The organism is Rhizobium sp. BK313 (genome assembly GCF_014193655.1).
In the GTDB taxonomy this organism is placed as follows: domain Bacteria; phylum Pseudomonadota; class Alphaproteobacteria; order Rhizobiales; family Rhizobiaceae; genus Rhizobium.
This window is the reverse complement of sequence record NZ_JACHZQ010000014.1, coordinates 1-56,927: the sequence shown is the minus strand read 5'-3', so window position 1 is coordinate 56,927 and position 56,927 is coordinate 1. Positions and strand designations below refer to the sequence as shown.

55 protein-coding genes and 1 pseudogene (1 of these 56 running past the window's edge) are annotated in these 56,927 nt (G+C 60.5%); 34 read left to right on the top strand and 22 right to left on the bottom strand.

All coding sequences use genetic code 11. The features are described from left to right. Both FHT86_RS36435 and FHT86_RS36430 read left to right on the top strand, forming a co-directional pair. Positions 1–930, top strand: partial view of an ABC transporter ATP-binding protein gene (locus FHT86_RS36435; protein ID WP_133704734.1) — the 3' portion only. It extends 57 nt beyond the left edge of the window; only the last 930 of its 987 coding nucleotides appear in the window; the start codon falls outside the window, past its left edge; the stop codon is at positions 928–930. An 11-nt stretch (positions 931–941) separates the two neighbouring features. After that, entirely contained in the window at positions 942–2,444 is a 1,503-nt protein-coding gene (locus FHT86_RS36430) for an ABC transporter substrate-binding protein (protein WP_246779831.1), read from the top strand. A gap of 125 nt (positions 2,445–2,569) precedes the next feature. Here the strand turns inward: FHT86_RS36430 and FHT86_RS36425 are convergent, their stop codons facing one another. From FHT86_RS36425 to FHT86_RS36415, 3 genes and pseudogenes are all read right to left on the bottom strand, one after another. Further along, entirely contained in the window at positions 2,570–3,295 is a 726-nt protein-coding gene (locus FHT86_RS36425) for a ribonuclease activity regulator RraA (protein WP_133704732.1), read from the bottom strand. Between the two features lie 18 nt (positions 3,296–3,313). Continuing rightward, on the bottom strand, positions 3,314–5,050 hold the full coding sequence (gene araD, locus FHT86_RS36420) for an L-arabinonate dehydratase (RefSeq protein WP_133704731.1): 1,737 nt from the start codon (positions 5,048–5,050) through the stop codon (positions 3,314–3,316). Positions 5,051–5,102: 52 nt separating this feature from the next. Beyond that, positions 5,103–5,234 (bottom strand): annotated as a pseudogene (locus FHT86_RS36415) (ABC transporter permease); the annotation flags it as partial. Between the two features lie 227 nt (positions 5,235–5,461). Here FHT86_RS36415 and FHT86_RS36410 point away from each other — a divergent pair. Then, positions 5,462–6,154, top strand: a complete 693-nt coding sequence (locus FHT86_RS36410) for a GntR family transcriptional regulator (RefSeq protein WP_133704730.1) — start codon at positions 5,462–5,464, stop codon at positions 6,152–6,154. Between the two features lie 18 nt (positions 6,155–6,172). Here the strand turns inward: FHT86_RS36410 and FHT86_RS36405 are convergent, their stop codons facing one another. Genes FHT86_RS36405 through FHT86_RS37700 form a run of 3 tightly spaced genes read right to left on the bottom strand, consistent with a single transcriptional unit; the run spans position 6,173 to position 8,379 of the window. After that, the gene (locus tag FHT86_RS36405; protein WP_133704729.1) at positions 6,173–7,006 is read right to left on the bottom strand and encodes an SMP-30/gluconolactonase/LRE family protein; all 834 of its coding nucleotides are present in this window, start codon (positions 7,004–7,006) and stop codon (positions 6,173–6,175) included. A 12-nt stretch (positions 7,007–7,018) separates the two neighbouring features. After that, entirely contained in the window at positions 7,019–8,170 is a 1,152-nt protein-coding gene (locus tag FHT86_RS36400) for an MFS transporter (RefSeq protein ID WP_208116624.1), read from the bottom strand. Next, positions 8,089–8,379: a hypothetical protein gene (locus tag FHT86_RS37700; RefSeq protein WP_208116623.1), complete on the bottom strand. Its 291-nt coding sequence runs from the start codon at positions 8,377–8,379 to the stop codon at positions 8,089–8,091. The genes FHT86_RS36400 and FHT86_RS37700 overlap by 82 nt, the downstream gene beginning before the upstream one ends. Before the next feature lie 234 nt (positions 8,380–8,613). Between FHT86_RS37700 and FHT86_RS36395 the strand changes: the two genes are divergently transcribed. The 4 genes from FHT86_RS36395 (at position 8,614) to nadC (ending at position 12,954) form a co-directional block, all read left to right on the top strand. Continuing rightward, positions 8,614–9,516: an NrtR DNA-binding winged helix domain-containing protein gene (locus tag FHT86_RS36395; RefSeq protein WP_133704728.1), complete on the top strand. Its 903-nt coding sequence runs from the start codon at positions 8,614–8,616 to the stop codon at positions 9,514–9,516. 69 nt (positions 9,517–9,585) lie between these two features. Continuing rightward, positions 9,586–10,557 (top strand): quinolinate synthase NadA, encoded by a 972-nt coding sequence (gene nadA, locus FHT86_RS36390; RefSeq protein ID WP_133704727.1) that lies wholly within the window; start codon positions 9,586–9,588, stop codon positions 10,555–10,557. After that, positions 10,554–12,095 carry an L-aspartate oxidase gene (locus FHT86_RS36385; protein WP_133704726.1) on the top strand — a complete coding sequence of 514 codons (1,542 nt, stop codon included), beginning with the start codon at positions 10,554–10,556 and terminating at the stop codon, positions 12,093–12,095. Before nadA ends, FHT86_RS36385 begins: the two co-directional genes overlap by 4 nt. A 1-nt stretch (position 12,096) precedes the next feature. Then, positions 12,097–12,954: a carboxylating nicotinate-nucleotide diphosphorylase gene (nadC, locus tag FHT86_RS36380; protein WP_183869055.1), complete on the top strand. Its 858-nt coding sequence runs from the start codon at positions 12,097–12,099 to the stop codon at positions 12,952–12,954. Between the two features lie 23 nt (positions 12,955–12,977). Here nadC and FHT86_RS36375 read toward each other — a convergent pair whose 3' ends face one another. Continuing rightward, positions 12,978–13,754 (bottom strand): SDR family oxidoreductase, encoded by a 777-nt coding sequence (locus tag FHT86_RS36375; RefSeq protein WP_133704725.1) that lies wholly within the window; start codon positions 13,752–13,754, stop codon positions 12,978–12,980. A gap of 200 nt (positions 13,755–13,954) precedes the next feature. Between FHT86_RS36375 and FHT86_RS36370 the strand changes: the two genes are divergently transcribed. Together FHT86_RS36370 and FHT86_RS36365 are read left to right on the top strand one after the other, a co-directional pair. Then, positions 13,955–14,551, top strand: coding sequence for a 2-hydroxychromene-2-carboxylate isomerase (locus FHT86_RS36370; protein ID WP_133704724.1), 597 nt, complete (start codon positions 13,955–13,957; stop codon positions 14,549–14,551). A 127-nt stretch (positions 14,552–14,678) separates the two neighbouring features. Continuing rightward, a complete protein-coding gene (locus FHT86_RS36365) occupies positions 14,679–15,293 on the top strand; it encodes an Rrf2 family transcriptional regulator (RefSeq protein ID WP_312862671.1) in 615 nt (204 codons plus the stop codon). A gap of 83 nt (positions 15,294–15,376) precedes the next feature. Here FHT86_RS36365 and FHT86_RS36360 read toward each other — a convergent pair whose 3' ends face one another. Both FHT86_RS36360 and FHT86_RS36355 read right to left on the bottom strand, forming a co-directional pair. Continuing rightward, complete coding sequence (locus tag FHT86_RS36360; protein ID WP_133704722.1) at positions 15,377–16,465, bottom strand: porin; 1,089 nt, start codon at positions 16,463–16,465, stop codon at positions 15,377–15,379. 301 nt (positions 16,466–16,766) lie between these two features. Then, positions 16,767–17,627, bottom strand: a complete 861-nt coding sequence (locus tag FHT86_RS36355; RefSeq protein ID WP_133704721.1) for a MurR/RpiR family transcriptional regulator — start codon at positions 17,625–17,627, stop codon at positions 16,767–16,769. Between the two features lie 239 nt (positions 17,628–17,866). Between FHT86_RS36355 and murA the strand changes: the two genes are divergently transcribed. The 9 genes from murA to FHT86_RS36310 all read left to right on the top strand — a co-directional run bounded on the left by murA (position 17,867) and on the right by FHT86_RS36310 (position 28,545). Continuing rightward, on the top strand, positions 17,867–19,123 hold the full coding sequence (gene murA, locus FHT86_RS36350; protein WP_133704720.1) for a UDP-N-acetylglucosamine 1-carboxyvinyltransferase: 1,257 nt from the start codon (positions 17,867–17,869) through the stop codon (positions 19,121–19,123). Further along, complete coding sequence (locus tag FHT86_RS36345; protein ID WP_133704719.1) at positions 19,120–20,010, top strand: N-acetylglucosamine kinase; 891 nt, start codon at positions 19,120–19,122, stop codon at positions 20,008–20,010. The genes murA and FHT86_RS36345 overlap by 4 nt, the downstream gene beginning before the upstream one ends. Positions 20,011–20,285: 275 nt before the next feature. Further along, on the top strand, positions 20,286–21,209 hold the full coding sequence (murQ, locus tag FHT86_RS36340; protein WP_133704718.1) for an N-acetylmuramic acid 6-phosphate etherase: 924 nt from the start codon (positions 20,286–20,288) through the stop codon (positions 21,207–21,209). An 81-nt stretch (positions 21,210–21,290) separates the two neighbouring features. Further along, positions 21,291–22,811, top strand: coding sequence for an ABC transporter substrate-binding protein (locus FHT86_RS36335; protein WP_133704717.1), 1,521 nt, complete (start codon positions 21,291–21,293; stop codon positions 22,809–22,811). A gap of 27 nt (positions 22,812–22,838) precedes the next feature. Then, positions 22,839–23,798: an ABC transporter permease gene (locus FHT86_RS36330; protein ID WP_133704716.1), complete on the top strand. Its 960-nt coding sequence runs from the start codon at positions 22,839–22,841 to the stop codon at positions 23,796–23,798. Further along, positions 23,798–24,637, top strand: coding sequence for an ABC transporter permease (locus FHT86_RS36325; protein WP_133704715.1), 840 nt, complete (start codon positions 23,798–23,800; stop codon positions 24,635–24,637). Before FHT86_RS36330 ends, FHT86_RS36325 begins: the two co-directional genes overlap by 1 nt. Continuing rightward, positions 24,634–26,376 (top strand): ABC transporter ATP-binding protein, encoded by a 1,743-nt coding sequence (locus FHT86_RS36320; protein ID WP_133704714.1) that lies wholly within the window; start codon positions 24,634–24,636, stop codon positions 26,374–26,376. The genes FHT86_RS36325 and FHT86_RS36320 overlap by 4 nt, the downstream gene beginning before the upstream one ends. A gap of 24 nt (positions 26,377–26,400) precedes the next feature. Then, a complete protein-coding gene (locus FHT86_RS36315) occupies positions 26,401–27,420 on the top strand; it encodes a serine hydrolase domain-containing protein (protein ID WP_133704713.1) in 1,020 nt (339 codons plus the stop codon). 9 nt (positions 27,421–27,429) lie between these two features. Next, positions 27,430–28,545 (top strand): anhydro-N-acetylmuramic acid kinase, encoded by a 1,116-nt coding sequence (locus FHT86_RS36310; protein WP_133704712.1) that lies wholly within the window; start codon positions 27,430–27,432, stop codon positions 28,543–28,545. 60 nt (positions 28,546–28,605) lie between these two features. On the opposite strand, the gene FHT86_RS36305 is transcribed toward FHT86_RS36310, so the two are convergent. Continuing rightward, positions 28,606–29,790, bottom strand: a complete 1,185-nt coding sequence (locus tag FHT86_RS36305) for an ABC transporter substrate-binding protein (RefSeq protein WP_133704711.1) — start codon at positions 29,788–29,790, stop codon at positions 28,606–28,608. A 345-nt stretch (positions 29,791–30,135) separates the two neighbouring features. On the opposite strand from FHT86_RS36305, the gene FHT86_RS36300 reads away from it, so the two are divergent. Continuing rightward, entirely contained in the window at positions 30,136–30,741 is a 606-nt protein-coding gene (locus FHT86_RS36300; protein WP_208116621.1) for a flavin reductase family protein, read from the top strand. A 122-nt stretch (positions 30,742–30,863) separates the two neighbouring features. On the opposite strand, the gene FHT86_RS36295 is transcribed toward FHT86_RS36300, so the two are convergent. After that, positions 30,864–31,013 carry a hypothetical protein gene (locus FHT86_RS36295; RefSeq protein WP_133704710.1) on the bottom strand — a complete coding sequence of 50 codons (150 nt, stop codon included), beginning with the start codon at positions 31,011–31,013 and terminating at the stop codon, positions 30,864–30,866. A gap of 60 nt (positions 31,014–31,073) precedes the next feature. Further along, positions 31,074–31,241, bottom strand: a complete 168-nt coding sequence (locus FHT86_RS36290) for a hypothetical protein (protein ID WP_166656691.1) — start codon at positions 31,239–31,241, stop codon at positions 31,074–31,076. A 77-nt stretch (positions 31,242–31,318) separates the two neighbouring features. On the opposite strand from FHT86_RS36290, the gene FHT86_RS36285 reads away from it, so the two are divergent. Then, the gene (locus FHT86_RS36285) at positions 31,319–32,272 is read left to right on the top strand and encodes a lytic transglycosylase domain-containing protein (RefSeq protein ID WP_133704709.1); all 954 of its coding nucleotides are present in this window, start codon (positions 31,319–31,321) and stop codon (positions 32,270–32,272) included. Between the two features lie 158 nt (positions 32,273–32,430). Beyond that, entirely contained in the window at positions 32,431–34,701 is a 2,271-nt protein-coding gene (locus FHT86_RS36280; protein ID WP_133704708.1) for an FdhF/YdeP family oxidoreductase, read from the top strand. An 8-nt stretch (positions 34,702–34,709) separates the two neighbouring features. On the opposite strand, the gene guaD is transcribed toward FHT86_RS36280, so the two are convergent. The 6 genes from guaD to FHT86_RS36250 all read right to left on the bottom strand — a co-directional run bounded on the left by guaD (position 34,710) and on the right by FHT86_RS36250 (position 41,743). Continuing rightward, positions 34,710–36,068, bottom strand: a complete 1,359-nt coding sequence (guaD, locus tag FHT86_RS36275) for a guanine deaminase (RefSeq protein ID WP_133704707.1) — start codon at positions 36,066–36,068, stop codon at positions 34,710–34,712. Positions 36,069–36,082: 14 nt separating this feature from the next. Further along, positions 36,083–36,940, bottom strand: a complete 858-nt coding sequence (locus FHT86_RS36270) for an aromatic ring-hydroxylating dioxygenase subunit alpha (protein ID WP_133704706.1) — start codon at positions 36,938–36,940, stop codon at positions 36,083–36,085. Between the two features lie 32 nt (positions 36,941–36,972). Beyond that, a complete protein-coding gene (locus FHT86_RS36265) occupies positions 36,973–37,908 on the bottom strand; it encodes an ABC transporter permease (protein WP_133704705.1) in 936 nt (311 codons plus the stop codon). A 15-nt stretch (positions 37,909–37,923) separates the two neighbouring features. Further along, positions 37,924–38,967, bottom strand: a complete 1,044-nt coding sequence (locus tag FHT86_RS36260) for an ABC transporter permease (RefSeq protein ID WP_133704704.1) — start codon at positions 38,965–38,967, stop codon at positions 37,924–37,926. A gap of 1 nt (position 38,968) precedes the next feature. Then, complete coding sequence (locus tag FHT86_RS36255) at positions 38,969–40,543, bottom strand: ABC transporter ATP-binding protein (protein ID WP_133704703.1); 1,575 nt, start codon at positions 40,541–40,543, stop codon at positions 38,969–38,971. Positions 40,544–40,621: 78 nt separating this feature from the next. Further along, on the bottom strand, positions 40,622–41,743 hold the full coding sequence (locus FHT86_RS36250; protein WP_133704702.1) for a BMP family ABC transporter substrate-binding protein: 1,122 nt from the start codon (positions 41,741–41,743) through the stop codon (positions 40,622–40,624). Between the two features lie 248 nt (positions 41,744–41,991). On the opposite strand from FHT86_RS36250, the gene FHT86_RS36245 reads away from it, so the two are divergent. The 13 genes from FHT86_RS36245 (at position 41,992) to FHT86_RS38370 (ending at position 53,785) form a co-directional block, all read left to right on the top strand. Next, on the top strand, positions 41,992–42,228 hold the full coding sequence (locus FHT86_RS36245; protein WP_246779830.1) for a hypothetical protein: 237 nt from the start codon (positions 41,992–41,994) through the stop codon (positions 42,226–42,228). Then, the gene (locus tag FHT86_RS36240; RefSeq protein ID WP_133704701.1) at positions 42,225–42,887 is read left to right on the top strand and encodes a Rieske (2Fe-2S) protein; all 663 of its coding nucleotides are present in this window, start codon (positions 42,225–42,227) and stop codon (positions 42,885–42,887) included. Before FHT86_RS36245 ends, FHT86_RS36240 begins: the two co-directional genes overlap by 4 nt. Further along, on the top strand, positions 42,887–43,525 hold the full coding sequence (locus FHT86_RS36235) for a glutathione S-transferase family protein (RefSeq protein WP_133704700.1): 639 nt from the start codon (positions 42,887–42,889) through the stop codon (positions 43,523–43,525). Before FHT86_RS36240 ends, FHT86_RS36235 begins: the two co-directional genes overlap by 1 nt. Positions 43,526–43,537: 12 nt before the next feature. Beyond that, positions 43,538–45,337, top strand: coding sequence for an adenine deaminase (locus FHT86_RS36230; protein ID WP_133704699.1), 1,800 nt, complete (start codon positions 43,538–43,540; stop codon positions 45,335–45,337). Between the two features lie 263 nt (positions 45,338–45,600). Then, entirely contained in the window at positions 45,601–46,635 is a 1,035-nt protein-coding gene (locus tag FHT86_RS36225) for an ABC transporter substrate-binding protein (RefSeq protein ID WP_133704698.1), read from the top strand. A gap of 6 nt (positions 46,636–46,641) precedes the next feature. Continuing rightward, positions 46,642–47,454: an ABC transporter ATP-binding protein gene (locus FHT86_RS36220; RefSeq protein ID WP_133704697.1), complete on the top strand. Its 813-nt coding sequence runs from the start codon at positions 46,642–46,644 to the stop codon at positions 47,452–47,454. Continuing rightward, complete coding sequence (locus FHT86_RS36215) at positions 47,451–48,287, top strand: ABC transporter permease (protein ID WP_133704696.1); 837 nt, start codon at positions 47,451–47,453, stop codon at positions 48,285–48,287. Before FHT86_RS36220 ends, FHT86_RS36215 begins: the two co-directional genes overlap by 4 nt. Before the next feature lie 25 nt (positions 48,288–48,312). Next, positions 48,313–49,671, top strand: a complete 1,359-nt coding sequence (locus FHT86_RS36210) for an FAD-dependent oxidoreductase (RefSeq protein ID WP_133704695.1) — start codon at positions 48,313–48,315, stop codon at positions 49,669–49,671. Next, positions 49,668–50,825 carry a CaiB/BaiF CoA transferase family protein gene (locus FHT86_RS36205; RefSeq protein WP_133704694.1) on the top strand — a complete coding sequence of 386 codons (1,158 nt, stop codon included), beginning with the start codon at positions 49,668–49,670 and terminating at the stop codon, positions 50,823–50,825. Before FHT86_RS36210 ends, FHT86_RS36205 begins: the two co-directional genes overlap by 4 nt. Beyond that, positions 50,822–51,598, top strand: a complete 777-nt coding sequence (locus FHT86_RS36200) for an enoyl-CoA hydratase-related protein (protein WP_133704693.1) — start codon at positions 50,822–50,824, stop codon at positions 51,596–51,598. The genes FHT86_RS36205 and FHT86_RS36200 overlap by 4 nt, the downstream gene beginning before the upstream one ends. A gap of 35 nt (positions 51,599–51,633) precedes the next feature. Further along, positions 51,634–52,557 carry a LysR family transcriptional regulator gene (locus tag FHT86_RS36195; protein ID WP_133704692.1) on the top strand — a complete coding sequence of 308 codons (924 nt, stop codon included), beginning with the start codon at positions 51,634–51,636 and terminating at the stop codon, positions 52,555–52,557. A 5-nt stretch (positions 52,558–52,562) separates the two neighbouring features. After that, the gene (locus FHT86_RS36190) at positions 52,563–53,480 is read left to right on the top strand and encodes an amidohydrolase family protein (protein WP_246779829.1); all 918 of its coding nucleotides are present in this window, start codon (positions 52,563–52,565) and stop codon (positions 53,478–53,480) included. Next, the gene (locus FHT86_RS38370) at positions 53,477–53,785 is read left to right on the top strand and encodes a hypothetical protein (RefSeq protein ID WP_246779828.1); all 309 of its coding nucleotides are present in this window, start codon (positions 53,477–53,479) and stop codon (positions 53,783–53,785) included. Before FHT86_RS36190 ends, FHT86_RS38370 begins: the two co-directional genes overlap by 4 nt. A 14-nt stretch (positions 53,786–53,799) precedes the next feature. Here the strand turns inward: FHT86_RS38370 and FHT86_RS36185 are convergent, their stop codons facing one another. The 4 genes from FHT86_RS36185 to FHT86_RS36170 all read right to left on the bottom strand — a co-directional run. Then, positions 53,800–54,690 (bottom strand): dihydrodipicolinate synthase family protein, encoded by an 891-nt coding sequence (locus tag FHT86_RS36185; RefSeq protein WP_133704690.1) that lies wholly within the window; start codon positions 54,688–54,690, stop codon positions 53,800–53,802. Positions 54,691–54,726: 36 nt separating this feature from the next. After that, positions 54,727–55,053 carry a ferredoxin gene (gene fdxA / locus FHT86_RS36180; protein ID WP_133704689.1) on the bottom strand — a complete coding sequence of 109 codons (327 nt, stop codon included), beginning with the start codon at positions 55,051–55,053 and terminating at the stop codon, positions 54,727–54,729. 111 nt (positions 55,054–55,164) lie between these two features. Beyond that, positions 55,165–56,781, bottom strand: a complete 1,617-nt coding sequence (locus FHT86_RS36175; RefSeq protein ID WP_133704688.1) for a GMC family oxidoreductase — start codon at positions 56,779–56,781, stop codon at positions 55,165–55,167. 32 nt (positions 56,782–56,813) lie between these two features. Then, positions 56,814–56,927, bottom strand: a 114-nt coding sequence (locus tag FHT86_RS36170; RefSeq protein WP_133704687.1) for an SDR family oxidoreductase, incomplete at its 5' end; no start/stop codon positions are given.

Genomic DNA, 56,927 nt, shown 5'->3' with positions numbered 1-56,927 from the left:
GGTTTTCTCGGCCGGCCGATCGGTTGGTTGAAGGCGGTCGATGGTGTCGATCTCGATATCGCACCGGGAGAAAGCCTGGCGCTGGTCGGTGAATCCGGTTGCGGCAAGTCGACGCTCGGCGCCACGATCCTCGGAATGCAGCGTGCGACGGCGGGCAGGATCATCTTCAACGGGGAAGATGTCACAAGCGACGCCTCCGTGCGCCGCGCCGATCTTTCCCGTGATATCCAGATCGTGTTCCAGGATCCGGTTTCGGCGCTCAATCCCAAGCTCACCATCGGCGAGAGCATTGCCGAACCTCTGATCGTTCACGGTACCGGCACGCGGGAAGAACGCCGGCGACGCGTTGCGGAATTGCTGGAGCTCGTCGGGCTCAATCCAGGTCACGCCGACCGCAAGCCCAACGCCTTTTCCGGCGGGCAGCGGCAACGTATCGTCATTGCCCGGGCAATCGCGCTGCAGCCCAAGCTGCTCATTCTCGACGAACCGGTTTCGGCGCTGGATGTATCGATCCGCTCACAAATCCTGAACCTGCTGCTGGAATTGCAGCAACGCCTCGGTCTTTCCTATCTGTTCATTTCGCACGACCTGTCGGTCGTACGCCACTTCGCCGACCGCGTTGCCGTGATGTATCTCGGCCGGATCGCTGAGACCGGATCGACGGCGGAGGTTTTTGCGAACCCGGTTCACCCCTATACGGAAGCGCTGCTCAGCGCGGTGCCGTTGCCCGATCCCAAAGCGCAACGCCACCGGCAGCGCATCATCCTGCAAGGCGATCTGCCGAGTCCTGCCAATCCGCCGGCAGGTTGCCGCTTTTCGACCCGATGCCCCATCGCCGTGCCCATCTGCCGAACGATTTCGCCCGAGCTTGAGGCGCTTCAGCAGGGCGGCCATTCCGCTGCATGCCACGTGAGAGCGCCACATTCCTAGAGGAGCAGATGATGATGCTACGTAAAGTTTTTGTTTTCGCGGCGGTTCTCGGGCTCGCCCTTTTTCCGTCCGCAATAATCACCCAGGCTGCCGAGAAGCAGCAGATCGTCGTGGATCTCGTCAATGAGCCGTCGACGCTCGATCCGCAGATTCAGTGGAACCCGGACAGCTATTTCGTCTATCGCAATATTTTCGACAATCTCGTAACCCGCGACAATAGCGGCAAGATCGTTCCGGAGATTGCCACCTCCTGGAAGAGCCTGTCGGACACTAAGATCGCCTTCAGCCTGCGCAGCGACGTGACCTTTCACGACGGCACGCCGCTGACTGCCGAAGACGTGGCTTTCAGCGTCAATCGCATCGTCGATCCAAAGCTGGCGAGCCCGCAGCTCAGCCAGTTCGCCAAGATCGCCAAGGCCGAGGTTTCCGGGGATCATGAGGTCACACTGACGCTCAAGACCCCCTATCCGGCGTTGCTGGCGCAGTTGACCAAACTCTCCATCGTTCCCGAGCATGTGGTCCAGAAAGTCGGTAACCAGGCGTTCAATCTGGCGCCGGTGGGTAGCGGCCCCTATAAATTTGTAAAATGGGATCGCGGTGTTTCCGTCACGCTTGTTCGTTACGACGGCTATTGGGGTAACAAAGGCCCGTTCGAACAGGCCGTGTTCCGCGCCGTGCCGGATGCTTCGACCCGGCTTGCGGACCTGCAGGCAGGCGTTGCCGATTTCGCTCGTGCCCTGACGTCCGATCAGGCGGCGCAGTTGGAAGGCTCGCAAACCGTCAAGGCGGTACCGGTGCTGACCGAAAGAATGGCCTTCATCCGCATCAATCCGAACAAGCCGCCCTTCGACAATCTGCAACTGCGCCAGGCGCTCGCCTATGCCATCGACAAGGAAGGCATCACGCAGGGCATTCTCGGTGGCTTCGACAAGCCGGTCGGCCAGATGATGACGCCGGCACATTTCGGCTGGAGCGACAAGATTGCCGGGCTGCCCTACGATCCGGACAAGGCAAAGGCTTTGATTGCCAGCGCCGGCAAGCCGGCCAAGTTTCAGCTAACCATCGGCGCCTTCTTCGATCAGCGCGTCGCCGAAGCTATTTTGCAGGAACTGCAGGAGGTCGGCTTCGACGTCGAAATCTCGCAGGTCGACACGCCGACGTTCCTGCAGCTCATCCAGAAGGGCCCGGCTGACGCTCCCGCCTTGGCAATCAGCACCAATTCCTGCGCCTGCCAGGATGCCGATGGCGTTCTGAATTATCTGTTCCACTCGGGCAGCACCTGGACGATCGTCGCGAAACCGGAAATCGACGCCTTGCTAGACGAGGCCGGCTCGTCGTCGGAAGAACAGAAGCGACTGGCAGATTATGAAAAGATCGGCCAGTTCATCGTCGACCAAGTGCCCACCGTGCCGCTTTATCAGATGGATGCGATCTACGGTGCGGCCAAGGCGCTGAATTTTCAGCCGACTCCCAATGAAAGCTTCTTCCTGAACCGGATGAGCTGGGCCGGATAAGCTCCGCTTATTTCGCCTTTGGAGACATGCGAAATCCCGTCACGATCAATGACGGGACTTCGATTTGCGGGCCCGCGAGGCCGAATTGTCCGTCGCGGATTTGCGTTTTGCCTTGATCGCGGTGATCAACGTCCGTTCTTCTTCCTCCACTCCGCAAACTTGACTTTCGGTGCGTCGCTGGTTGCCGGATAGAGCCCGATGATGGTCGCGCCGTTCAAGACTTCCTCGGTGACGAAATCCTCGTAGGCCGTCATTTCGACTGTCTCGTCGGCGATTTCGTCAGCGAGGTGGGCCGGGATGACAATGACGCCCTCATTGTCGCCGACGAGAACGTCGCCGGGGAAAACCGCGACGTCGCCGCAGCCGATCGGCACGTTCATTTCGATCGCCTGGTGCAGCGTCAGGTTTGTCGGCGCAGACGGGCGGTGATGGTAGGCGGGGATATCGAGGTTGGCGATTTCCGGGCTGTCGCGGAAGCCGCCATCGGTTACAACGCCGGCGACGCCCCGCACCTGCAGCCGCGATATCAGGATCGAGCCGGCCGAGGCCGCTCGTGCATCCTTGCGACTGTCCATGACAAGAACCGCGCCGGGCGGGCACTTTTCGACGGCAGCGCGCTGCGGATGTTCAGGGTTGCGGAAGACATCGAGCGTATTCAGGTCTTCGCGCGCGGGGATGTAGCGCAGTGTGAAGGCCTGGCCGACCATGTTCGCCTTCTTCGGCGATAGCGGGCGGACATCCTGGATGAATTGATTGCGAAAGCCGCGCTTGAAGAGTGCCGTGGCGATCGTCGGCGTGGCCACGCCCATCAGTTTGCTGCGCGTCTCGCTGCTCAGCACGTAATTGCTCATGACATATGTCCTTTGCGGTCAATAAATGTCGGGTTCGCCCGGCGTCGGGCCGAAACCGGTTTCCAGGAAATCGAAGTCGCAGCCGGTGTCGGCCTGCGCCACATGGCGAGCGAACATCCAGCCATAGCCGCGGCCGAACTTTTCCGCCGGCTTGACCCAGGCTTCACGCCGCCGCTGCAATTCATCTTCGTCCACCAGCATGTCGATCCGTCGCGCCTCGAGATCGAGGCGAACGATGTCGCCATTCTTCAACAGCGCCAGCGGGCCGCCGACGTGTGATTCCGGCGAGACATGCAGGATGCAGGCGCCGTAGCTCGTCCCGCTCATGCGGGCGTCGGAGAGGCGCAGCATGTCGCGATGGCCCGCCTTCAGCAACGCCTTCGGCATCGGCAGCATGCCCCATTCCGGCATGCCGGGGCCGCCTTGCGGACCGGCGCCGCGCAGCACCATGACGTGGTCGGGGGTGATGTCGAGATTTTCATCGTCGACCGCCGCCTTCATCTCCGGATAGCTGTCGAATACCAGCGCCGGTCCCTGATGCTTGTGGAAGCGCGGATCGCAGGCGGCCGGCTTGATGACGGCGCCGGTCGGCGCAAGATTACCCTTCAGGACCGCAAGCGACCCTTCATGATAGACGGGATTGTCGAGCGAGCGGATGACGTCGTCGTTGTAGCACTTGGCGCCCTCCAGCGTTTCGCCGAGGGTGACACCGGAAACGGTCAGCGCCGAAAGATCGAGCTTGGCAGACAGCTTCGCCATCAGCGCGCGCAGGCCGCCGGCATAGTAGAAATCCTCCATGAGATAAGCCTTGCCGGTCGGTCGGATATTGGCAAGCACCGGGGTCATACGGCCGGCCTTATCGAGATCGTCCAACGTAAGGTCGACGCCCGCGCGGCGCGCCATCGCGATCAGATGCACGACCGCATTGGTAGAACAGCCTGTTGCCATCGCCACGGCGACGGCATTGCTGACGGCGGCCGGAGTCACGATCTTCGAGGGAACAAGGTCTTCCCAGACCATCTCGACAATGCGGCGGCCGACGGCTGACGACATGCGGATGTGGTTGGAGTCGGCTGCCGGGATTGAACTCGCTCCGGGCAAGGTGAGGCCCAACGCCTCGGCAATCGCCGTCATGGTGCTCGCCGTGCCCATGGTCATGCAGTGGCCGTAGGACCGGGCAATGCCGGCTTCGACCTCGACCCATTCCTTCTCCGAAATCGTGCCGGCGCGACGTTCATCCCAGAATTTCCAGGCATCCGACCCGGACCCCAGATATTCGCCGCGATAATTGCCGCGCAGCATCGGGCCGGCGGGCAGGTAGATCATAGGCAAGCCCATGCTGAGCGCACCCATCACGAGGCCGGGCGTGGTCTTGTCGCAGCCGCCCATCAGGACGGCACCGTCGACCGGATGCGAGCGCAGAAGCTCTTCGGCTTCCATCGCCAGCATATTGCGGTAGAGCATGGTGGTCGGTTTGACATAGCTTTCGGACAGCGACAGCGCCGGCAGTTCAAGAGGGAAGCCGCCGGCCTGAAAGATGCCGCGCTTCACGTCTTCGACGCGATGCTTAAAGTGGGCGTGGCAGGGATTGGCGTCGGACCAGGTATTGAGGATGGCGATGACGGGCTTGCCCGCCCATTCTTCCGGTGCATAGCCCATCTGCATGGTGCGTGAACGGTGCCCCGAACTTCTGAGGTCGTCGGGCGCAAACCATTTGGCGCTGCGCAACTCTGCCGATTTCCTTTTGGCATTCATTATTTTAGGACCTTATATTCAACTATCATAAGAGATGAATCCGCGCGGGGCATCATTCCTTCATGCCCCATTTCTGCAGGGTTCGACGCTCGATCGTTTGGAAAACCAGGTTCTCGACAATAAGGCCGATAACGATGACCGTCAGCAGGCCTGCGAAGACCGACGGTATGTCGAAAAGGTTGCGGGTGATCGAAATGTCGGTTTTTTCGGCAGCGCCGGCCGAAAAAGTGCTGGCCAGCATCATGGCGACCGCGGTCATGCCGCGGAGAAATCCTCTCATTACATCCTCCCAAATTAGGCGCAAACTCATGAAATCGCGTTTACACAAATCGACTAAAGCACTAATGTATCAGTGCATCAAGCCCTAAATTGTGCTTTATGGGCTGACGCTCTCGATGAGGAAGGTAGCCAGTGAAAGTAAACCCGAAAGAATTTGCCTTGGACCGCTCCCGCCAGGTCGCGCCGCAGATCCTGGAAATCCTGCGATCGCGTATTCTTTCAATGAGTTTGCCGCCGACCACCGTCCTGTCGCGCATCTCGCTTCAGAGCGAATTCAACGTCAGCCAGACGCCGGTTCGCGACGCCTTGATCAGGCTGGAGGAGGAGGGGCTCGTCGAGGTCTACCCGCAATATGCGACCGTCGTCGCGAGAATCGACATCGGCAACGCCATCGAGGCGCATTTCCTGCGTTTATCGATCGAACTGGAGGCCATCCGGCGGCTGACGACCGAATTCCCCGAGGAAACGGCAGCGGCACTTCGGCATGTTCTGGTGCGGCAAGAGCATGTCATTTCGCCGGAGACCTACGATCTATTCGATGGCCTCGACAAGGATTTTCACCGTATTCTCTTCGAAAGGGTCGGCATCCTGGGACTCTGGGCGACCGTCCGGCGCCAGAGCGTCCATCTCGATCGGCTTCGCATGCTGAACCTGCCGATGCCGGGCAAACAGCAGCAGGTCATTACCGATCACCATGCCATCGTCGATGCTGTCCAGTCAGGGGACGTGGAACAGGCGGTGGCAGCGCTTCGAAAGCATCTTTCCGGCACGCTGTCGATCATCGATCTCATCTGCGAGAAATATCCGGATTACGTCAGCCGATAGGCAGCCTACCGATTGCGATCACGACAACGTCGCGCGCAGCACATGCCCCGAGGCGTGCGTTTCCTCTTCGGGGACGGTCCGTCTGGTCGTCACGAAAACGGAGCGCGGATTGGCTCTGTCCATGACGATCTTGGTTGGATGCGTCACCGGAAAAGGGATCGGTTCCAGCGCTTCGCCTGACGGCGCGAAGCGGAGAAGCTGTGATCCACCAACGCCGGCGATCCAGTAGATGCCATCCTCATCGATGAACGCGCCGTCCGGCCGGCCGGCGAAATCATGCGTCGTCGCAAAGACGCGGCGATTGCTTGGCATTCCTGTGACGACGTCATAGTCGCAAACCCAGATGGTTTGCACGGTGGGATGAGAATCCGAGAAATACATGCGGCTACGAACCGGATCGAAGGCGAGTCCGTTCGGCGTCCACAGGCCATCGAAAAGACGGCGGTGTGTAAGATCGGCTTCGATGCAGAAAACGGCTCCCGCGGGTTCGGTGAGCTCCAGGTGGATGGTGCTTGCCCAGAAGCGGCCCGCCGGATCGAGGGCGCTGTCGTTGAAGCGAACATCCCTGCGGCTTTCTGGCGAGCAGGCCGGATCGAAACGACCATTTGCCGGATCGAAGAGAAAAATGCCGCTGGCGAGGCCTGCCAGCAGCATCCCATCCGGTCGCTGAGCGATGCAGCCGACAGCCTCCGGTGCGTCCCAGACCTCGGTTCTGCCTGATGCCGCGTCCGTCCGCAGCAGCCGGCAGCCTTCGGTATCGACCCACCAGAGGCAACTGCCGTCCTCCGACCAGACCGGGCTTTCGCCGAGAAACCCCCAACGGTCGGAGAATACTTCGAATGCTGATATCATCTTGCCTCTTATTTATGCGCGCTGACCGCGAGCTTCTAAATGATCGCCCGGCGTCAAACCGTCGACCAAGTCCTTCCATCGTCCGAGGCGCGGTGCCGTTTCCGGCAACGCCGCCGTGCAGGCGATAGTAATAATACAGCCGAGAGCGATGAAGCCGGCGAGCGCCCAGGGGGCACCATTCAAAAGCGCCAGCAGCCAACCGGCGGCAAGCGTCCCGACGGACCCGATCAGCGCGCCGATCTGCTGGATGAAGGAGACGCCGCTTGCGCGGATGTGTGTCGGGAAGAACTCGGCAAAATAGGCTGCCTGTGGCCCGTACATTGCGCTATGACCGATCGCCAGCGCCGCCGTTAGGCCCACCCAGATGTAGCTGTCGACGCGATAGTAGACCAGGGCAAAGGTAGGAAAGCTTGCCAGAAGCACGGTTGCCGCGCCCAGCGTATAGACGGGCTTGCGGCCGATGCGATCGGAAAGGGCGCCCCAAAACGGCATGCTGATCAATTCCAGCACGATTGCCACGAGCGATGCCGTCGTCATCACCGGCCGCGACACGCCGCGACTCGTCGCATAGGCGGTAATCAGCACGGCAAAGCTGGTGAAGGCGACGCTTTCGGCAAATTTGGTGCCGCAGCCGAGGGCGAGATAACGCGGATATTTCCTGACGATCTCGACTAGCGGATGCGGGTCCTCCGCGCGGCGCTTGCGCATTTCCAGGAACAGCGGCGATTCCGTCAGTTGCAGACGGATATACATGCCGACGGCGACCAGTACGAGGCTGAGGAGGAAGGGAATACGCCAGCCCCAGCTCAGGAAGGCCTCGTCCGACAGGGTGGTCGTCAACACGGCGAAGATACCAAGCGGCAGGATGAAGCCGGCAGGCGCACCCGTCTGCACCCAAGAGCCGAAATAGCCACGCCGCCTGGCAGGCGCGTGCTCGCACATGATGAGAATCGCGTTGCCCTGTTCGCCGCCGATGCCAAAGCCATGAAGCATGCGGATGAACAGCAGGATCAATGGAGCGGCGATGCCGATGCTCTCGTAGGTCGGCATCAAACCGATGACGAATGTAGCGACGCCGACGATCAAAAGCGTGGTGACCAGCGCACTCTTGCGACCGTATCGATCGCCGAGATAACCGAACAACAGGCCACCGATCGGGCGCACGAAAAGCCCGCAGCATAGGTGCCGAGCGCGACAAGCGAGCCGACGAGCGGATCGAAGCTCGGAAAAAACAGCTTGTTGAAAACCAGTGCCGAGGCGGTGGCGTAGATGAAGAAATCGTACCACTCGACAGTGGTGCCGATGCAGGAGGCGATTGCCACCCTTCGCATCATGGCGGAGCTTGCCTGCTCCTGCAGTCCAGTATTGCTCATAATATCCTCCCAGATCCGGCACGGCCGGCATTCATTATTCGTGCACTAAAGCACTAATGCATCAATATATCAATAGCACGCTTACAATGTGTTTTGATGGACACGAGTTCGGGTATGAGCGGTGTTTTGAAGCGTTTGCGATGTCGTGAAATGTTGAGTGGCCGAACAGCTGCATTGGCTTCGGCGACGCTTCGTGCGAGAAAAGTTAAGCTCCAAATAAGATAGGGAATCTCCTTGACCATCGGACTTGCGCACGCCGAATTGATCGCGGTTCTGACGGCCGTTACCGGTAACGATCCCAGGGTGATGACGGTGCGGTCCGGCGATGCATTGCCATCGGGACCGTTCGAACTCGGGCACCGTACCTTGCAGAGCGGTCTTCGCGAATGGGTGCGGGAACAGACGGCGCATCCGGTCGGATATCTCGAGCAGCTTTATACATTTGCCGACCGCGACCGGAATAACGAGATTCTCGGCGGTCGAACGATCTCAATCAGCTATCTCGGGCTGGTGCGCGAGCAGGCAGCCCCCGGCGCTGGCCGACCGGGCTGGCATGGTTGGTACGAATATCTCCCCTGGGAGGACCATCGTCGCGGCCGGCCATCTGTCCTGGACGATATTATCGGGCGGTTGGATAGCTGGGTCGCCAACGATCCGGCCCGGCGCGATCAACGTCGGCGCCGCGCCGACTTTGCCTTTGGTTTGAACGATACCGCCTGGAACGAAGATCTCGTGCTGCAGCGCTATGAGCTTCTTTATGAGGCTGGGCTTGTCTTGGAGGCGGGTTGCTCGCAGCAGATCAATTCCGGCCGACCGATGTTTGCCGATCACCGCCGCATTCTTGCGACCGGCATGGCGCGGCTGCGTGCGAAGATCAAATATCGGCCTGTGGTTTTCGAACTGATGCCGGAAAGTTTTACGCTCCTTCAGTTGCAGCGCACCGTCGAGGCCCTGGCGGGCCTGACGCTGCACAAGCAGAACTTCCGCCGGCTGATCGAGCAGCAGGAGCTGGTGGAGGAAACCGGTGCGACTGAAAGCGAGACGGGGGGGCGCCCAGCCAAGCTCTTTCGTTTCCGTCGCGCCGTCCTCGAAGAACGTGAACTCGCCGGAACGAAATTACCGCTCTCCCGCAATTGACATATGCTCATAACGAGAATATCTATCTGCGCATAATATGCTCAAAGTGAGTATAATAAGGAGCCGGTCATGAACTACCCCGTATCCGCATCCTCCCTCTATGATCGAGTCAGCCGCGTTATCCCCAAAGCCGAATGGATGATGTTTGAGGATGATGTCGAGGCGATCCTCGAACTGAAACGCCGCCGCAACGCAGTCATCCTCGCGCATAACTATCAGACGCCGGAGATCTTCCACGGCGTCGCCGATATCGTCGGCGATAGCTTGGCGCTTGCCCGCAAGGCGATCGACGTGGACGCCGACATCATCGTGCTGGCCGGCGTGCATTTCATGGCCGAGACTGCCAAGCTGCTCAATCCGGCAAAGACCGTCCTGATCCCCGACATGGCTGCCGGTTGTTCGCTCGCGGAATCGATCACGCCGGAAGATATTGCATTGTTGCGCCAGGCCCATCCCGGTGTTCCCATTGTCACCTATGTCAACACTTCTGCTGCGGTGAAGGCGGCATCCGATATCTGCTGCACATCGGGCAATGCCAAGCAGGTGGTGGAATCGCTCGGCGTCCCCAAGGTGCTGATGATCCCCGACGAATATCTGGCGCAGAACGTGGCGCGCGAGACCAATGTCGAGATCATCGCCTGGCATGGGCATTGCGAGGTGCATGAGCTTTTCACCGCGGACGATGTACGCCAGCTTCGCGAAAATTATCCCGGCATAACGGTGCTTGCTCATCCGGAGTGCCCGCCTGACGTCGTCAGGCAAGCGGATTTCGCTGGCTCCACCGCCGTCATGTCGGACTATGTCGGCAAGAAGCGCCCGGCGCGGGTCGTACTTCTGACCGAATGTTCAATGAGCGACAACGTCGCCGTCCATCATCCTGATGTCGAGTTCGTCCGGCCCTGCAATCTCTGCCCGCACATGAAGCGGATCACGCTCGGCAATATCCGCAAGGCACTCGAGGAAAATAAGCACGAAGTGACCGTGGATCCGGCAATTGCCGTTGCGGCGCGTCGCGCCGTGGAAAGGATGCTGGCGATATGACCGAGGTTCTTAACGATCTTGCCGGCCGTGTCGTCATCGTCGGCAGCGGTCTCGCCGGGCTGATGGCGGCACTGACGCTCGCGCCGCAACCGGCCGTCATTCTCACTCGCGCGGCACTCGGCGCTGAGACATCGAGCGCCTGGGCTCAAGGCGGCATCGCCGCCAGCATCGGAGCGGACGATAGTGCCGAGCTGCATCTCGCCGACACGCTTGCCGCCGGCGATGGGCTCTGCGATCCGGTGGTGGCCGCCAGCATCATTGCCGATGCGCCTGCGGCAATTGCCGCTCTGGAGCAGGCCGGCGTGCGCTTCGACCGAAATGGCGCGGGTGCCTTGTCGCTCGGCCTCGAGGCCGCCCACTCACGCCGCCGCATCGTTCATGCCGAAGGCGACGGCTCCGGCGCGGCGATCGTCCGTGCGCTGGTGCAGGCAGTAGCAAACACGCCGTCCATTACAGTGCTTGAAGGACATGAGGCGCGGCGGTTGCTCCTGGATGGCGAGCGGATCAGCGGCCTCCTATGCGCGACACCGAAGGGAATGGCCGTTCTGCCCACCTCCCGCGTCCTGCTTGCGACCGGCGGCATTGGCGGTCTCTTCGATGCGACGACCAATCCCATCGGCAATTTCGGTCAGGGGATCGCGCTTGCCGCGAGGGCAGGAGCGCTTCTGGCTGATATGGAATTCGTGCAGTTTCATCCGACGGCTCTCGATTCCCGCCGCCGGCCGCTGGCGCTGGTCAGCGAAGCCGTGCGCGGCGAGGGCGCCTTACTCGTCAATGAGAAAGGCGAGCGTTTCATGACGCTGATTCCCGGCGCCGAACTGGCCCCGCGCGATGTCGTCGCACGGGCGATCAGCGCGGAAATCGCCCGCGGCGGTCGTGTCTTTCTCGATGCTCGCCAAGCACTCGACAGGCGCTTTTCCACCCGGTTCCCCGTGATCGATGCGCTCTGCCGGGAGGCCGGCATTGATCCGTCAAGCGAACTCATCCCAGTGCGTCCCGCCGTTCACTATCACATGGGCGGGGTGGCGACGGATGCGAACGGCCGCAGCTCCGTCTCCGGCCTCTGGGTTGCCGGGGAGGCGGCGTCCACCGCTCTGCATGGAGCCAATCGGCTGGCCAGCAACTCGTTGCTGGAGGCCGCGGTCATGGGGATGCGCGCAGCACGGGACATTGGCAGTGGTGCTGCGAGCCCTGCGAACGTGCCGTCCGAACATGCACGCTTGGCAGCCCCGGATGCTTCGTTTGTCCGGCCGATCGTCTCGCGTCATCTCGGCGTGCTTCGCAATGCCGGTGCCATTCATGGGGCGATCGCTGCGCTTCTGCCGCTGGCCGAAAGCGAAGGTCCGGCCGCCGATCCCGCTATCGTGGCGCTGCTCATCGCCGTCTTCGCCAACCTGCGGACGGAATCACGTGGTGCCCACGCCCGCACGGATTTCCCGCTGAAGCTGTCACAGGCCAAGCGCCGGACAATGCGTCTGTTCGATGCATTGGACATCGCCCGATCCACCATTCCCTATTCCTTCGCTAGGAGCGCCTGATATGACCGTTGTTCCCCTTCCGCGCCTCGTCATCGAGCCGCTGGTGCGCAATGCTCTGCTGGAAGATCTCGGCCTTGCCGGCGATGTCACGTCTGCCGCCGTCATCCCGGCGGATCATCGCTCCACCGTTGCCATGGTGGCCCGCCAGCCGGGCGTGATTGCCGGGCTCGATGCTTCGGAACTCGCTTTCCAGCTGGTCGATCCTCAGATTGTCATGACCCGTCATCGTCTCGACGGCGCGAAGGTAGCTGCTGGCGATGTGATCGCAATGATCGAAGGCCCGTCCCGCGGTCTGTTGACGGCCGAGCGGACTGCGTTGAATTTCCTCGGTCACCTCTCCGGTATCGCGACGGTGACGGCCGGTATCGTCGAGGCGATCAGCGACACGAAGGCGTCGATCGTCTGCACCCGCAAGACAACGCCGGGGCTACGAGCGCTGGAGAAATATGCCGTCCGGGCCGGTGGCGGCATGAACCATCGTTTTGCGCTCTACGATGCGGTGCTGATCAAGGACAATCATGTCGCGATCGCAGGCGGCGTCGTGGAGGCTATCCGGCGTGCCAAAGCCGGCGTCGGCCACATGGTCAAGATCGAGGTCGAAGTGGATACGCTTGATCAGCTTCGCGAAGCCATGGAAGAGAGCGTCGACGCTGTGTTGCTTGACAACATGACGTCTGATCAACTGCGTGAGGCAGTGAGCATCGTTGCCGGGCGGGCAATCACTGAGGCCTCGGGCCGCGTTACGCCTTCAACTGCTACGGCAATTGCTGCCTCCGGCGTCGATCTGATATCCGTTGGCTGGGTGACGCACAGTGCGCCGACGCTCGATATCGGGCTCGACTGGAAAGCGGCTGCGTAAAGCGGGGCTCGATATCGGCCGTCTCAAACCACAGTCGGGACCTGCGCTCCATCCATGCTGATCACGACGCCGGTAACATAGCTTGCCTTGGACGAACTGAGGAAGGCGACGACATTGGCGACGTCTTCCGGCGTTGCCATGCGGCCGATTGGGATACGGCGCAGGGCGGTGGCCAGGGCATCTTCCTCGGTTCCGCCGGCAAGTTTGGCTTCGGCCTTTATGCCCTCGGCAACGCGATCCGTCTCGGTGAGGCCGGGGTTGAGGCCGACAACACGGACGCCCTGGCCGGCATAGGCATTGGCAAGACCGACGCTCGCGAGCATCAATGCGGCATTGGCGGCACCGCCGGCAAGATGGGTCGGAGACGCGACCTTGCCGCCATTGCCGATGATGTTGACGATCGTGCCCGAACCGCGCGCGGCCATGCGCTTGATGACCGGATCAAGAACGTTGATATAGGAAAAATACTTCGCCTCCATCGCCGCCCGCCAGGCGGACGGGGTCAGGTCCTGCACCGGCGTACGCATGGCGGCACCCGCGCTGTTGACGAGAATATCGATCGGACCGACATCGTTCTCGACCTTGTCGACGACTTCCAAAGCCTGCCCGTCGGAGGTCAGGTCGGCGGCATAGCCGCTGGCTCCGGGAAGCCGGGAGAGCGCGGTGTCGATGTTGGCTTGCGCTCGCGAGCAGATGCCGACGCGCGCGCCCTCGGATAGGAACAGGCGGGCGCAGGCATAACCGATGCCCTTCGAGCCGCCGGTAATCAGAACGACCTTATTGCCGAGACCGAGGTCCATGGGAAATTCTCCAGACAGATTACAATCGGAGCCGGAAGCTACGTCCTGACGATCGCGGAGTATAGCCCGCGTCTTCCGGAGCCGGGTAACGATATCGTTATGGAAATTGCGCCACGGCATCCGGTTGGCGCTTGCGCACTCGCCACCTTGCTGATCAAAATCCGCGAGTTTTCATCATCATGCATGGGATGCGGCAGACAGTGACCAAGATCATAGATTACGTTTTTTCCATCGGCTCGCCCTGGTCGTATATCGGGCTGGAGCCATTTCTGGATCTCGTCGAAAAGACGGGCGCGGAAATCCGGCCCTATCTCACCACCGTCGTCGAAGAGAATGGTGGTATCTTCTCGCGCAACCGGCCTGAGGCCCGTCGCCAATATTGGCAGCGGGATCTCAAGCGCTGGGCCGGCTTTCGAGGCAAGAAGCTGCTTCTGGAAAACCGCCCGCCGCTCGCTGACCCGGCGCCTGCCGCCTTTATGGTCATTGCCGCCTATCTCGACGGCAAGCCGTGGCTCGACCTGACGAAGGTCCTGCAGGAAGCGTTCTGGGGCCGTGGCGAGGATATTGGCAATCCCGAGGTACGCAAGGCGATCGCTAGCGCCGCAGGTTTCGACGGCGATACTCTCTCGAAGCGCGAGAGCGATGCGGATGTGCAAGGCAAGTGGACGGCGGACCGTGAGTTTGCCATCAAGAACGGCGTCTTCGGCTTTCCGTCATTCCTTTATGACGGCGAGCTCTATTGGGGTCAGGACAATCTGCATTTCCTCGAAAGCCATCTCAACGGTATCAAACCATAAGTGTAAATCGTCTTCCGTATAACTCCGGAGATTGAAATCGATTTCCGGGCCCAGACGCCGATTGTAAGTATTGTTGTGTGCATTGCACCTATTTTTAGGTGCAATGCAGTAATCCTAACTGCCGACAATGTCCGTAATTTGTCGTTGTGCACGATCACCAGCTCCACTTTACAGAGGACTATTTTGCCATTTAACTGCGGGACTGGATTGTTGGGCGAGGCTAGGCTATAAAAATTTTATGATCGACACTCGGTTTCCGACGGCATTTCAGATGGTGTTGACTGTGGCCGTAAACAACCGGGACGGTTTGCGGTGCACGAGTTTTGAACTGGCCGCCGGTCTCGGCTCCAACCCCAGCTTCGTTCGGAAATTGCTCGTGCCGCTCAGCCAAAGCGGAATATTGATTTCGTCCGCCGGGAAGAATGGCGGTATCCGTCTCGGACGGTCGACGAGTGAAATTACCCTTCACGACATCTATAGCTCGGTCATTTTCGACAAAAGGCTTTGGGCTGCACGCGACGACGTGCCGTGCCGCTGTCCTGTGAGCACGCATATTGCCGCACTGTTCGAATGTGTGGCGCGCCGGGCCGAATTCGCCGTTATGGGAGCGCTCAGCGGATTGACGATCGCGGATGCGCTTCGTCAGTTGAGAGAGATCGAGCAGCAGGAATTACAGGCGGCCGACCTGACAGGCTGTCCTCAGGCTGCAGCTGCCAAAAGCCTTGAAACGCTGCAAAGCTGAAATTTCCCCAAATCTGCGGCAAGGAAAGGTCCGGCAGGGAAAAACCGGACCAATCCCCATTTACTGATCGGAGGTCAATCTGATCAGAAACTACGCTGGAAGCGCAGGATACCGGCCCACTGGTCCTGATTGATCGAATCCCAGTTGGTGTAGGACACTTCAGGCTCGATCAGCAGGTTCTTCACCGGATTGAACTTCAGGTTCGTAGTCGCGGCGAAGATCTTGGAGTCAGTGTAAGCGACTTGCAGGTTCCACTTCAGCTTGTCGTTGAAGGGAACTGCGACGCCGCCCCAGGCAGCCCAGTCACCCCAGCCGCAAAGATCGCCACGGCCCGGAGGGCAAGAATCTTCCGACAGGTTGGAGCCGGCATACTGGTTCAGCTTGTCGCCGTCCGTGTTCCAGCCGCCCATCAAGAAGACGGAGAAAGTACCGAAGTCGGCGTCGACGCGAGCCTTGATGGCACCTTCTTCGACGATGGAGTCATAACCACCGACGACCTTGACGCCCCAAATACCGGACTTGTAGCCAGCACCGGCAACGACATTCGGCGCATAATGGTCGGCCTTCGAGGTAACCCAGGCGCCGTCATAGGCATCGCTATCGTTGGCCGAGTTGGAATCTTCCAGCGAGATCACCGCCGTGAAGCCGTTGCCGGCGTCATAGTTGTAGGTCAGCTGGTTGAGTTCGTACGGACCGTCATAGATCACGTCGTCGTTGATGACGTCGCCGGCGTAGCCTGCATAGAGGTTGTACTGCGAATCGAGCTTGCCGACCGTGAAGCCACCGAGGCTGATATTGGCAAACAGCAGTTTCGTAGCGGTGGATCCGCCTTCCTGCCAGTCCCAACGCAGGACGACATTGGTCTTCAGTGCACCGTATTCGGTATCGGTAGCGGTATCGAGATTGAGTTCCGCGCGGGTATGCCACAGCGTGCCGACTTTGTTTGTCGGGCTATAAGCGTCATACCATTCACCTTCGGAGCGAACTTGGCCGCCGATCTTCAGGCAAGTTTCGGTACCCGGAATAAAGAAATATCCCGCGCCATAAGCGTCGCAAATGCGAACGTACTGAAGAGGCTCCGGTTCGGCAGCGACGATAGCATCAGCCGCATGCGCACCAGAGGCAGCGGCGAGTGCCGCCGCAGAGCTGAGAAGAAGCGTTCTTATGTTCATAGTGAGTCCAATCTATTCTCGATTGGGCACAGGCTATCGCGCCGAAAAATCGACGTCCCCACCCCGGTCCCGTTTCGTAAACCCTTTCGGGTAGCGGTCCCTAACCGCGTCCTGGAGTATACAGATTTTCGATTTTGCAACAATGATGGATACAGTAAAAAAACAATCATTGAGCGCAACAGTCAACAATGTTGCGGGAATGTCACGGGCGCCGAGTGTCTGGTTGTATTTTGAAAAAATTCAACTTAAGTATGAGTATATGGATACCGCCAATGGCGTGTGAGGCCGGATGAGGAGCTTTTTACGACAACTGCTTGGCCTTCAGCACCGAGACGGCCGCTTCGCTGTTATGGACGTAGTCGTTGGCGTCGGGCTGTCTCTGCACCAGCAGGATGAACAGCAGGTCGGTCAGCATCAGTTGTGCGTCGCGCGCCGTGATGGCCGAAGAGCGGACGCGGTCTTCGTCGCCGACGGTATAGAGGCGGATATCGGCGACATGGGCCAGGGGATTGTCCTGAAGGCCGGTCACGGCGATGACGGTGGCATTTCGCTGGCTGGCAAGTTCGGCGATCCGCAGGGTTTCGATGCTGGTGCCGGAATAGGAGAGGGCGAACAGGAGGTCGTCGGGGCCGAGTGTCGATGCATTGGCCATCTGCACATGGCTGTCGCTATCGTGCAGCACATTGCGCCCGAGCTTCATCAGCTTATAGGAAAAGTCGCGGGCGACTAGCGAAGAGGCGCCGACGCCGGCGAGATGAATGCGGCGGGCTTCGTAGAGCGCCTTCAGCGCCTTGCCGATATCCAGTTCGTTGTTAACGGCGATCGTCTGCTGCATCGCCTGCAGCTTGCTGCCGAGCAGTTTCTGCAGGATGGTCAAGTAGCCGTCGTCCACTTCGATGGTCCCGTGGATCATGCCTGCCGGGGCCTGCCATTCCTGCGCCTTGGCCTCGCTGACGGCTAGTTTCAGCTCCTGATAGCCGGCGTAGCCGAGTTTCTGGCTGAACTTGACGACGCTCGACTGGCTGCGGCCGGTCTCGGCGGCGAGGGCGGCGGATGAGAGCCTCAGCATCTGGTCGGGATTTTCGACGATGAATTGCCCGATCTGGCGATCAGCCGGCGCCATGCCTTCGAGCTTCGCGCTGATTTTCTTTAAGATAGACATCCGCCCCTTCAGGCCGTGGAGGCCGGTTCACGCGTCGACACAATCGAGCCACAAGATATCATCCGGCCGAGAGTGGGCAACCATGCTTTCGTTCCGTCAGCCCTCGACGTTATCACAAAGGACTTGGAATAAAAAATTCCAATCCACATTGACATGGCGGAATGAACGAATAGTCTTGAGCCGGAAGCAGAGGGGATGGCGTCTGCTCCTTCGCCCCTCTCGTTGACGGGTTTCATATCATGGACAGACTGCGGATATCAGGCGGAAACAGGTTACAGGGCGCTGTGACGATTTCCGGCGCCAAAAATGCCGCCTTGCCACAGATTGCGGCGGCGCTGCTCAGTCCCCATCCGCTGGAGCTGACGAACCTGCCGGCCGTGACCGATGTCGAGAACATGCTCGGCGTCGTCATGCTTCATGGAGCCGTTGTGAACCGGTCTGCGCATGGCACCACTATCGATCCCAGCGCCATCGTCTCGAAGGAAACCTCCTATGATACCGTGAGGCGAATGCGGGCGACGGTGCTGGTGCTTGCGCCCCTGCTGGCGCGCTTCGGGCATGCCCGCGTCTCTCTGCCCGGCGGCTGCGCCATCGGCGCTCGGCCGGTCGACATGCACATCAAGGCACTGGCGACGCTTGGAGCGGATATTGCGATCGAGAACGGCCTGATCGTTGCTTCGGCTCGAAACGGGCTGAAGGGGGCGCGGATTGTTCTCAGTTCCCCGTCCGTCGGCGCAACCGAGACGGCGATGATGGCGGCATGCGCCGCCAAAGGTGAGACGGAGATATTGAATGCGGCGCGTGAGCCGGAGGTGGCCGATCTCGCCGCTTGCCTCGGTGCCATGGGCGCCCGGATCGAGGGTGCCGGTACGCATCGTATCCTGATTGATGGCAGCACCAACTGGCAGCCTGCCAAGCATCATGGCATATCCGACCGGATCGAGGCCGGCACCTATGCGGTTGCAGCAGCCATCACCGGCGGGCAGCTTGAATTGATCCATGCCCGGCTGGAGAATCTCGCTTCCGTCGTGCAGGCGCTCGAGGCCATGGGCGTCAGCGTCTGGCCGAGCGACCGCGGCCTGGTCGTTTCGAGGGATGGTCCGCTCAAAGGCGCCGATATCACGACCGAACCCTATCCAGGCTTTCCGACTGACCTGCAGGCGCAGTTCATGGCGCTCGCCTGCTGCGCAGAAGGCGCCTCGCTGATCCGCGAGACGGTGTTCGAAAACCGCTTCATGCATGTGCCGGAATTGATGCGTCTCGGCGCCAACATCAAACTGCAGGGCACCACGGCGTTGGTGCGCGGCGGTGCGCCTCTTAGAGGCGCACAGGTCATGGCGACCGATCTGCGCGCTTCGGTCTCGCTTGTGCTGGCGGCGCTGGTGTCGCAAGGCGAAACCATCGTCAACCGCGTCTATCATCTCGACCGCGGTTACGAGCAACTGGATCGCAAGCTCCGCCTCTGCGGCGCAGATATCGAGCGACTGACATCATGAGAGCCGAGGCGGACAGCGAGCGCTACTTTCTCGGTATCGACGGCGGAGGTACCGGTTGCCGCGCAAGAATCGAGGATGCCAGTGGCACGGTGTTGGGCCAGGGACTGTCCGGCCCAGCAACGACGCGGCTCGGCATAGACGAGGCCTGGGCTTCCATTGCGAAAGCCTTCGGGGCCGCCATCGAAGAGGCGGGCCTCAGTCCATCCGAGATCGCGAGGATTCACGCGGGCGTCGGGCTTGCCGGGATCGGGCGGAAGGGCGCGCTCGAAGCATTGCGGGCGATAAAGTATCCTTTTGCCAGCATCGATTTCGTCAGCGACGGCGAGGGTGCCTGCCTCGGTGCCCATTCAGGCCGCGACGGCGCAATCGTCATCGCCGGAACGGGATCGATTGGTCTCGGTTTTGTCGAAGGACGCCATTTGCGGGTCGGCGGTTATGGCTTTCCGATCTCCGATGAGGGCAGCGGCGCAGACCTGGGGCTGAAGTCCGTGCAGCTTGCGCTGCGCGCGCATGACGGCCGCCACGAGAAGACGGCGTTGCTGGCAGAGATCATGCAGCGGTTTCAAAATGATCCCATGGAAGCGGTCGCCTGGATGGACCGCGCCTCCGCCACGGACTATGCCGCTCTGGCGCCGATGGTGATGCGCCATGCGGATCAGGGTGATGCTGCAGGCCGGCGTATCGTTCAAAGTGCCGCCGAGCATATTGACACGCTGATCCGAACCCTCTTCGATAAGGGTGCTCCGCGTGTCTCCTTACTCGGCGGCCTCTCCAGCCCGCTTGAGCCCTGGCTGGCGCCGGATGTCCGCCGCCGCCTCAAACCAATCGACGGTGATGCCGTCTCGGGCGCCATCATTCTTGCTAAAAAATCGATCTGCAGCCGCTGAAATGGCAGCCCTGAGCATGGCCGGTTTTTCACGGCAATTCTGGAATATTTTATTCCTATTGTGATTGACGAACGGAATAAATGGACATAATGTTAACGAAGGTAAACAGGGAAAACAGCAGCGAACGAAGCCGCAAAGGCTGGCTGCTTGGGTTGATGACCAGCTTTCTGTTGCGTTGAAAATTTTAAGGCTGCTGCGGCTGGCCCGATCGTTATCGATCGAGCTTGCCATCCCTGATCTATTGATATCGAAGCGTAATTTTCGAGAGCAGGTACATGACAGAACAAAGGTTGATATCCGAACTGGAGCAGTTGGTTTCCGAGGGTCGCAATCCGAACACGATGCATATCGATCTGCTGTCGACCTTCGATATCCTGCGTGAAATCAATTATGAGGATCAAACCGTCCCCATTGCGGTCGAGAAGGTTATTCCCGCGATCGCCGCCGCCGTGAACCAGATCGTTGCGGCTTTCCAGAAAGGTGGCAGGCTGATCTATATGGGCGCCGGCACCAGCGGCCGGCTTGGTGTTCTCGACGCATCCGAATGCCCCCCGACTTTCAGCGTACCACCGAGCATGGTGATCGGCCTGATCGCCGGCGGACCCGACGCGCTGCAGCGTTCGATCGAAGGCGCAGAGGACGATCCGGACCAGGGCCGGCAAGCCTTGCAGGACATCAATCTGACGGCCGCGGACGTCGTCGTCGGTATCGCCGTCAGCGGTCGCACGCCCTACGTCATCGGTGGACTGAACTATGCAAAGAGTGTCGGCGCCGTCACCGTCGCTCTATCCTGCAATCCCAATTCCGTTATCGCCGGCATTGCCGATCTTGCGATTTCTCCCGTCGTGGGTCCGGAAATCCTGACGGGATCGACCAGGCTGAAGTCGGGTACGGCCCAGAAACTCATACTCAACATGCTGACGACAGCGAGTATGATCCGGATCGGCAAGAGCTATCAGAACCTGATGGTCGACGTGAATGCGAGCAACAAGAAACTGGTCGCCCGCGCCTCCAGGATCGTCATGCAGGCGACCGGCTGCACGCCGGAGGAAGCACGCCGCGTGCTCGACCAGACAGGCAATGATGTGAAACTCGCCATTCTCATGGAAATTACCGGGATGGGCATTGAAGAAGCCCGCGTGGCATTGCAAAACGCTGGTGGATTTTTGCGTAAGGCGATCAGTGCGAAGACCGCATGAACTGACGTGGCGGCAGCGATAGCGTTAATGAAGTGGCCAAAATCGGCTGGGGAAGCTTAACAAGCTCAGAGGGTGAAGAGAATGAAAAGGCATTTTGCAAGGAAGCTGATTTCGTGCGTCGCAGTGGCGGCGAGTCTCGGCATGGCGGCCGTTTCGACGGAGGCATACGCGGCGACGCTGCGCATGGCATGGTCCCAGGATGCGACAGGGCTTGATCCGCACAAGCAGCCCGCCTTTTCCTCGATCCGCTTGCTCGAGCTGATCTATGAACCGCTTGTCCGGCTCGACAGCAATCTGCAGATCGTGCCCGCCATCGCAGAGAGCTGGCAGTTTTCGTCAGACGGCAAGGAGCTGACCTTCAAGCTCAATCCGAATGCGAAGTTCCAGAACGGCGCCGCTGTCACTTCCGCCGACGTGAAGGCATCGTTCCAGCGCATTCTCGATCAGGCAACGGGTGCCGTCGCCCGCGCCAATTTCCTGTCGATCGCCAGCATCGATACGCCCGATGCAACGACCGTCATCTTCCACCTGTCGCAGCCCGATGTTCCGATCCTGACGGCGATGACCAGCCTCAACGCCGCCATCGTTCCGGCGAGCGAAATCACTGCTGGCTCGATCGGCACGAAGGCGATCGGTTCCGGTCCCTTCAAGCTCGACAGCTGGGTTCCGAATTCGAAGGAAGTCCTGAGCGCCAACAAGGCTTGGGCCGGCGGCACGGTCGGCATCGATGGCATCGACATCAGCGTCCTTCCGGATGAAACCGCAATCCTGGCGTCGCTTCGCACGGGCCAGATCGATTTCGCGCTTCTGAACGATCCGCTGGTCGCGACGCTGGTTCCCAAGGAGCCGAAGCTGCAACTGTCCCGGACGCCGGTGCTCGCCTATAACGTCCTGCAGCTCAACCCCTCGCACAAGCCGATGGATCAGCTTGCCGTGCGCCAGGCGATCTCCTGCGCGATCGACCGGCAGGATGTGCTGGATACGGCAGCGCTCGGCGAAGGCAAGGTGACGGGCCCGTTGACCATGCCTCTCTATGCGACCGATCCGAGCCAGCTCTTCTGCTACAAGCGCGACGTCGAAAAGGCAAAGAAACTGATGGCTGACGCGGGCTTTGCAAACGGCTTCTCCGCAACGGTGATCGCCGCCACCGGTGAGCCGCCGACCGCCACCGCCGAAGCCCAGGTCATCCAGTCGCAACTCGCCGAAATCGGCATCAAGCTCGATATCAAGGTGATGGAACTCAACGTCTATGTCGATGCCTGGCTGAAGGGCAATTTCGACATGGCGGTCGCGCTCAATGGCGGCAGCGCCGATCCCTATTCCATGTATAACCGTTATTGGACGAAGACCGGCAACCTGCAGAAGGTCGCGAACTATATCGACGATACGTTGGACAGCCAGATGCAGAAGGGCCGCGTCGAAACCGATCCGGCGAAGCGCAAGGTTATCTTCGCCGACTTCGAAAAACATATTGCCGAAGTCTCGCCCTGGATCTGGCTTTATACTGCCTACGGCTACACGGCCGAGCAGAAGAACGTTCAGGGCTTTGTGCCGACACCGACGGGCTCCCTCTTCGGTCTCAGCAAGGTATCCATCCAGTGATGGATACCGGGTTCTAGAGGACGTTTCATGGGGTACCTGACGCGCCGGCTGATGACATTCCCGCTGATCATGTTGGGAGTGTCCATCCTCGTGTTCGTCGCCATCCGGCTGGTGCCGGGCGACGCGATCACGGCGATGCTGGGAACCAATGCCGGCCTGCTGACTCCTGAGCAGCGGCAGGCCCTGGCGGCCTATTTCGGCATCGACCAATCATGGTTCGTGCAGTACTGGCGCTGGCTGTTGGGCGTGCTGCAGGGCAATCTCGGCATTTCCGTCACCTACGGCAAACCGGTGCTCGACATTATCCTCGAGCGGTTTCCGCTAACGCTCGAGCTTGCGCTGCTCTCCATGGTCATCGCGCTGCTGATCGGGCTGCCGGCGGGCGTCTTCGCTGCGACACGAAATGAAAGACTGTCCGATCTGGCTGTGCGCATCGTCGCCATGGTTGGGCAGTCCACCCCTAATTTCGTGCTCGGGCTTCTCATTATCTATGCGCTTTCGGCAGGCTTCGGCGTCTTGCCGACCATGGGTGCATTCACGCCGCTCTGGCAGGACCCGATCGGCAATCTCGGCCAGATGATCTTGCCGGCGCTCACCCTCGGCTTTGCATTCGCGGCTTCGGTCACGCGAGTGGTGCGCTCCGCTATGCTCGACGTTCTCAGCGATGATTACGTCCGTACCGCCCGCAGCCGCGGCGTGCCGGCCCGTGGCGTCATCTGGCGTCATGCGCTACCCAACGCACTCATTCCGGTGGTGACGCTGAGCGGCGTGGAGTTCGGCTATCTCCTCGGCGGAGCCGTCCTGGTCGAGCAGATCTACGCGCTGCCGGGCCTCGGACGGTTGGTGCTCGACGCGATTCAGCAACGCGATTATGCGCTTGTCCAAGGCTGCGTGCTGTTCATTGCCTTTAATTTCATGATCGTCAATCTGCTTGTCGACCTCGCCTATGTCGCGCTCGATCCGCGCGTTCGTTTGGGAGAAGGCTGATGCGTATCGTCAAAGCCATTTTTGGGCACACGAGCGGCCGCATTGGCGGTGCCATCGTCTTTATTTATCTCATCCTTGCCATTTTCGGCACGTTGGGGCTCACTCCCTATGATCCGGTGATGCGGAGCCCGTTGAATCGGTTGCACGCCCCGAATGGCGCCTATTGGATGGGGACGGACCTGCTCGGCCGTGATGTGGCAAGCCGGCTGATGAACGGCATCGGCGAGTCCTTCACCGTCGCCTTCCTCTCGGTCGCGCTTGCAAGCCTGATCGGCACCGTGCTCGGCTTGACCGCGGCCTGGTTCGGCAAGCGGTGGGACGGGCTGATCATGCGCACAATGGACGTGCTGCTGGCATTCCCGGCCATCCTTCTCGCGCTGTTGATCATCGCCATCGTCGGCCCCGGCACCTGGACCAGCGTCGCCGCCATCGCCATCGTCTATACGCCGATCTTTACCCGCGTCGTGCGCGGACCGGCGCTATCGCTGAAATCGCGTGATTTCGTCGATGCCGCCCGCACCTTCGGCAGCAGCAAACCCTACATTCTGACACGGCACCTGCTCTTGAACCTCGTCGCACCGTTGACGGTCCAGATCACCCTGGCGCTGGCATGGTCACTCCTGACCGAAGCCGGTTTGAGTTTCCTCGGCCTCGGTACGCAGCCGCCGGCCTCCTCGCTCGGATTGATGCTCAGCGACAGCCGCAACCTGATGGAAACAGCACCCTGGCTGCTGATCTTCCCCGGCCTCACCATCATGATCAGCATCCTCGGTTTCAATCTGCTCGGCGATGCCTTGCGCGATATTCTTGATCCGAAAATGCGGAGGACAATCCCGTGAGCCCTCTGCTTTCCGTCTCCAATCTAGAAGTGGGCTTTGGGCGCAATCCGGAGGCTAACAAGATCGTTCGCGGCGTCAGCTTCGATCTTGCCGCCGGCGAAACGCTGGCGATCGTCGGCGAGAGCGGCTCAGGAAAGTCCGTGACCGCGCTCTCGATCAACCGTCTCGTCGATTTCGGGGGCGGTCGCATTGTCGGCGGTTCGATCAAGCTGAAGCGGACAAACAACAGCATTCTTGACCTGACGACGGCGACCGAAGCGGTACTGACGAAGATCCGTGGCGCCGAGATCGGCATGATCTTCCAGGAGCCGATGACGTCGCTCAATCCGGTGCTGACCATCGGAACGCAGATCGAAGAGTCTTTCCGCCTGCATCGCGGGCTGACCGGTCGTCAGGCGACGGCGGCGGCAAAGGATGCGCTGGATCGTGTCCGCATCCCGGATGCCGCGCGGCGATTGAAATATTGCCCGAACCAGCTCTCCGGCGGCATGCTGCAGCGCGTGATGATCGCGACCGCGCTTGCCTGCAACCCGCGCCTGCTGATTGCCGACGAGCCGACCACCGCGCTGGACGTGACGGTGCAGGCACAGATCATGGCGCTTCTCGCCGAACTGAAGCGCGAGACGGGCATGTCGATGATCTTCATTACCCACGACATCGGTCTCGTTGCCGGCATCGCCGACAAGGTCATGGTGATGCAGGCCGGCCAGGCAGTCGAACAGGGTGAGCTGAACCAGATTCTCGATAAACCCAGCCATCCTTACACCCAGCACCTTCTTCATTCCGTGCCACACTTTTCGGCCGGCCGAGCAGCGCGATCGGATTTTAGCCGTGACAACATCGCAAAAGCCGCACCGGCGTTAAAGGTCGATGGGCTGACGGTTCGCTTTCCGGTGTCGGGCAGTTTCTTTCACCGTCCGACCGGCGCCGTGCATGCGGTTGAAGGCGTCGGTTTTGATCTGTTGCCCGGCGAAACGCTGGCGATCGTCGGCGAAAGCGGCTCCGGCAAATCCACCACGGCGCGGGCAATCCTCGGATTGGTGAAGTCGACACGCGGCACCTTCACGGCGACCGCGGGAAAGACGGCGGATCGGACGAGCGCCGTGCAGATGGTGTTCCAAAACCCCTATGCCTCGCTCAACCCTCGACTTCGGGTCGATAGCATCCTGGCCGAACCCGTCATCGCCGCCGGTGGTCGTGCATCGGGGGAAACGCGCAACAGAATGGATATGCTGCTGAAGCGCGTCGGCCTGCCCGAAAACAGTCTTGAACGCTATCCGCACGAGTTTTCGGGCGGGCAGCGCCAAAGACTGTGTATCGCGAGGGCGCTGATGCTGAATCCTTCGGTCTTGGTGCTGGACGAGGCAGTTTCGGCGCTGGATGTCTCCGTCCAGGCGCAGGTCCTGGACTTGTTGATCGAATTGCAGCGCGAGTACCGCCTTGCCTACCTTTTCATCTCGCACGACATGGCCGTCGTCGAGCGGATCGCGCACCGGATCGCGGTGATCTACGCCGGTCAGATCGTCGAGATCGGCGATGCCGCGTCGGTGTTGTCGCAGCCGAAGCATTCCTATACCAAGCGGCTGATCTCGGCCGTTCCGACGGTCAACCGCCGGCGGGAGAATTTTGCGCTGGATACGCGCCAGGTACCCTCGCTGGTGCGCCCGCTCGGTTTCGAGCCGGCTGTTCCGGAATGGCGCCGGTTTGCTCCGGATCACATGGCCCAGGCGGAAGCTTGAGAGAGACGCGACGGGGAGGGGAGCATGACGGAAGTGGGGAATACGGAGTTCGCACAGCGTTTCGATCGGGCGTTCGCGCCTATTCACGCCGCTGTTGAGGCCGGGCGCATTCCCGGCGGCGTGCTCGGCATTATCGATCGCGACGGCAACCGGATGGCCCGTGCGGTCGGCTCGGCGCAGAAGATTCCGGTCATGCGGCCGATGTTTGCCGACACATGGTTTGATCTGGCCTCGCTGACCAAAGTCATTTTCACCACACCACGCATCCTCGCCTTGGCCGAAGCCGGCACGATCGATCTCGATGCGCCGCTGATTTCGCTGCTACCGGATCTGCGCCAATATGGTGCGACTGCCTGGGAGCGGAGGGTGACCTTTCGCCAGTGTCTCGGCCATCAGACGCCGTTCCCGGCCGTCGAGCCGATTTATACCTATGGCCGCGATCCCGACCTGCTGCGCGCCTTCATTCTGCAACGCGAGTGGCGGGCGGGTCCGCCCGTTTATTCCGACATCAACTTCATTTTGCTCGGCTTTGCGCTGGAGCGCCTGACGGGGCAAACGATCCGCGCCATGGACGCCGGTCCGGGCTTCGCCTTCTCCGCCGCACCTGATCAGGCGGCTGCGACGGAGGATTGCACCTGGCGTCACCGCGTTCTCTCGGGTGAAGTGCATGATGACAATTGCTCCGCCCTTGAGGGTGCCGGTCATGCCGGCTTGTTTGGGACGGCCGGCTCGATCCTCGATTTTGCCGAGGGGTTGCTCGCTGGGACCGGTGCGGCCGAACGCTCGATCACATTGATGCGCACGCCGCTCTCGGCGACGCGCACCCATGGATGGGAGCGGCCTTACGATGGCTGGTCCGGCGGTGAGTTATGTTCACCGGGCACGATCGGTCATACCGGCTTTACCGGCACCGGCCTCTGGATCGATTTCGAAAACGGCAGGGCCTGGACCTTGCTAACCAATCGTATTCACCCGACACGCCATTTCGACAGCGGCATCGCGGTGCTTCGCCAGACCGTCGGCGATCTCGTCAATAGAGCTTAGGAGTTGATCATGGAACCAATCTGGGCCGTCGGTCTGATGACCGGAACCGTTCTCGACGGCAATATCGATGTCGCCTTGATCAAAACGGATGGCGAGCGGATCGAAGAGTTTGGTCCCTATGTGCTGGCGCCCTATCCGGAGTGGATCAGGTCATTGCTGGAAGAAACGTTGGCTGAGGCCCGTGCCTGGAACTTCAACGGGCCGGAGCCGGAGATCTTCAGACAAGCCGAGGAGGCTTTGACGCGCGCCCAGTCGGCCGCGGTCAAGGAGCTTGTCGAAGGCTACGGCCTGACCATGGCCGATATCGGCGTGGTCGGCTTCCATGGCCAGACTGTGCTGCATCGAGCGCCGCAGAAGGATCGCATGGGCGACACACGCCAGCTCGGCGATGGCGAGTTGATGCGTTCCATCCTCGGCGCCAAGGTCGCCTATGACTTCCGTTCCGACGATGTGCGCGCAGGCGGTCAGGGCGCGCCCCTTGCGGCCGCCTATCATACCGCTCTGCTGCGCGGCGCCGGCCTTGGCGGCGACACAGCCATCCTCAATCTCGGCGGCGTCGCCAACATCACCTGGTCGGACGGGGAGGGTAATTTCGTCGCCTTCGACACAGGCCCCGCGAATGCCCCGCTCAACGATTTCGTCAAATCCCACGGCCTTGGCGAAATGGACAGGGACGGTGCGCTCGGTCAGGCGGGCACGGTGGATGAGGCCACGCTCTCGAAGCTGCTGCAACATCCCTATCTGAGTGCCCCCTATCCGAAATCTCTGGATCGTTTCGACTTCGGCGCCTCCATGGCCGACGGGCTCGGCCCCGAGGACGGCGCGGCAACGCTTTCCGCCTTTACCGCGTCCGCCGTTGGCAAGGCTTTGGACCTGTTGCCTCGTCGTCCGAAAAAGCTGGTGGTCAGCGGTGGCGGTCGCCGCAATCCGACGATCATGTCGATGCTCAAGACCCGCGCGGGAGTCGAGCCGATCTCAGCGGAAACGCTCGGCTGGCGCGGTGACGCCGTCGAAGCCGAATGCTTCGCATTTCTGGCCGTGCGTGTATTGCGGGGGCTGCCGATCAGCTTCCCCGGCACGACGGGCGTCCCAGCGCCGATGCGCGGCGGCCGGCTTGCCGAATAGGTCCGCTATCGCATCCCGCTTGCAGGTGGAATCACCTGCAAGCGGATAAGATGACTTCGGCTATTGCGGAATCGGGCACTGTCCGATGGTGGTCTCATTGAGAGCCATTGGGATATTGGTCGCACCATTGTCTTCCAGGCATTGGATCTGTGTGCCAACGATCCCATCCCATCCCTTGGTGATGATTTCCCTTGCCTTTTCCTGCTCCTCAATGGTCGGGAAAAACGGCTCGATATCGCGACCATAACCTCGGAACTGCGCAAGCGTTTCCCCCGGTTCGGCCGGAACCTTTCCAGTGCGTACCAAATCGGTTAGGCGGATGGGGTAGCAGTGGGCTTTGTGGAAGGCGAGTTGCGTCTCGTCCGAGTATAGGTGTTCCATCCACAAACGGGCTGCATTCGGATGCGGAGCGAAGGCGCTGATCGCCTGGACATAGATACCCCCGACGACGCCGGTCTTCGGCCTGATGATCTCAATATTGGTTTTGCCCCTCAATTGTTCGCGGTCGGCCTTCGCAAGGTAGTCCCAGCGAACGAGGATGGGCGTGCGCCCGTCCGTAAGCGTAGCCAGATTGCCGACAACGGGAACGAAATTGCCCTTGCGGTTGAGGTTAGCAAAGAACCGCAGACCCTGATCTGCGGCTTGGCCGACATTGCCGTTGGCGGCCGATAGGCCGGCGGCGAAGATGCCCAGAATGGCTTGATTTGATGCGAGATCGCCGGCGAGGCCGACCCTGTTTTTGTAGTCCGGGCCCACAAGGTCTGCCCAATCCGTCGGCATCTTCGCCACGACATCCGCGTTGACCTCGAAGGCGATCGTCCCGTAGTAGCCACCGTACCAATGTCCGTCCGCGTCCTTGGCGGCGTCCGGGATGGTGGCCCACTTGGCCACTTTATAGGGCTGCAACAGACCGTCCCTTTTTGCCGATGCAGCGAACGAAAGACCGACGTCAATCACATCCGGCGTTTGCGGGTCGGCTGTATCGCGCGCCTTTTTGATCGCGTCAATTTCCGTGGCAGATCCCGCATCGGGCAAAACTTCATTGATCATCAGGCCGAATTTCGCCTTGAAACCATCAATGATGCCGCCGTAGCCGCACCAGTCACGGGGAAGCGCGATAACGGTGAGCTCGCCTTCGGTCTTGGCGGCGGCCACGAGCTCGTCCATCGGACTGGCGGAGGCCAGTGCAGTAAATGCCAGCAGGGCCAGTCCTGCCGACGGTATCACCTTCCATCTAACTTCCATGGCCGTCCCCTCCACAACTGATGGCCAACGGTTGATCGAAGTATACCAGCCTGCGTGAATCTTGAAAATTACTATTGGGGCCTGGAGGTAAGAAGGGGCCACTATGGGCGAATGGACGTCGGATCGTGCCGAACTCGCTAAACCGAACCCGATACCGGCACCCAGGTCGGCATAGAGGCGAGGAGCTGCCACGAAGCAAGCTCACGCTTCGATCGAGCATCCGCGTTTTTCCCAGTGCCCGGGACAACCGCTCCCGGCGTAAACCACACTTCGATCGTAGTCGAAACATCCTGGTTGAAATTCGTTTTATTGGTGATGGGGACCTATGCTGTTCAGGAGGATGAAATGAGAACCGTTGAGCCAAAAATTCTGTATTTTGGGACTCCCGTCGCGCTGATCAGTAGCTTGAATGAGGATAATTCGACGAATTTGTCGCCGATTTCATCATTTTGGGCGCTTGGCTGGACGATGACGCTTGGCCTGTTGAATGATGCCAAGCTCGCGGAGAATCTCGCGCGGCACGGGGAATGCGTCGTAAACCTTCCTGCTCCCTCAATGTGGCAGATGGTCGAAAAGCTTGCGCCGCTAACTGGTAGAGACCCTGTACCCGAACTGAAGTCCAAACAATTCAAGACAGAGAAAGACAAATTTGCGGCAGCAGGATTTTCCAGGCTCGACAGTGAGTTGGTTCGCCCAATGCGGGCTGCAGAATGCCCAATTCAAATGGAAGCCCGCGTTTTATCACTCCATGAAATGGGCGGAACAAAACTGGCGGAACTCGGAGGCGGCCTCGTTGCCGTTGTCGAGATTTTACGCGTACATGCCTGCGAAGAGTTCTTAAAAGACGGTAGTGACCATATCAATCCGAATAAGTGGTCTCCGTTGGTTTATAATTTTCGTCACTATTACGACTTGTCTGACACTGAACTCGGGAAAACATTCCGCGCGTAAACAGCGGTGGTGACGGGGCGTGTGATTGTACTCCCGACTCAGTCGAGGCATTTGAATATTTGAATACGGTTGCCCGACCAATGTGGTGCCAGTGGCCGCATCGCCGGTTTCGCAAAACCCGGCTAGTGATGCTTGAAATATTGTACCTCACGCTCGTGCTTCTCGGCTGCCTCGCGGGTCTTGAAGGTGCCGAGATTCTTGCGCTTGTTCGTCTTCGGATCGACCTTGCGGGAGTAGAGACGGTATTCACCAGATTTCAATTTGCGGATCATGGCAACATCCTCCTGTGCAGGGATAAATCCCTGTCCGGCACTTCCGGTTCCCACTGCCGATCAGCCCGCGATGTGGCCGATGGTCTCGATCTCGATCAGGAATTCCGGGCGGAAGAGCGCAGAGATCTGCACGAGCGAGCTCGCCGGCACACGAGGCCGCAGGACCTGATTACGACGGGCGTCATGCGTGGCATCGCGGAAACAAGGGAAGCCTTCCTTAGCCTTCATGGTTTTCGTTATCGTGCATCGATGCTATCAAGAGGGGCAATCTAGCGATTTGACGGTTTCCAGCAGGTTTCGCAGGGATGGCAGGCAAACAGCATCGGCCCAGCTTTGTCGGCAAGACCATAGATTTCGTTATTGCGTCCGGCGTTGCGGTTTTCGCCGCCGTTTGCCCTGTGAAGGCCCAACCTGAATGGAGCGTTGCGCCGCCAGCCTGTATTTCCGGACCTTTGATAACGGATAACGGCGAAACACTTTGTATCCGCAAGGAAAGTTATAGTCGCGACCTCTGCAAGGCGATCGACTATTTCGCCCGGGCCAATCATCTGCCGCCGGATTATCTTGCCAGGCTCATCTGGCGCGAGAGCACGTTTCGCCCCGATGCGGTCAGCCCGAAGGGCGCGCAAGGCATTGCCCAATTCATGCCGGGAACCGCGAGGTTGCGCGGTGTTCAAGATAGCTACGATACGCTGGAGGCGCTGGGCAAGGCGGCAGCTTACCTGGACGAATTGCGCAACCGTTTCGGCAATCTGGGTCTGGCGACGGCGGCCTATAATGCCGGCGAAAACGGCCTCGCAAATTTTCTCAACTCCGGCAGTCTCCCCTATGAGACGCGCAGCTACGTGACTGCCATTACGGCCCATACGGTCGAGCAATGGAAGGATGACCCGCCTGATACGGTTGCGCCGGAACTCGACAAAGGCAAGCCTTTCACGCAGGCCTGCATGGCGCTTGCCGGCAGCCGTCGGCTGAAGCAGGTCGCTTTGGAGCAGGAGCGGCCCTGGGCGCCCTGGGGCGCTCAACTGGCGGAGCATTTCCAGCTCGATGCCGTCCGGCGGCTTTTCTCCGATGATGTCGGCAAGCTTCCGTCACCGCTGAATGAAGAAAAGCCGCTCATTGTGCGCCAGCGCAACGCCGACTTCGGCTTTCGCATCCGATACGCCGCGCGCATCGGCCGGGAGACGCGCGCAGAGGCGGATGCGGTTTGCGCTCAAGTCCGCCAAAAAGGTGGTGCTTGTTTCGTTTTCAAGAATTGAGGGGTTGGTCCCGCCAGGATGCAACGGCGTCAAGGACGCGGTCGCTTGATGCAGTGCACAACGAATCCATTGTCTGTTTCTCCTTAATATGTGGAAAATATTCGCCAATCGGCTAGTTTCATTGAGGGAGTCTTGGGAGGCAACCAAAGGAGCGTGTGATGGCGCAGAAGCGTGAAGTTCCGGGAATTCGTGCCTACAGCAATCCTGCCGGTGGCTGGGGCGCATTGAGAGCGACGGCCAAGGCCGTGCGTGAGCAGATGGATGTCACCGAGGCGCCTTTGCTTCTTCTGCGGACCAACAAGCCCGATGGTTTCGACTGCCCCGGCTGCGCCTGGCCCGACAAGGAACATACGTCCACCTTCCAGTTCTGCGAAAACGGCGCAAAGGCCGTCACCTGGGAAGCGACGAACAAGCGCGTGACGCCCGACTTCTTCGCCAAGCATACCGTAACCGAGCTGCTGCAATGGAGCGATTACGAACTGGAAAATGAGGGCAGGCTGACCCACCCGATGGTCTATGACCGCGCGACCGATACCTATCGGCCGATCGAATGGGATGCAGCCTTTGCCCGCATCGGCGATCTCATGCGCAGCCTGCCGGACCCCAACATGGCGGAATTCTACACGTCCGGCCGCGCCTCCAACGAGGCTGCCTTCCTTTTCCAGATTTTTGCGCGCGAATACGGCACCAATAATTTTCCCGATTGCTCCAACATGTGCCACGAGGCAACCAGCGTCGGGCTGCCGCATTCGATCGGCATCGGAAAGGGCACGGTCTCGCTGGAGGATTTCGACCGCTGCGAGCTGATCATTGCGATGGGCCACAATCCCGGCACCAACCATCCGCGCATGATGGGGACGCTGCATGAATCCTCCCGGCGTGGCGTGCCGATCATCGTCTTCAATCCACTGAAAGAGCGGGCACTCGAACGCTTCGCCGATCCGCAGAACCCGATCGAGATGGGCACTTTCGGCTCGACGCGGATTGCCTCCTCCTACTATCAGGTCAAGATCGGCGGCGATGCGGCAGCGCTCAAAGGCATCATGAAGGCGGTGTTGGAGTTGGCCGAAGCGTCTGATGACGCACTCGACCATGCCTTCATTGCCGAACACACCAACGGCTTCGACGCCTTCGTCGCCGATCTCAAGCAGACGGCATGGACCGATATCGAAAGGGCATCCGGCCTGGCGCAGGCAGACTTGGAACGGGTCGCGGCAGCCTATGTCAAATCGAACGCCACGATCGTCAGCTACGGCATGGGCATTACCCAGCACGCCAAGGGGACGGCCAATGTGCAGCAGATCGCCAACCTGTTGCTGCTGCGCGGCAATTTCGGCAAGCCCGGCGCCGGCATCTGCCCACTACGCGGCCATTCCAACGTGCAGGGCAATCGCACAGTCGGGATCAGCGAGAGGCCGAATCCCGCGATGTTTGCCGGCATCGAGCGCGCTTTCGGCTTCAAATCGCCTGAGCACCACGGCCACGATGCGGTCGCGGCAATGCAGGCTATGGCGGAAGGGCGGTCGAAGGTGCTGCTCTGCCTCGGGGGCAATTTTTCGATCGCGTTGCCGGATCCAGAACTCTGCGCCGAGGGCATGCGCAATCTCGACCTTGCCGTCCACATGAATACCAAGCTCAACCGCTCGCATCTGCTGATCGGCAAGGAATCGATCATCCTGCCGGTGCTTGGACGCACCGAGCAGGATATCCAGGCCTCCGGACCGCAATCGGTGACGATCGAGGATTCGATGTCCATGGTGCATGCCTCGCGCGGCAAGCTGAAGCCTGCCTCGGACCAACTGCGCTCTGAACCGGCGATCGTTGCCGGTATGGCGCAGGCCACCTTGCCCGACAGCAAGGTCGCCTGGATGGACCTGGTTGCCGACTATGACCGCATCCGCGACAAGATCGAAATCGTCTTCCCCGATTTCGCGCGCTACAATGAGCGCATCCGTGTACCGGGCGGTTTCCGCCTGCCTCTTGGGCCAACCGAGCGTGTTTGGAAGACTCCTTCCGCCAAGGCGGAATTCCTGCTGTTCCAAGGGCTTAATGAGGACATCGCTCTTGCCGATGCCGGCATTCTGAAGCTTGCAACGATCCGCAGTCACGATCAGTACAATACGACGATCTATGGTCTCGACGATCGCTATCGCGGCGTTTTCGGCCGGCGCGACGTGTTGTTCATGAATGACGGCGATCTGGCGGCGAACGGGCTCGAGCATGGTGATCTTGTCGAGATCGAGACGGCATTGCCTTCGGGCGGCAAGCGGCTGCTGAAGCTGACGGCCATTTCCTACGACATCGCGCCGGGTTCAGTCGCCGCCTATTATCCGGAGGCAAACTGCCTGATCCCGATCGACTATCAGGACAAGGAAAGCGGCACGCCGTCTTATAAATCGGTTCCGGTTCGCATCAGCAAAGCGGCGTAGCGCTGCTCTTAAACCTTGCGGCCGCCGACCCAGGTGGCCGCGATGTTTGGCCTTGACGCGGTATAGATGATTTTCTGCAGGATACGCTCGCCCTTGTCGCGGTCTTCGAACAGCTGCACGGTGCCCTTCTCGGCATCGGCATCGATGAGCACGGCGTCGAACTGATAGCCGGGCGTGAATTGCCCGACGGGGAGATCGAGCGCAATGCCGCCGCCGGTCGTTGCGATATAGAAGGCATCCCGAAAATCGATCTGAGCCGGGCCGAACGTCGAGCGGGCTGATGGCGGCAGGTTCGGGTCGACACCACTCTGCAGCATCCGCGACGCCAGGATTGCGCCACGGGCGTTCTCGATCATAGAAGCGCTCGGGCCACCGGAAATGTCCGTGCCGAGACCAACATGCAGCCCCTTGTCCAGTGCGGCACGCAATGGAAAGACGGCATTGGCGAAATAGGCGTTCGAAAGCGGGCAATGCGCGACAGCGGCTTGGCGCGCACGGACCGTTTCCATATCCTTCGCCGTCAGGAAATTCGCATGCGCCAGAACCGTCTTGCGGCTGAGCAGGCCGAAGCGATCGAAGCTGTCCGTATCCGTCATGCCATGCCGAGCGAGAACATAACCATGCGCCCAGTCGCTTTCCGAACAATGGGTCTGCACGTGGCAGCCGCATTCCCTGGCGATGGCACCGAGGCCCTCGAGCGTCGCGTCGGTACAGGAGGGGATGAAGCGCGGCGTGACGACGGGCAGAACGCGCCCTTCGTGATTGTCCGGATGGCCGCGCACGTAATCGATCAGCGCCCGCGTGCCGTCGAGCGCCTCTTCCGCCGATAGGTCGCGGTAGTAGTCCGGACATTCATCGGCATTATCCATAGCCACTTTGCCGATCAGGGCGCGCTGGCCTTTTTCCAGGCAAATATCGACAAGCGTCCGCGTCGCTTCCTGGTGGATGGTGGCAAAATAAAGCGCCGTCGTCGTGCCGTTGGCAAGCAGGTCCTCGACCAGCAGACCGTAGATATGGCGCGCAAAAGCGGCGTCCTGATAGCGCGCCTCCAATGGGAAAGTGTATTTCTGCAGCCAGACTTCCAAGGGCACGTCGAGCGCATCGCCGAGTTGCGGATATTGCGGCGCGTGCACATGCAGATCGACGAAGCCGGGCAGAATGTAGGAGCCGGCCGGCAGGGTCACGAGTTCGCCGGATGCGTCGCGCGCGTCAAGGATGATCCGGTAATTCGGATCACCGTGACGATGAACGGCGGTGATCACGCCGTCAGCATCGATCTCGATCAGTACATCGTTCAGAACGTCGATGGTGCCGCGTTCCGGCGAATGAAATCCCGATGCACTGAGTGTCTTGTTGCGCAGATCCATGAGTGCGCCTCTTTTCAGGCGGCCATGATGGTTGTGCCGTAGGTGATGCCCTTCTCCTTCAGCCAGCGGCGATAAGCGATTGAAGTGGCGTCGGCGCGGGTCGGGATCTCGGCGCGCGCTTCCATCGGCAGCAATACGGGGCGTTGGTTTTCCAGGATGATGCGGTCCTGCAGGAAGATCAACTGTTGGAAATGCACGAGCTCCGTCGTTGTCGAGGTGTCATCGATCAGGAACATCACCGGATGGGCGCGGCAGCGGTCGGGATCGAGCGGCTGCACGAACAGGCAGATCACGTCCCAGCGGTTCGCCGCATTCGGGCAGGTCTTGTAGAGCAGGGTCGTGAACGGAGTCATGACGCGATAGATATAGTCGGTCATGATGCCTTCGCTGGACGAAAGGGCCGCCTGTGGCTGGAAAAACTGGCAATTGGTCGCCCAGACCTCGTCGACATCGCGGCGGATCTCGACATTGTAGTGCGTCACCTCGGTATGCGGCTCGGCGCCGAGAATATCAGTGTGGACAAAGGGAAAATGTGCCAGATCGAGGAAGTTCTCGACAATCCTGAGCCCAGAGGCGCGCACTGCGACCGTGCCGCAATTGACGATACGTCGGTCCGGTTCGTCGGCCTCTGGAAGCTCGAAAAGACCGCCAGGCGGTGTGCCGAGCGTGGTCCAGACGAGGCCGAAACGCTTGATCAGCGGCAGCGGCTCTTCCCGATCGTCTGCCTTGACGACAAGCGTGCCATCCAGATCTCGCATGACGATGAGATCAGTGCCGAGCAGGCGGTTCGCGGAGGTCCCGAACGGAATCTCGTTTTCGGTTTCGAGCGCATACCATTGGTCGAGGGCTGCTTTGTCAGAACATTGGCTCATGAACGCTCCCTTTCCTTGTCTCTCGGTCCAGTCTAGCGGACATCGCGATAATAGGGCAGGCCGATTGCGGCGGGTGCGGCCATGATACGGCGCATGCGCTGCCAGGCAAGTACCGGCACGATGATGAAGGCCATGGTACCGAGATAGGGCAGCATGGAGAGGAAGGCCGGCGCGATCGGCCAGCCGCGCGCCTGGCCGACGAAACCGATCGCGGTGATGAGGCCGAAGAGCAAGCCGGAAAGAACGGCCGGGATCGGCCGGTAGCCGGCAAAGATTACGAGAGCCACCGCGATCCAGCCCCGCCCGGCAACGACTCCGTCGGACCAGGACGGCACGAAGGCGAGCGTCAGATAGGCACCGGCCCCAGCTGCAAGCGCCGAACCAGCCGTGACATAGGCGAAGCGGATGAGATTGACCGGAATGCCGGCGGCATCGGCCGCGGCGGGATTTTCGCCGACCGCGCGCAGGTTCAGCCCATGGCGGGTACGGAACATGATGTAACTCAATGTCACCGGCAGAATGACGTAGATGAGGTAGACGAGAATATTCTGCGAAAAGAAGGCTTTGCCGAGAATGGGAATATCGCTCAACAGCGGGATTGCGACGCCGGAAAAGGTGGCGCGCGCCGGCATGCCGGAATAGGCCCGGCCGATGCTGGTGGCGATGCCGTTGCCCATCAGCGTCAGCGCTAGGCCGCAGAGCACCTGGTTGGCACGCAGCAAAACGGTGGCGACGGCAAACAGCATGCCGAAGACCGCGCCAACCAGAAGCGCGGCGAGGAAGCCGAAAATCGGTGAGGGAAAGGAGGTCGTCGCCGCAATCGCCGTCAGCGCTCCCATCGCCATCAGGCCTTCGGCACCGAGATTGACGACACCGACGCGTTCGGCAAGCACTTCACCGAGGGCGGCGAGCGCCAGGACGCCACCGGCGAGAAAGGCTGTGGTGAGGAGGCCGGTCAGAAGCTCCATGGTCTCGTTCTCCCTTCAAGCCTTGTCGCGGGCGAGGCGGTAATGGGCGAGTTCGTCACCGATCGCGGTCAGGAACAGAATGAGGCCGGTGATCGCGAGCACGGCCGACGTGGTCAGCCCCTGGGTCTGCAGGATGATGCCGGAATTGAGGATGAAGGCCATCAAGGCGGCGGAGAAGATGACGCCGATCGCGGAATTGCGCGCCAGAACCGCGACCATGATGCCGAGATAGCCGTAGTTGTTGGAGATGCCGCCCTGCAGTCGATGCACCGTGCCGGCGATTTCCAGCATGCCGGCAAGCCCGGCAATTGCACCGGACAGCAGCATCACCGTGATCAGATGGCGACGGGCTGGCATGCCGGCATAATGCGCTGCGGACGGGTTGGAGCCCACCAGTCGGACCTCATAACCCCAGCGCGAAAAGGCAAGGACGCCGGCGATGACGAGGGCGGCGAGAATGGCGACCGGAAAGCCCCAATGCACTGAACCCCATAGTTCGGGGATTTCAGCCGACAATCTTGCCGTCGCCGAATTCGCCGTCCGGTCGCGCCAGGCGCTGGTCGAGACGTAATAGACCAGTAGGATGGCGACGAAGTTCAGTAGCAGTGTCGTGATCAGCTCGTTGACGTTGGCATAGGCGCGGGCAAGCGTCGGGATGAGGATCCAGACCGCACCGCCGATGAGGCCGGCAAAAAACATCAGCGGCAGGATCACGATCGGCGGTCCCGGCACGAAAAGACCGACCGCAGCCGCCGCAAAAGCGCCTGCATAGAATTGTCCCTCTGCGCCGATGTTCCAGACGCCGATCTGCTGACCGACAGCAACGGAGAGGCCGGTCAATATCAGTGGTATCAGCAAGACGCCGAGATCTTGAAGGCCGAAGCTCGAGCCAAAGCTCGAGTCGATGACCTCGGAGGCGAGTTCGAGCGGATTGGCGCCGGTGATGGCCAGCACGACGCCCGCAAAGACCAATGCCAGCAGAATGGCCGCGAGGCGCGCTCCAAAGGCAATGGCAGGCGAAGCGGAGGGCAGGCGCTGAAGACGCCAGGATGCGGCCATGTCAGGCAACCTCGCGCATATGGGCGCGGCCGCCCATCAGCAGGCCGATCTGGTCGATGTCGGCCTTGTCGTTGTCGACGATCCCCATGATCCTGCCTTCGTAGAGCACGGCGATACGGTCCGAGAGGTTCAGCAGCTCCTCCAGCTCCTCGGAAATCAGTACGATGCCGGCGCCGGCATTGCGCAACTCCACGATGTAGCGCAGCATGGTGTTGATGGCGCCGACGTCGAGGCCGCGGCTCGGATAGGCGGCTATCAGCACCTTGTTTGCGATACGCATCTCGCGTCGCGCGACGAGGCGTTGCTGGTTTCCGCCCGAGAGGTTGCGAATGGGCATGCCGAAATCCGGGATTACGACATCGGCCGCCGCGGCGATCTCCTTGGCAAGCGCCGTTGCCGCGCCCGGGCGGTAGGCACCGCCCGAAGAAACGGAGGGCTCCTTGTATTCGCGCATGACGGCGTTGATGGTGATGCTCAGCGCCGGTGCGAGGCCACTATGCAGCCGGTCTTCCGGAATATGGCCGATGCCGCGTTGGGCAAAATCTGCAGCGTTACTGCGCTCGATCGGCGTTCCCTCGATAAAGATGCGTCCGCTGCTGACCGGTCGCATGCCCGCCAGCACCTGGCTGAGTTCGCGCTGGCCGTTACCCGCAACGCCGGCGATGCCGAGAATTTCGCCGGCATGGACCTGCAGCGATACGCTATGCAATGCCTCGTCACCGGCATCGTTGAGTGCGGAGACTTCGTTGAGGCCCAGCACCGGTTCGCGCGAGACAGGCGCCGCGCCGGCTGCCCGCTGCCGCATGTCGGCGAGCACGATATCGCGGCCCACCATGAGTTTTGCGAGCATGCGCGGATTGCAGTCGGCGGTCTTTTCCGTGGCGATCTTGCGGCCGCCGCGCAGAATGCTGATGCGATCGGAAATCTCCAGGACTTCATCGAGCTTGTGGCTGATGAAGATGACGGCATTGCCTTCCGCCACGAAGTCGCGCAGCGCCTTGAACAGTTCACGGGCTTCGACCGGCGTCAGCACCGCCGTCGGCTCGTCCAGAATAAGGACACGCGCCTGCCTTGCGAGCACTCGCAGGATTTCGACGCGCTGCTGTTCGCCGGTGGAAAGATCGCTGATGCGGGCGCCGGGCCGTGTCTGCAGATTGAACTTGGTCGCCAACGCCGCCGTGCGCGCCTCCAGGACATGCGCCGAGGCGCGGCGCGGTGTTTCCGACCAGCCGAGATGAATGTTTTCGGCCACGGTGAAGGCCTGCACCAGTTTGAAATGCTGATGCACCATGCCGATGCCGGCGGCGATCGCCTGAAGAGGTGTTGCGAATTGCTGGGCGTAGCCGTCGATGATGATCTCGCCGGCATCGGGCTGATAGATGCCGGTGAGGATATTCATCAGCGTCGATTTGCCCGCGCCGTTCTCTCCGAGCAGTGCGTGGATTTCACCCGGCAGAACATCGAGTTCGACATCTTCGTTGGCGATGACGCCCGGGAAATATTTGGCGATGCCCTTTAGCTGCACCAGCGGCGGCGTGCCCGGTGGGGCGGAAAAGGAAGTCGCGGTTTCGGTCATCAAAAGGGCACCAGGATGTCATGAAGGGCGAACCCGGCCGGACGTGTCGGCCAGGTTCCTGTTTGGCGACGGTATCGCTCAGGCGCTCAGGCCGGTGACGCCCTCGACCGACCAATCCCAATTGTAGAGGTCGTTGTCCGTCATCGTCTGGCCGGCGGCGACACGAACCTTGCCCGTCGAATCCTTGATTTCGCCGGCAAACGGCGACCAGCCGCTAATGATCTTGTCGCGCACCGCATCGGCGGCGGCTGCGACGTCGGCCGGAACCTTCTCGCCCCATTTGTCACGGTCGACGCCGGAGCCCATGGCAAACAGAGTATCGCTCGGCGTCCAGGTGCCGGCGAGGCGCTTGCCGACTTGATCAACGTAGAATTTGTTGAAGTCGATGAGGACGGAGGAGACATAGGAATTCGGGCCGTAGCGACGGATATCTGTGTTCCACATGGCGGCCCAGACGCCGCGCTTTTCGGCGACCTGCAGGTAGCCGGCTTCGTCCATGATGCCGAATAGGAAGTCGCAGCCGTTGTCGATGAGCGCGGTGCCTGCCTGCGTCGCCGCCTGCGGATCGAACCAGGAATTGATTGCGATCGTCTGCAGCGTCGCATTGGGGTTGACGGAGCGGGCGCCCATCAGGAAGGCGTTGGTCGAGGCAAAGACCGATGCGACCGGGAAGGAGGCGACATAGCCGAGCTTGCCGGACTTCGACAGGTGGCCGGCCGCAACGCCGATGACATAGGTCGGATACCAATGCGCCAGGTAATACCAGCCGAGATTGTCCATGTTGACGCGGCCGTCGCATTCCAGGAAAGCGACGTCCGGCGCCTGCTTGACGACGGCATGCAGGAAATCGCCGTTCGAGGACGTGTCGAAGATGATATTGGCGCCTTCGCTGACGAACTGGCGATAGGTGCGCGTCGCGTCGGCCGAATAAGGGATGTTTTCAACTTCGAGGATCTTCTTCAGCTTCGGGTAAGCCGCCTTCACAGCAAGCAGGCCCTGATGATGCGCCCACGTCCAGCCCTCGTCCGAGATCGGGCCGACATGCCCGAAGCCAACAACTGCATCCTCTTCCTTGATCGTCGGAAAGGAGGCTGCGGCGTACGCCCGGCTGGCAAGACCTGCCGGCAGCATCAAAGACGCCGCCCCAGCAGCGCTCATATTTAGAAATCCGCGACGGGAAAGCGAACGCAAGTCGATCATGGAACCCCTCTTTTGATTAGGTGCGCCAACAGCGCCCGAATGCAATCGACGCAACAATTATGCCAGTTGCCATGCGTGATCTGTCCGATGCCTGTCGGTCGATATCGATCCGCGCTGCAAAGCCTCTTGAATTTCAAAAGGCAGCGCGGCTAGAATGCCTAAAAGTGAAGCATGTTTATTTTTTATGCAAAGTGGACATTTTTGATGCGCAGGCTGGGCAGGGATAGAACGAGCGGAATGTCTGCGGCATGATCGAGGCGGCGCGTTTTGTCTTTCGGGGGCGGATGGTGTGCGACAGTTTCATCGAGTTTGCCCAGCACCGTGCACGCTGGCTGGATCTGGACATCGAGGTCGGGGCCTGTGATGCGCGATCCGCGACGCTTGCCGTAAGGGGTCAGAACGATCTTGTCGATGCCTTCGAAATGGCCTGCAGCCTCGGACCTTATGACTGCGTTATCCTCGATATCGAGCGGAGTGACATATGAAATTGCAAGCGGGATGGGTTCCTGTCGCCCTGTCGGCGTCGATCGAGCCGGCGACATCGGCGGGCGCAGTGGTCGAAGGCAGCGAGATCGTCGTCTGGCGTGACAATAGCGGCAACGCGCATGTCTGGGAGGATCGTTGTCCGCATCGCGGCATGCGCATGAGCTTCGGCTTTGTTCGCGGCGACCATATCGCCTGCCTCTATCACGGTTGGCAGTACGATACCGCGGGGCAATGCCGCTACATTCCGGCGCATCCGACGCTGGAGGTGCCGCAGACGATCAAGGTGCCGACCTATTCAACTACGGAAAAATACGGGATCATCTGGGCGACGACCGCTTCGGAAGCATCGTTGCCGGATATCGACGCCGTGATGGGAACTACGCCGGTTCGCAGCCTTTACATCGAGCGTGGGGCAGGTGATGTCCATCCTGTGCTCGCGAAGATGGGCATAAGCGATCTCGTCGGGAATGTCGGCATATTGCAGGCCGGGGACGACAGATTGCTGATCGCGGTTCAGGTCATTTTGCCCAAGAAAACAGCCGTTCATATCGTCATTCTTGGCTCACCGGCGATCAATGCGGGGGCCAAGCAGAAGCATTATGCGCAATGGGCTGAAGGTCTTCGTTTCAACCTCGAACAGATGGCAGAGGTCGCTTGATGGCGGAGATCACGCTCTACAATTACGAAATGGACGAGGGAAGCTATCGCGTTCGCCTGCTGCTCTCCATGCTTGGGCTGGCGCATAGAACCTCAGCCGTCGACATGTTTCCGGGTAAGGAGGAAACCAAGCCGGCTATGCTGGCGCTCAATCCCTTGGGCACTATGCCGGTGCTGACCGACGGCGACCTTGTGTTGCGCGGCAGCGAGGCGATCCTCGCCTACCTTGCTAAGGCTTATGATCAGGCGCGACGCTGGCTGCCGGAGGATGCGGCGAATTTCGGTCTGACGATGATGTGGCTGCATTTTTCCGCGACAGCACTTGCTCCGGCTGTCGCTGCGCGCCTGCAATCGCTCTTTGATACGCCAGGCGATGAGGCTGCTCAGCGCGCCAGCGCTCGTAAGGCTTTCCGTGTGATGGACGACCACATGACGCTTCGCCATTTCGATGGCTTCGAGTGGTTCGTCGGCAACGGTCAGACGCTCGCGGACCTGACGCTATTTCCGTCCTTTGCGCTGAGCCGTGATTATGGCATCGATCATGACGACTATCCGGCCTTGCGCCGATGGCAGCGCCGTTTCCGCGCCATCGACGGCTTTCGCACCATGCCTGGCATTCCCGATTATCATCGATTTTGAAGTGGATATCCGATGACGCTCACACGCTTTTCCGTTAAGCCACTGTCCAGCATGACGCGGACGCTCGCCGACGTCGCCTCTGCCCGCCGGGAGCCCGATCTGGTGATTCAGGACGCGCGCGTGCTCTCGACCTATTCCGAGCGTATTCTAGCCGGTAAGGAAATCTGGATTTCCGGCGGCCGCATTGCGGCCGTCAAACCGGCCGGCAGCTACAGGGGCAGCGGCGCTAAACTCTATGACGCCAAGGGCGGTATCATTGCGCCGGGTCTCGTCGACCCGCATATCCATATCGAATCCAGCATGGTGACCGCTTGCGCCTATGCTGAGGCCGCGCTTCTGAACGGCACGACGACGATCTTCTGCGATAGCCACGAGATCGGCAATGTCATGGATGTCGCCGGCGTCGAGGCAATGCTGGAAGATGCTCGTCATGCGCCGCTGTCGATTTTCCTGACCGTGCCGAGCACGGTGCCGGCTACCTCACCGAAACTCGAGACAGCCGGCGGCGACCTGACGCCGGAGAAGATCGCGGCGCTGTTCGATAAGTGGCCCGAAGCCCTGGCGCTTGGCGAGAAAATGGACTTCGTGCAGGTGGCGATGGGCGACGAGCGCAGCCACGCGATCCTGGCGGCGGCACTGGAGCGTGGGCGACCGGTATCGGGCCATGTCTATGGCCGGGAATTCGTTGCCGCCTATGCCGCTTCGGGCGTGACCGATACGCATGAGGCGATCGATCGCGACATCGCCGACGACCTGCTGGAGGCGGGCATCTGGCTCTTCCTGCGCGGCGGCCCGCCGACGACGCCCTGGCACAGCCTGCCGCATGCGATCAAGACCATCACCGAGCTCGGTGCCTCCCATAAGCGCATTGCCGTCTGCACCGACGACCGCGATGCCGAAGACCTGCTGCTTTTCGGTCTCGATTGGGTGACGCGTGAAGCCGCTAAGGCCGGCATGAAACCGGAACAGGCCTGGGCAATGGGCTCTCTGCATGGTGCGACCCGTTTCGGCATGGAACACGAAATCGGCGGTCTCGGTGGAGGGCGCCGCGCCGACCTCGTGCTGCTGACAGACGATCTGAAGCCGGTCAGTACCTGGTATGGCGGTGAACTGGTGGTCGAGGATCGCAAGATCACGCCGGTTCTCGATGCCGCACTTTCGAAGCCCTATCGTTATCCAGAAGCCGCCTATCATACGGTGAAACTGCCGAAGAATTTGAAGCTCACGCCGGACTTGCCAACCGGGCCTGTCATCGCCCATACGATCAAGACGGAACTGCCGGGCATCACGCTCGGCCATGTCACCATCGAGCTCGAGCCGGCCAATGACTGGCAGACGCATTTCGATCGTCACGGCCTCTGCTTTGTCACGGTGGTCGAGCGCCACGGCAAGTCGGCCGGCAATGTCGCACATGGTCTTTTGAACAGCTTCGGACTGAAGAAGGGCGCTGTGGCCTCCTCCGTTGGTCATGACAGCCACAACATCATCGTCGCCGGCACCAATGAGGCCGACATGCAGATCGCGCTCGATGCGATCGAAGCCAAGCAGGGTGGCGTCTGCGTTGTCATGGACGGCAAGGTGACGGCCATGGTGCCGTTGCCGATCGCCGGTCTGCTCTCCGACAAGCGCGTGCACGAGGTCGCCGAGGAGGTGAAAGCGCTGAAGGTCGAATGGGAGAAGGCCGGCTGCACCATCGCCTACATGGGTTTCAATTTGATCCCGCTCTCCGTCATTCCGGAAATCCGCATCACCGATAAAGGGCTGGTGCTCGTGCCGGAAATGGAAATCGCGCCGCTGTTCGAGCCGGCCTGACACCGCTGGTGCCTTGCATGATTGCCAGGCGCCCCGCTATCCTTCAACACGATGCCAGGTGAGGCGTTCGTATTCTCCTGGCAAGTGCTGTCGTACTCCCAGGAACAAGCACTCATCGCCAGTGTTGCCTTTTTGGCAATTCATTTAGCGAATAATTGTTCTTTATTAGAACGCAAAAATTCCTCATCCTCCTGGACATTCGGCAAATGAGCTGCGGTACACGACGATAAAGTCGGGCCGCGGGAACAAATAGGGGAACTATTATGTCTCATTTCATGATGAACCGCCGTCGCTTCATGTCCAATGTCGCAACCGTGGGCGGCCTTGCCGCAGCGCAGACCTTGATCGGTGTACGTGCCGGCCTTGCTCAGGACGTTGCCCAGGTGAAAATGCAACTGGGTTGGCTGGTATCGAATGGCGTGATCGGCGAAGTCGCCGCTCAAAAGAAGGGTTTCTTCAAGGAGCAGGGCGTCGAGCTGGAGATCGTTCCAGGCGGCCCGAATGTCGATGGTGTGGCCGGTGTCGCTGCTGGGCAATCAACGCTCGGACAAATCTCTTCCAGCCCATCGGTGATGCTGGCGCGGTCTGCCGGCATTCCGGTCAAAGCCTTTCTTGCCGGCTTCCAGAAACATCCTTTCACCTATTTTTCGCTGAAGAAGGCGCCGATCCGCGAACCGAAAGACATGATCGGCAAGACGATCGCCACACAGCCGACCGCCTTCATCCTTCTTCGTGCGCTACTTGCCAAAAACGGCATTGCCGAGGATCAGGTCAAGATGGTCAATATGGGCTCCGACATGAACCAGCTCCTGACCGGTCAGGCCGATGCCGTCACCGGCTGGGTCACCAACACCAATGCCCTGTCGGTCCTGGGTGACGATCGCGTCGACATGATGCTCTGGGACGCGGGGCTGCAGCTCTACGCCAACGTCTACTACACCACAGACGAACAGCTCGACAAACATGCCGATGTGCTGGTCCGCTTTACCACGGCAGCGGCCAAGGGCTGGGGCTATGTTCGCGACCATCCGGAAGAAGCCGTCGACATGCTGGTCGAGACCTATCCGAACCTCGACAAGGCGAGCGAACTCCAAGCCGTCGGGCCGATCGCGAAATTCTCCTTTGGCGACACGACCAAGCAATTCGGTTGGGGCGCGATGAACAGGGACAATTGGGCGGCGCAGATCAAGGCCTATGCCGACCTCAAGCAGTTCACTGGGACAGTTCCGACCGTCGACGATGTCGCGAGCTTCGCGATTCTCGATGCGACGGCCGATATCCGCAAGCAGGTCGGGTGAACGGCCATGACTGCCGCCGCCATCATCAAACGGCCCGATCCGCGACCAGCCGGATCGCCGCTCGCCGTATCCGTTGCCAATCTGGACATCCGCTTTGGCGACAAAGACAACGAAATCACCGCTCTTTCCAACGTGTCGGTGAATATTCCTGAAGGGGCGTTCGTAACGATGCTCGGCCCTTCGGGCTGCGGAAAATCGACGCTGCTGCGCTGTATTGCCGATCTCGTGCATATCAGCGGCGGTTCGATCTCGGTGCTCGGTCGCTCGCCGCGCGAGGCTCGCGAAGGCCGCGATTTCGCCTTCGTGTTCCAGGATGCCACTCTATTGCCCTGGCGCAGTGTCATCGACAATGTCCGCCTGCCGATCGAAGTCGGTAAGCATGCGGCCGGCGACTTTGCCGATCCGGCAGAGCTGTTGGCGATGGTCGGTCTCAAGGGGCGTGAAAATGCGTTGCCGCATGAGCTCTCCGGCGGCATGCGCCAGCGAGTCGCCATCGCCCGGGCGCTGGTCACTCGGCCGCGCATCCTGCTGATGGACGAGCCCTTCGGCGCACTCGACGAGATCACGCGCGACAAGCTGAACGAGGAATTGCTGAAGCTCTGGCAGGAGACCGGCACGACCATCGTCTTCGTCACGCACTCCATTCCAGAGGCGGCCTTCCTCGGCCAGCACGTCCTGATGCTTCAGGCACATCCTGGTCGCGTCAAGGAATTCATGAAGGTCGATCTTCCCTATCCGCGTTCGCTCGCCATGCGGGATACGGTGGAATTCATTCAGGTGACGGCGCATTTGCGCGCCTTGCTGGAGGAATGCCTATGAGCAATGTGGTCTCTTCCGGAACGCGTTCCGCGCCCGCATCCACGCCGCGCAAGGTCGCGATCCTCGACGCCACGGTTGGCACCTTGTCGAAAAACCTGCCGGCGATTCTGGCCGGTCTCGGCCTCGTCGTGCTCTGGCAACTGGTGATCTGGATATTCAAAATCCCGACCTTCATGGCGCCGAGCCCCGCCGATGTCGTGTTCGCCTTTCGCGACAATGCCGCAACGCTCTGGCGGAATTTCCTGCCGACCCTTTTGGAGGCAGCCTTGGGCTTCCTGTTCGGCAACCTTGTCGCCATCCTGCTGGCAGTGTGGTTCGTGCATAGCACGACGGCGGAGAAGGCGTTTTACCCGATCGCCGTCTTCATCAAGGCGATCCCGATCATTGCGCTTGCGCCGATCCTCGTGCTGATCTTCGGCAATGGGCTGGCACCGAAGATCATCATCGCCGGCCTGATCTGCTTCTTCCCGACGCTGGTCAACATGGTCCAAGGATTGCGCGCCGCTAGTCCCGCCATGCTCGATCTGATGCGGGTTCTGTCGGCGACCAATTCCGAGATCCTCTGGAAAGTCCGCTTTCCAAGTTCGCTGCCCTTCCTGTTCGCGGCGCTGAAGATCGCCGCGACCAGCAGCGTCATGGGGGCGATCGTCGCCGAATGGATCGGTTCGAGTTTCGGTCTCGGCGCACTGATCATCGAGGCTACCTATAATTTCCGCTCGCCCCTTCTCTACGCAACCGTTGTGATCGCAGCGCTTCTAGCGGTGATCCTATTTGCCCTGGTCTCGGCGGTCGAGGCAAAGGTGGTGCGCTGGAAGCCCGCTGGATCGCATTGAGCACGCGCAACTAGAGGAAACGACAATGATTGAGACAATCCATCAGCCTGCGCGCGACATCAAAGTGGTCGATCGCTCCGACGTCGTCGTGGTCGGTGGCGGCCCAGCCGGGATCTCGGCAGCAGTGTCGGCGGCCCGCAATGGTGCGAGCGTGACCTTGCTGGAGCGCTATCCCTATGTCGGCGGTCTCGCTGCCGGCGGCATGGTGCTGGTGCTCGACGACATGATCAACGAACTCGAAATCACCGTGCGCGGCATCTGCATGGAAATGATCGAACGCATGAAGGTCTGGGGCCTGTGCGTCACGCCGACTGACCGCGATCGCCTGATCGAATTCCGCGATACCCCAGAAGCATGGCAGCGCTGGGCGCGCTGGGGGCTGTTCGATTTCCACACGCCGTCCATGCCGCATCCGATCTGCTTTTCCGCCGCTTTCGATCCCGACGCCTTCAAGCGTGCTTCCTACGACATTCTAGCTCTTGCCGGCGTCAAGCTCAGAACCCATAGCTGGTTCTCCTCCGCGATTGTTGAGGACAGGACGATCAAGGGTGTGATCTGCCAGACCAAGGCGGGCATGGAGGCGATTCTCGGTGATGTGGTCATCGACACCACGGGCGATCTTGACGTCGCCGCCAGTGCCGGTGCCTCGCATATCGAATCCAATTTTATCCTGACGACGGTTTCGCGTTGGGGCGGTATCGACACGGATGCGGCCGAACGGTTCGAGCGCGAAGATCCGGAAGCCTTCAAGCTGGTGGATCACGAAGCCAAGCGTCTCATCGGCGGTTGCTGGTCTTTCTGGTGGCTGAAGACGCCACTGCCGGGCGTCGTCTGGCTCAACTGCCCGCACATGCCGAAGCTGAGCGGCCTCAAGGTCGAGGACTTGACGCAGGCAGAATTGGAGGGCCGCGCGCGCATCGCTCGACTGCTGGACTTCGCGCGAGAGAAAATGCCGGGCTTCGAAAATGCCTATGTCGTCGATTTCGCGCCGCAGACCGGCGTGCGCCAGACACGGCAGCTGGAAGGCGACTATGTCGTGACGAAGGACGATGTCATGAGCCGGCGGCATTTCGCCGACACGGTCTGCCGTGGCCGCGACTACTACACGCCTTACCGGGCAATGTTGCCGAAGGAGATCGACCAGTTGATCGTCGCCGGCCGTCACTATTCGGCGACGCCGCAGGCGCAGAAATCCAGCCGCGAAATTCCGCCGTGCATGGCTATGGGCGAGGCCGCGGGCGTTGCCGCCGTTGTCGCGCTCAATGCCGGGACGACCGTCCGCAAGGCCGACGTCAAAACAATTCAAAAACAAATGCGGGCGCAAGGGGCTGATCCCGGCGACGTACCGTCCGAAAACGCTACCTATCTGGAGGCCGCAGAATGACCACTCTTCCCCTCGACGGCATTCGTGTCATCGATTTCACCCAGGTCATGCTCGGACCTTCGTGCACCCAGGTGCTGGCCGACTATGGCGCCGAAGTCATCAAGGTCGAAAAGGAGCGTATCGGCGATCTCTCTCGCTGGTCGCTTGGCTCCGATCCGGATGGTCTGAACAACCCGGTCTTCTGCTCGCTGAACCGCAACAAGAAGAGCCTGGCACTCGACCTCAAGCAGCCAGAGGCGCGCAATACCGTGCTCACGTTGCTGGAAACGGCCGATGTCGTCGTCAATAACTTCCGTCCAGGCGTCATGGAGCGCATGGGCTTCGGCTTCGAGGAGCTAAAGAAGATCAACAAACGCTTGATCTATGCCGTGGGCACCGGCTTCGGCTTGACCGGCCCTTATCAGCACAAGGGCGGCCAAGACGTGTTGGCTCAGGCCGTCTCCGGCGTCATGCGCCGCAAGTCGGACAGCAGCCATCCGACCTCGATCTATGCCACGCCGCTTGCCGATTATTCGGCCGGCATGCATCTCGTCCAGGGCATTCTTCTGGCGCTCCTGCAGCGCGACAAGACCGGCGAAGGCCAGCAGGTCGCCGTCAGCCTGTATAATTCCATGCTCGCCATGCAGATGCAGGAGGGGACGACGCATTTGATGCGTCAACGAGACCTCAACTGGGGCGCCTTCCCGCTGACGGGTGTGTTCGAAACCACCGACGGAGCCATCGTCATGGTCGGCGCCTTCAAGCAGAATCCGTTGCAGGATATTTGCAACGCGTTGGAAATCGAAGACCTGTCGCAATATCCGCACTACAAGGATTTCGACGCCCAGATGGCGCGGCGGCCGGAGCTGCAGGCGACCTTTCGCGACAATTTCGCGAAGAACACTACGGCTCATTGGCTGGAGCGGCTGGAGGGCGTAGACATTCTATGCGCGCCGGTGCGTTCGCTCCCAGAAGCGCTGAAGGACGAGCAGACGATCATCAACAAGATGATCCTGGAGGCTGGCGAAACGTCGGCCGGTCCAATCCGTCTGATCGGTTCGCCGATCGATATGTCTGCAGCCCATGTAGCGGTGCGTATTCCGCCGCCGCAGCTCGGCCAGCATAATGACGAAATCCTCGGCTCGCTCGGCAGACTGCAGGGAGATGCGGCATGAGCGTCGGTTTTTCCGTCGAAGATCGTGTCGCCCGCGTCACTCTGGATCGTCCGGACCGCATGAATGCGGTCGATGCCGCGACGGAGCAGGAGCTGGAGACGATCTGGCGCGAGATCGAAGCGCGCGACGACATCAGTTGCGTCGTGCTGACCGGAGCCGGCGAAAGAGCCTTTTGCGCTGGCGCGGATCTTAAGGGCGGGAGCGGCAGTTCCGGCCTCGATTATTGGGCGGCGAGCCGGGTGAACGGCTTTGGCGGGTTGGCGTTTCGCCGGTCTCTCGATGTGCCTGTCATCGCCCGCGTCAATGGCTTCGCGCTTGGTGGCGGCTTTGAGATGGTGCTCGGCTGCGACATTGTGATAGCGGCGGAGACGGCGCGCTTCGGCCTGCCGGAAGCCCGCGTCGGGCGCATGCCGCTCGATGGCGGCATGGTGCTTTTGCAACGAAAGATCGCCTTCAACCGGGCGATGGCAGTCATGCTGACGGGCAGGCAGTTCAGCGCCTCCGAGATGGCAGGGTTCGGGGTCGTCAACGAGGTGGTTCCTGCGGCCGAGCTCGATGCGGCCGTCGATCGCTGGGTTGCCGATATCGTTGCCTGCGCGCCGTTGTCGCTGCGCGCGATCAAGCAGACCGTGAACCGGACCGGTCATCTGAGCCCTGCAGAGGCGCAAGCCCTGCGCACGCCGGCGCTCATCAAAGCGCTGCAGAGCGAGGACGCGCTGGAGGGCGTTGCCGCGTTCCAGCAAAAACGGGCGCCCGTTTGGCGAGGACGATGAGCGTGGTATAGCTTCCGGCATATCGAGAGGCTTCCATGCACGCTAGTATCCTGAAATATTTCGCTGAAGTCGCGCGCTCAGGTTCGATCCGTAAGGCGTCGGATGAGCTGCATGTCGCAACTTCGGCCGTCAGCCGGCAGATCAAGAAGCTGGAGGACGAGCTCGGAACGCCGTTGTTCGAGCGTTTCTCCGATGGCCTGCGCTTGACGGCGGCTGGCGAAATCGTCCTGAAGCACGCCAAGGAGACGCTGCTGAAATATGAGATCATGAAATCCGATCTCGGCGATCTCCAGGGCAAGTGCGCCGGCCGGGTCCATATCGCCTCCCTCGACAGTCTCGCCGTCCAGTTCCTGCCGGAATTCGTCATGGGCTTCCACAAACGGCACCCAGCGGTCGATTTCCGCATTCGTAACGACAATTACACCAGTATTTTCCGCTTCATAGCGGAAGGCGACGTTGATATCGGCGTCACCTTCGATCTCGCCCGGCCCCACGATATCAAGCTGGTTTACGGCGTTCCGATGCCGCTGATGGCGATAGTATCGCGCAATCATCCACTGGCGCGGCAGAAATCGGCCACCCTGCAGGAATGCGCGCAGTTCAAGCTGCTTTTGCAGCTCGACAATGAAGTCATGAGCTCCATGATCGCCGTCGAGCTCGGTGCGCTCAACCGCGTTGGACGTACGCTGGTCGCGACGAACAATCAGATGATGCTCAAGCCATTGATCCTGTCGGGCGAGGGCGTCGCCTTCTTTACGCCGCTTGGCCTCCTGGAAGAGCTCGAGGCCGGCGAGGTTGTTGCCTTACATATCGCCGGTTCGCAATTGCACAATTTGCAGGTCGGCATCGTCGTGCCGCGTCAGCGCCAACTTACCCATGCAACCGAAGTGGTGATCGAGTCGATGAGCGGCGAGCTGAAGAAGTTCAGCGACAAGATCCATGCTGTGATCCAGAGGTAAAGAAGATGACGACATCCGCCCGGTTGCTGCTCCGCCCCGGCCATGAGGTCGCGGAGCGTTTTGATGGCACGACATCGCTCCCCATGGGCGCGGACCGATCGCTGGCCGTTGGCCCGGGCAATCTGGCGATGCCATCACCCGTCAACGCCCATGACCATGGATATGGCATCCGTACGCTCGATTTCGGTGCCGTCGACGACGCCCTTGAGGTTTGGATTCCCGGCATGCGTCTGCGACCGCGAACCGATGCCTATCTTGAGGCGCTGGTGGCGTTCGCGCGCCTGGCGCAAGCGGGTGTGGGCGCGACGATGCATTGCCACAACTCACTGAATATCAATCGGCTCGGCGACGAAGCTGCCGCCGTCATCCGTGCTGCAGGGAACGTCGGTATTCGTCTGGGATTGTCCTGTCCGTTGCTTGACTTCGATCCCTGGGCCTATGGCGGCGGGCCGGAGAAATTGAAGCCGTTGCTGAGCGAGGACGACTGGCAGGCTCTGTCGCCGAGCATCCCGGCCTACGCGCCGATCGCAGAACAGATCGCCGCCGTCGAGGCGGTGGCGGCGGCAAACTCCAATCCGACGGTCGATGTTCAATACGGGCCGATCGGTCCGCAATGGTGTTCGAACGCCATGCTGGAGGCGATCGCCGAGGCGTCCGCGGTCAATAACCGGCGCATCCACATGCATCTTCTGGAAAGTCCGCGGCAGCGGCAATGGCTGGATCGCCGCTTCCCGCAGGGTATCTCGTGGCGGAGAAAGGCCCGGCCTTCGCCATCGGTCTCGACGGCTCCGGGTTTGACGACGATCAGGACCTTTGGCGGGAGATGCGGCTCATACATCTCCTGCATGGCGGACGCGAACTGGCGCGCCGGTTCACCGCGGATCAAATTTTCGATGCTGCCATTCATATCGGCGCGAAGGTGATCAACGCACCGGCAGCCCAGGATTTCGTGGTGATCGACTATGACGCCCTGATGGCGGATTGCCTGTTCGACGATATCGACGAGGCGGAGGTGCTGCTGACCCGCATGACATCCGCCTATGCCAGAGGCCTTTTCGTGGGCGGGCGCGAGATCATGCGGGATGGTCGCCTGATCACCGTCGATTTTGAGGGAGCGCGGCGGGAATTGCGCGAGCAGGCAAGGGGTGATCTCCCCCGCCTTAGGCGCGAACGGCAGCTCGCCGGAAGCCTGTCTGCTGCAATCCGCCGCTATTATTCTGAGTGGTGAGGAGGGCCGGCCATCTAGCTTGTGCCCGTCAACTCAGCAGCAATCGCATCTAACATTTCCAGGCGCGCCCTCTCCGTGATCTTCAGGTTCGGGGGCAAGACATTGCTCCAAACAGCGCTCCCCGTCCGCTTGCCGACGAGATATTTGACCGCCGGAATGAGCGGATGAGCGGCGATCGCCTGCCTGAGATGTCTGACCTCGTCGAGTGTCGCCGGGTCACTCTGGTTCTTCCAGAGCCGTGCCGAGGATTGCGGATTGATATTGACAGTCGCGGAAATGCAGCCGGCGAAATTGTCCTTTTCCGCCCCAGCAAGCGCTGCCTCGTTGCTCGGAAAGACCGCAAAGCCAGAAATCTGTGCGAGCTGACGGGCATAGTCTAAATTGCCTGAACTATCCTTCGCCCCGCGAACGCGCTCCGGAAACATTTGGATGAGTCTTGCTGCCAGGGCAGGGGAGAACTCTATGCCCGTTAGCTGCGGGAAGTTATAGAGATACATCGGGATAGGTGTTTCAGCCGTTTCCTGAATGACCTTGGCGAACCAGGCAAAAAGCCCTTCGTCCTGAACCGACTTGTAGTAGTAAGGCGGCAGGAGGAGCGCTGCGGCATAGCCCAGCTCATAGGCTTGCCGTGTCAGCGTGATTGTCGTTTCGAGATCTGGAGTACCTGTGCCGACCATCATCATGTCACCGTCGAGGCTCTTTGCAGCGGTCGCCATGAGTGCGCTTCTCTGCGAGAAGGAGAGCGAGTTCGCCTCGCCCGTCGTTCCCAGCACATTGAGAAGATCGCATCCTTCCGCCAGACACCAGCGAGCATGCTCCAAGAAAGCGTCCGTATCGACGGTTCCGCTTGCGGTGAGTGGAGTGGGTACGGCTGCGATGACGCCGCCGATCTTTGCTGCTGTCATGTCGAAATCCATTTCGGGTCGTGACGCCTGTCTTGATCAGGCTCTTTCATAGGCGGCGACGAGCGGATGGTCGCGATTGGTCGTATAGTTCTTGTCCCAGCCGCCGGGTGAGCCCCAGTTGGTCACCTCGGGGCCGAAGAAATCCTGATTGACGGCTTTGAACTGCACCCGGTCCTGCGGAATTTCCTCGTCCCAGGAAATCGCATCGACGGGACAGACCGAGAGACAGAGCCCGCAATTGATGCATTCGCCGGGATGAATGTAGAACATCCGTCCGCCCTCGTAGATGCAATCCACGGGACAGGCGACCGTGCAATCACCATCCTTAACGTCAATACAGGGATCGGTAATGACATAGGCCATCCGGCGGCACCTCAATCTCGGCTTGAGGCGAGTATGACAAAGCACAGCGTTGCGAAAAAGCGCTGATTTTCGATGCACTGATTGCCGGAAAGGCAACACCGAGCCAGATCTTCAATAACTCTTCCCAATCATCTCCGCCGCCTTAGAGCCGATCGCCATTGCCGGCGCATTGGTATTACCCGAAGGGATGAAGGGGATGATCGAGCAGTCGATGACCCTCAGGCCGTCGATGCCGCGCACGCGCAGCTTTCCGTCGACCACCGACATTGCATCATCGTCCGGGCCCATGCGCAGGCTGCCGGAAGGGTGGTAATTCGTCTTGACGGTTTGGCCGGCGAATTTGGCCAGGGTCTCGTCGTCCTGTAGCGCCCGGCCCGGAAGGATTTCGTCCGCGATCTTCGATTTGAAAGGTTCCGTTTCCAGCAGTTGTCGGGCGACCTTCAGTGAGGCGAGCGTCAGGCGCAGATCGTCGGGATCGCCGAAGAAGTTGCAGTCGACCAGGGGCTGGTCGGCAGGATTGGCCGAGCGAAGCTTGACACTGCCGCGCGCCTTTGGGCGCAACAGGCAGGAGGTGAAGGTAACGCCGTAGGTCGGCTTGGCGGAGGAGACGTCACGGTCGAGATAGACGATCGGGGCGCAATAGAGCTGGATCGACGGTCGCTCGCTGCCGTCCGGGTCGTAGAACAGGCAGGATTCGATGCCGGTGGTCGTGACCGGACCGGAGTTGAAGAGCAGGTATTGCAGCCCGTTGCGAAGCATCGGCCAGCCCTTGTCCTCGCCAAAATAGCCGGACTTGCCCTTGGTAGTGGCGATCACAGGGACTTCATGATGATCCTGCAGATTGGCGCCGACGCCGGGGACATCGAGAGTAACGGCGATATCGTGTTCGCGCAGATGATCGGCCGGGCCGATGCCGGACAGCATCATCAGTTTGGCGCTGTTATAGGTGCCCGCGGCGACCAGGATTTCTCTTTCGGCGTGGATCGTGTGGCTTTCTCCGTTCCGTGTATAGGTCACACCGGTCGCGCGGCCGTTTTCGATGAGGATGCGGTCGACTCGGGCATCGGTGATGATCTCGAGCCTGTCGTCGCCGGCAAGCGGATCGAGGAATGCCTTCTTGGCGTCGGAGCGCTCCATCTTGCCGTTCCACTGGCCGTAGGTGTGCTGCATAATGCCGACGCCGTTTTGCCTGACGCCGTTGAAGTCGGGATTATAGGGATGGCCAAGCCCCTGTGCCGCCAGCAGGAAATCCTCCGTCGTGTCGGAGATGTGTCCCGGCTCGGAGATGCGCAGATTGCCGGATATGCCGTGATATCTGTTGTTGAAGCGCGTATTGGCTTCGATCCCTTTGAAGTGCGGCAGCATGTTGGCATAGGACCATTCGATCCCCTGGCCGAGATAGGCGGCCCAACCGTCGTAATCCTCTTTCTGGCCACGCATATAGACCATGGCATTGACGGCGCTGCCGCCACCAAGCGCCTTGGCGACCGGAACGATCGGTCCGCGGCCGCCAAGCTGCGGCTGCGGAACCGTATGATGCATTTCGAGGAAATCGTCGCGGGCGAGGTATTTCATGTAACCGGCGGGAAAGGCCATCAGCTTCGCGGTCTTGCGCGGCCCGCGTTCGATGACGAGCACGGAAAAGCCGAAATCCCGCACCAGCCGCATGGCGGCGACACAAGCCGCGGAGCCGCCGCCCGCAATAATGAAATCATAGGTCTTCCCCACCAAAGCTCCCCCCTCGGCCGATATTCACTGTCTTAAATTGTTCGGATCAAACCGCCGTCGACCCTGATGCGGGCGCCTGTGATGTAGGATGCCCGCTCGCTGGCGAGGAAGGCAACGACATCGGCAAGCTCCTCCGGTCGGCCGTA

Bases quoted from the DNA above. Each gene is read 5' to 3' on its own strand.
- FHT86_RS36295 (WP_133704710.1), bottom strand. From the start codon at position 31,013: ATGATCCGCAAATTGAAATCTGGTGAATACCGTCTCTACTCCCGCAAG.
- FHT86_RS36255 (WP_133704703.1), bottom strand. From the start codon at position 40,543: ATGACCGAAACCGCGACTTCCTTTTCCGCCCCACCGGGCACGCCGCCG.
- guaD (WP_133704707.1), bottom strand. From the start codon at position 36,068: ATGGATCTGCGCAACAAGACACTCAGTGCATCGGGATTTCATTCGCCG.
- FHT86_RS36240 (WP_133704701.1), top strand. From the start codon at position 42,225: ATGAAATTGCAAGCGGGATGGGTTCCTGTCGCCCTGTCGGCGTCGATC.
- FHT86_RS36210 (WP_133704695.1), top strand. From the start codon at position 48,313: ATGATTGAGACAATCCATCAGCCTGCGCGCGACATCAAAGTGGTCGAT.
- FHT86_RS36385 (WP_133704726.1), top strand. From the start codon at position 10,554: ATGACCGAGGTTCTTAACGATCTTGCCGGCCGTGTCGTCATCGTCGGC.
- FHT86_RS36235 (WP_133704700.1), top strand. From the start codon at position 42,887: ATGGCGGAGATCACGCTCTACAATTACGAAATGGACGAGGGAAGCTAT.
- FHT86_RS36200 (WP_133704693.1), top strand. From the start codon at position 50,822: ATGAGCGTCGGTTTTTCCGTCGAAGATCGTGTCGCCCGCGTCACTCTG.
- FHT86_RS37700 (WP_208116623.1), bottom strand. From the start codon at position 8,379: ATGAGCAATACTGGACTGCAGGAGCAGGCAAGCTCCGCCATGATGCGA.
- FHT86_RS36270 (WP_133704706.1), bottom strand. From the start codon at position 36,940: ATGAGCCAATGTTCTGACAAAGCAGCCCTCGACCAATGGTATGCGCTC.
- nadA (WP_133704727.1), top strand. From the start codon at position 9,586: ATGAACTACCCCGTATCCGCATCCTCCCTCTATGATCGAGTCAGCCGC.
- FHT86_RS36365 (WP_312862671.1), top strand. From the start codon at position 14,679: ATGTCCGTAATTTGTCGTTGTGCACGATCACCAGCTCCACTTTACAGA.
- FHT86_RS36375 (WP_133704725.1), bottom strand. From the start codon at position 13,754: ATGGACCTCGGTCTCGGCAATAAGGTCGTTCTGATTACCGGCGGCTCG.
- FHT86_RS36245 (WP_246779830.1), top strand. From the start codon at position 41,992: ATGATCGAGGCGGCGCGTTTTGTCTTTCGGGGGCGGATGGTGTGCGAC.
- FHT86_RS36310 (WP_133704712.1), top strand. From the start codon at position 27,430: ATGGAACCAATCTGGGCCGTCGGTCTGATGACCGGAACCGTTCTCGAC.
- nadC (WP_183869055.1), top strand. From the start codon at position 12,097: ATGACCGTTGTTCCCCTTCCGCGCCTCGTCATCGAGCCGCTGGTGCGC.
- FHT86_RS36220 (WP_133704697.1), top strand. From the start codon at position 46,642: ATGACTGCCGCCGCCATCATCAAACGGCCCGATCCGCGACCAGCCGGA.
- FHT86_RS36425 (WP_133704732.1), bottom strand. From the start codon at position 3,295: ATGAGCAATTACGTGCTGAGCAGCGAGACGCGCAGCAAACTGATGGGC.
- FHT86_RS36335 (WP_133704717.1), top strand. From the start codon at position 21,291: ATGAAAAGGCATTTTGCAAGGAAGCTGATTTCGTGCGTCGCAGTGGCG.
- FHT86_RS36215 (WP_133704696.1), top strand. From the start codon at position 47,451: ATGAGCAATGTGGTCTCTTCCGGAACGCGTTCCGCGCCCGCATCCACG.
- FHT86_RS36300 (WP_208116621.1), top strand. From the start codon at position 30,136: ATGAGAACCGTTGAGCCAAAAATTCTGTATTTTGGGACTCCCGTCGCG.
- FHT86_RS36430 (WP_246779831.1), top strand. From the start codon at position 942: ATGATGCTACGTAAAGTTTTTGTTTTCGCGGCGGTTCTCGGGCTCGCC.
- FHT86_RS36190 (WP_246779829.1), top strand. From the start codon at position 52,563: ATGACGACATCCGCCCGGTTGCTGCTCCGCCCCGGCCATGAGGTCGCG.
- FHT86_RS36260 (WP_133704704.1), bottom strand. From the start codon at position 38,967: ATGGCCGCATCCTGGCGTCTTCAGCGCCTGCCCTCCGCTTCGCCTGCC.
- FHT86_RS36230 (WP_133704699.1), top strand. From the start codon at position 43,538: ATGACGCTCACACGCTTTTCCGTTAAGCCACTGTCCAGCATGACGCGG.
- FHT86_RS36405 (WP_133704729.1), bottom strand. From the start codon at position 7,006: ATGATATCAGCATTCGAAGTATTCTCCGACCGTTGGGGGTTTCTCGGC.
- FHT86_RS36345 (WP_133704719.1), top strand. From the start codon at position 19,120: ATGAGAGCCGAGGCGGACAGCGAGCGCTACTTTCTCGGTATCGACGGC.
- FHT86_RS36185 (WP_133704690.1), bottom strand. From the start codon at position 54,690: ATGACAGCAGCAAAGATCGGCGGCGTCATCGCAGCCGTACCCACTCCA.
- FHT86_RS36330 (WP_133704716.1), top strand. From the start codon at position 22,839: ATGGGGTACCTGACGCGCCGGCTGATGACATTCCCGCTGATCATGTTG.
- araD (WP_133704731.1), bottom strand. From the start codon at position 5,050: ATGAATGCCAAAAGGAAATCGGCAGAGTTGCGCAGCGCCAAATGGTTT.
- FHT86_RS36305 (WP_133704711.1), bottom strand. From the start codon at position 29,790: ATGGAAGTTAGATGGAAGGTGATACCGTCGGCAGGACTGGCCCTGCTG.
- murQ (WP_133704718.1), top strand. From the start codon at position 20,286: ATGACAGAACAAAGGTTGATATCCGAACTGGAGCAGTTGGTTTCCGAG.
- FHT86_RS36290 (WP_166656691.1), bottom strand. From the start codon at position 31,241: ATGAAGGCTAAGGAAGGCTTCCCTTGTTTCCGCGATGCCACGCATGAC.
- FHT86_RS36225 (WP_133704698.1), top strand. From the start codon at position 45,601: ATGTCTCATTTCATGATGAACCGCCGTCGCTTCATGTCCAATGTCGCA.
- FHT86_RS36205 (WP_133704694.1), top strand. From the start codon at position 49,668: ATGACCACTCTTCCCCTCGACGGCATTCGTGTCATCGATTTCACCCAG.
- FHT86_RS36195 (WP_133704692.1), top strand. From the start codon at position 51,634: ATGCACGCTAGTATCCTGAAATATTTCGCTGAAGTCGCGCGCTCAGGT.
- FHT86_RS36355 (WP_133704721.1), bottom strand. From the start codon at position 17,627: ATGTCTATCTTAAAGAAAATCAGCGCGAAGCTCGAAGGCATGGCGCCG.
- FHT86_RS36250 (WP_133704702.1), bottom strand. From the start codon at position 41,743: ATGATCGACTTGCGTTCGCTTTCCCGTCGCGGATTTCTAAATATGAGC.
- FHT86_RS36315 (WP_133704713.1), top strand. From the start codon at position 26,401: ATGACGGAAGTGGGGAATACGGAGTTCGCACAGCGTTTCGATCGGGCG.
- murA (WP_133704720.1), top strand. From the start codon at position 17,867: ATGGACAGACTGCGGATATCAGGCGGAAACAGGTTACAGGGCGCTGTG.
- FHT86_RS36360 (WP_133704722.1), bottom strand. From the start codon at position 16,465: ATGAACATAAGAACGCTTCTTCTCAGCTCTGCGGCGGCACTCGCCGCT.
- FHT86_RS36325 (WP_133704715.1), top strand. From the start codon at position 23,798: ATGCGTATCGTCAAAGCCATTTTTGGGCACACGAGCGGCCGCATTGGC.
- FHT86_RS36280 (WP_133704708.1), top strand. From the start codon at position 32,431: ATGGCGCAGAAGCGTGAAGTTCCGGGAATTCGTGCCTACAGCAATCCT.
- FHT86_RS36265 (WP_133704705.1), bottom strand. From the start codon at position 37,908: ATGGAGCTTCTGACCGGCCTCCTCACCACAGCCTTTCTCGCCGGTGGC.
- FHT86_RS36285 (WP_133704709.1), top strand. From the start codon at position 31,319: ATGGCAGGCAAACAGCATCGGCCCAGCTTTGTCGGCAAGACCATAGAT.
- fdxA (WP_133704689.1), bottom strand. From the start codon at position 55,053: ATGGCCTATGTCATTACCGATCCCTGTATTGACGTTAAGGATGGTGAT.